A 56,802-nucleotide genomic window follows, 5' to 3' on the forward strand; every position below is an offset into this window, starting at 1 on the left:
AGGACCCGTCGCAATGGGCACATATAATGATTTGGAAAACCAGCCCCCCGACATGGCAGGGAAACCGGCGCTTGATCGCCCTATCGTCCTTGTTGGCATGATGGGCGTCGGGAAAACCAGCGTTGGAAAGCGGCTGGCGGCGCGGCTGGGTTGCGAATTTGTCGATGCCGACGATGAAATCGAACGTGCCGCCGGTATGCCGATACCGGAAATATTTGCAAAATTCGGGGAAGCTTACTTCCGCGACGGCGAACGGCGGGTCGTTGCGCGCCTGATCGAAGGCAGTCTTAAAGTCATCGCAACCGGCGGCGGTGCATTTATCAATGATACCACCCGCGCGCTAATTCTGGAGCGGGCGATTTCCATATGGCTCGACGCCGACATCGCAATTTTGGCCGACCGGGTTTCCCGCCGGAATAACCGGCCGCTGTTGAAAGACCGCGATCCGGTTGAAGTCCTCACCGAACTTGGCAAGGTTCGCAACCCGATCTATGCGATGGCGAACTTGCATATCCGCAGCGACGCCTCGCCACATGCCCGCACTGTGGAAAATATTCTGAAAGCCATTGTTCAATGAGCGTTATCACCGTCGATCTGGCCGACCGGCCCTATGAAATCCATATCGAGGCCGGATTACTCCAGAACATCGCCACATATCTGGCCCCCTTTGCGCGGGCCGGACGATTTTTGGTCGTCAGCGACGAAAATGTTGCAAAACATATCTGGCCGGGTTTTCATCGCCAATTGTCGGACGCCAATCTGGCCGCTGAAATTTTCGTTCTGCCTGCGGGCGAAGCTGGAAAAAGCTGGCTCGAGCTTGAAAAGCTGACCGACTGGTTGCTGGAGCATCATGTCGAACGGAGCGACCATATCATTGCCCTTGGCGGGGGTGTTGTTGGTGATATCACAGGCTTTGCGGCGCATATCGTTAAACGTGGATGTTCATTCATCCAGATTCCGACGACCTTGCTGGCACAAGTGGACAGCAGCGTCGGTGGTAAAACCGCGATTAACAGCCGGGCAGGAAAAAATCTTGTCGGCGCATTTCACCAGCCTTCCGTTGTGCTGATCGACCCTGAAGTTCTTGAAAGCCTGCCCCGGCGTCAACTCGCCGCGGGATTCGCCGAAGTGGTCAAATATGGCCTTATTGACGATCTCGAATTTTTTGACTGGTGCGAAACCAGTCTTGATGCCTTTTTTGCAGGTGACGCGTCCGCCCGCCAGCATGCAATCGAGCATTCGGTCAAGGCCAAGGCGCGCATTGTCGCGGCGGATGAGCGGGAATTGAACGGAACACGGGCGTTGCTCAATCTCGGCCATACATTCGGCCACGCGCTGGAGGCTGATACCGGTTTCTCAGACCGGCTTTTCCACGGCGAAGCCGTTGCGGCGGGAATGGTTTTGGCCTTCCGCTATTCGTCAAAGATCGGGCTATGCAGCGCCGACGACGCAAACCGCGCCGCACAATTGCTGCATAATGCCGGACTGCCGGTGACACTCGCCGACGCCGGGGTCAGCGCACATGGTGCAAAGCTCGTTGACTATATGATGCACGACAAGAAAATGGCGGGCGGGAAATTGCCGTTTTTGTTGGCCCACGGTATCGGGAAGACATTCCTGTCCAAAGACGTCGATCTGGCCGATGTTGCGGCGTTTCTCGATAGCCAGCTTCCCGCCGGACTCACCGCATAGGGTCAGGACCTAATCAATCAGGAAATCGTCGGAGTCGTCACCGCCAAAGCTGTGTCTTTGGCCTGCGTGCATGTCCCCGCTTTCAAATTGTGCCATCAACCGGCTCCGGTCACGCGCACGAAATTCCCGGACGATAGTCTGGATCTGTGGTTTGGCCAGCCCAAGCGCCTTTAGCCCCTCAACCGCCAATTTGATCGACGATTCAAAAACTTCGCGTACGATGTTAATGTCCGGATCATGCATCAATTTTAAGGCTTGCCGCCGGTCATATGCGCGGGCGAATATTTTTGCTTTGGGAAAGGCCTGTCGGACGGGGGTCAATGTTTCGGCATCCAGATCCCGATCATTAATGCAGAAGAAAATCGCGAAGCTTTTGTCGCCGCCTGCCCGTTGCAACAGGTCGATGCGCGTACCATCGCCGTAAAATACTTTCCGCCCAAATTCGCCACTCAGGTCGATTGTTTCAGGATTTATATCGATAAGCGTTACGCTGCGTCCGGCGGCGAACATGATTTGCGACACTTGCTGGCCAAATCGGCCATGCCCGACAACGATCACATTTGCCTGCTCCGCGAGTTCAGGGTCGTCTAGCTGAACCTCGCTTGTCTGCTTACGGGACGCCAGTTTACCGGCGAGTATCATCAAAAAGGGCGTCGATGCCATCGACAGAGTGACGACGGCGCCGAACAGGCTGGCCGCCGCCGGTTCAATCAACAAGGCCCCTTGCGCGGCGGCAAATAACACAAAGCCGAATTCGCCGCCCTGGCTCAACAGCAAAGCCGCGATAATCGACGCGCTGCTGCTGAGGCCGAAACACCGCGCGAGCAGGAAGATCACGCCGGTTTTTACACAGATAAGCGCAACCGCAAGCCCCAGCACCACCAAAGGCTGCGCGGCTATGACATCAAGGTCGAGCAACATGCCCACAGCCAGGAAAAACAGCCCGAGCAAGATTGAGCGGAACGGGTCGATATCGGCCTCCAGTTCGTGCCGATAGGGGGATTCAGCCAGCATGACGCCCGCGACAAAAGCCCCTAACGCCGCCGACACGCCGATCATCTGCATCACTGCGGAACTGGCGCATACCGTAAACAGTCCAGTGACGATGAACAGCTCGCGCTCCGAAATCTTGCCCACCAGCTTGAGCAAAGGCGAAAGCAGGAACCTGCCGGCGAGAACCAGGGCGATGATTGCCAGCAGAGCGTAGACAACCAGCAACCATCCGCCGACCGCACCTTCTTCGGCTGGCGCACGCGATAATGCGGCGACGACTGTCAGTAATGGAACAATCGAAAGATCCTGAAATAACAGGATCGAAAAGCTTTTTTCGCCATAATCGGTTTTAAGGCGACCGCGTGATTGCAGCAGCGGTAACACCTGCGCGGTTGACGAAAGCGCCAGCGGCAGGCCAAGAACAAGCGCCGCCTCCCAACTGAAATTGGGCATCACAATCAGGATCACGCCGAACATCGCCATTCCGCACAAAATGACTTGCAACGGTCCAAACAAAAGGATGTCGCGACGCATCAGCCATAGTCGGCTCGGTGACAGTTCAAGGCCGACAAGGAACAGCAGCAAAATAATGCCGATTTCCGAATAAGCGAGAATTGTCTTTGCCTCACCAATCAACCCCAGACCATCAGGACCGATCGCAATGCCCGCGACCAGATAGCCAAGGACAGCGCCCAAGCCAAGGCGGCGAAAGAGCAAGACTGCAATCAATGCAGCACCCAGCAAGACCACGCCACCCAACATGACATCGGCCACCAGATTGTGGGAGGCTTCCTCCATCAGCTGGCCTGTTCCATTTGAACCGCGGCCGCCAATAATGCATCATATGGCAGCAATATCGCTGCATGCCGCGACGGATATTCGCGCGCTGGTGTCAGGACCGCCAGCTCAGGCCAGCACTCCGGCATTTCGTCGGCTTTTTTCAACGCCCGCTCGATACCCGCCCGGATGTCAGCGATGGTGGACAGATCTGACCCGACGGCATGCGACCGCAAAATTGCCGCTGATGCCTGACCCAGCGCACAGGCATTGGCACGCAATGCAATTGCGGCAACCATGCCGTCATCGGTCAAGATCAGATCAGCCTGAATACGGCTGCCGCAAATGGGTGACCGGCATTCTGCAGTTCCGTGCGGACTTTCGAGCTTGTCGCCAACTACCAAAGCAGAGGCAAGTCGCAAAATGTCACGATTATAAAGTGCCGAATCCATCACTCCGCCACATCGGTTTCAAAGGTATCGCGGTGCTCGCGGACAAATTCGGACATCGCATTGCCGCTCGCGTTCAGCAAGGCATAGGTCCGTGATTTGACCATCCAATCAGGTCGCGGTTCTTTTTCGCCGAACAATGTTTCATATCCCATTACCAGCAACAGAAAGACGAGTGTCGCAAGGATCAGCCCTTTTAACATACCAAAGCCAAAACCCAATACGCGGTCAATCGGGCCAAGCACCGATTTGCGGGACTTTTTCCCGATGGATTTGGCGATCCATTTACCGAACGCAAAAGTGACAATGACAATGGCCAGAAAGGCAAGAACAGCCGCCCCCGCTTCGGTGCCGATAGGCTCACTCAACGCCGCAGTTGCAGGCGCATGGAAAATCCGCACCGCCGCGATAATCAAAATCCACGCGATAAGCGCCAGCGCCTCTTGCACAAAACCGCGCAAAAAACCGAAAACAGCGCCACTGCCGATCAGAAACAGGACAATGATATCAAGTGCAGTCATGGGTAAGTTGCTAAGGGCGCAGGGCCGTAAAGACAAGAGCGAGAATGAAAAGCGAATAGGGCGAACAGGGCAATAATATGCATCGGGCGGGTTTCATGATGGCAGCCGACATACCACCCATTATCCGTTGGGCCATTATCCGTTGCGACCAAGCATATGGTCCACCAAATTGGCCAGCGTTCGAAATTCCTGCGTCGATATTCCCGCCTGCCCTTTCACCGATGGCGGCACCAAAGCCCGGCTAAATCCCAGCTTTGCGGATTCCTTCAACCGTAACGCACCATGGGCAACGGGACGAATTTCGCCCGAAAGTGCCACTTCGCCAAACAACACCGCATCCGATGGCAATGGTCGTTCAGACAGCGCCGAAACCAAAGCCGCCGCCACCGCAAGATCGGCCGCCGGGTCGGAAATCCGGTAGCCGCCTGCGATATTCAGATATACTTCGGCGGTCGAAAAGCTGAGGCCGCAGCGGGCCTCCAGCACTGCCAAAATCATGGCGAGCCGCCCGCTGTCCCAACCAACGACCGCGCGCCGCGGCGTGGCCCCGCTTGATAGCCGCACCACCAGCGCCTGAATTTCCACCAGAACAGGCCGCGTTCCCTCTAATGCCGGAAACACCGTTGCGCCGGTCACCTGTTCGGCCCGGTCGGTCAGGAACAATGCGCTGGGGTTGCCAACCTCGGCAAGGCCTTCTTCCTGCATGGCAAACACCCCGATTTCGTCGGTGCCGCCAAAGCGGTTTTTGGAAGCGCGCAAAATCCGGTACTGGTGGCTTCGCTCACCCTCGAAAGCCAGCACCGTGTCCACCATATGCTCCAGCACGCGAGGTCCCGCAATCGTACCGTCCTTGGTCACATGACCGACCAACATCAATGCCGACCCACGTTCCTTGGCAAAACGGATGAGTTCCTGTGCCGATGCCCGCACCTGACTGACCGTGCCCGGCGCACCTTCGATCAGGTCGCTGTGCATCGTTTGAATGGAATCGATCACCAGCAGAGCAGGCGGCGCGCCCTTGCCCAGCGTCGTCAATATATCGCGCACCGAAGTTGCCGCGGCCAACTGCACCGGCGCGTCGCCAAGCCCGAGCCGCCGCGCGCGCAACCGCACCTGATCAACCGCTTCTTCGCCTGAAATATAAGCAACAGATAATCCGCGCCGTGCGAGATTGGCAGCGGCCTGCAACAGCAAGGTCGATTTGCCGATTCCCGGATCCCCCCCCAGCAAGGTCGCCGACCCCGGTACAAGCCCCCCGCCCAGCGCCCGGTCAAATTCCGCAATTCCGGTCGACGCGCGGTCGGGCAGTTTGATATCACTATCGAGCCCCGACAGTTCAACCGAACGTCCGCCCGATCGTAAATGATGCTTCATTTCGAAAACGGTGGCGCCCGCCTCTTCGGCAAGGGTATTCCATTCGCCGCAATCGTCACATTGTCCCTGCCAACGGGTCGCTTCGGAACCGCATGCCTGACACACATATCTGCGCTTTGCCTTTGCCATTCTGGTTGAATAACAGAACATATCAGGAACTCAAGTGCCAAACTGGTCGCTTCTCTGCTTGCGTGCCATGCCAAGCAGTGTCACATCAGAGCCATGCGGGAGAAAGAACTCAGGCTGGCGCTTATCTGCTATGGCGGCGTCAGCCTTGCCATCTACATGCATGGTGTCACCCGCGAGATCTGGCATTTGATCCGCGCCAGTCGTGCCTATCATGATGGCGACGTTGGCGGCGAAGGAAGCGAAAATGTCTATTCCGACCTGATGGCGAAGATCGAAGCGGTCGCAGGTACGAAATTACGGATATTCACTGATATTGTGGCCGGGTCTAGCGCGGGCGGTATCAACGGTGTTTTTCTGTCGCAGGCGATTGTCACGGGCCAGTCGCTGGCACCGCTGACCGATTTATGGCTGGAAAAGGCTGATGTCGAAATATTGCTCGACCCCGATGCACGCCCCTTGTCGCGGTTTTCGAAATTCTGGGCCATCCCGATCGCATGGATGATTTTACGCCGCAAAGGCGGTGCGATTGACCGGATGGTCGCCGATGAAGCCAAGGAGGAAGTCGCCACAAAATTATCCCGCTTCGTCCGGGCAAGGTGGTTCGCCCCACCTTTTGGCGGGCAGGTTTTTTCCGGCCTGTTGCTCGATGCCTTTGACGCAATGGCCAAGGGTATGACGGGCAAGGCGCTATTGCCGCAGCATCAACCGCTCGACCTGTTTGTTACCGTCACCGATTTTGCCGGGCACGACCAGGTTTTGATGCTGAACAGCCCGTCCATGGTGGTCGAATCAGAACATCGCATCACGATCAGTTTTTCGACCCGCGGGCGCGACGGAATGGATGTGGCCGCCATTCCCGAACTGGTGTTCGCGGCCCGGGCAACAGCCAGCTTCCCCGGAGCGTTCCCTCCATTTTCCGCACATGAACTGGACGCCCAGGTCAAAGCGCGCGGAATAGATTGGGCCGGGCGCGACACTTTTCTCCAACGGATTTTACCCCAGCAATATGCCGCTGGTGTGGCCGCCGATACCATGTTGATTGACGGGTCTGTCCTTGCCAACGCTCCGTTCAATCAAGCCATTGAAGCCTTACGCAATCGACCCGCACGGCGCGAAGTTGACCGGCGCTTTGTCTATATCGACCCGAAGCCCGGCCGCCCCAGTTTCCGCTTTGGAAAGCGGGGTGGGACAAATACCAAAGATGGCATAAGAATGAAGCCGCCGGGTTTCTTTTCTACAATATTTGGTGCCACATCGAATATCCCCCGCGAACAACCCATCCGCGACAGCCTTGAAAAACTGGAGGGCCGCACCGAACGGATTGAACGGATGCGGCAGATAACGGACAGTTTGCGGCTTGAGGTGGAAAGCACAATTGAAAAGCTGCTTGGCAAAACATGGTTTTTGTCACAGCCGACGCCAGAACGGCTCAACAAATGGCGCTCAACCGCAAATGAAAAGGGCGCGCAAGCCGCTGGCTATAGCTACCCTGCCTATGGCCATTTGAAAATGGCAGGCGTGGTCGATGACATCATGGCCATCGCCCGCCGAAGCTATCCTGAAGGCGACCCACTACATTTCCGGATGTTACGGACCGCTATCCGGAATGAAATCCGGACGCGCGGTTTGGATGCGATGGCACATGACAAAGGCGTCGGCGCAACCAAGGAATCGATCCAGTTCTTCAAACAGCATGACATCAGATTCCGCATCCGTCGCCTGCGCTTCCTCGCCCGTCGTTTGGCGCACGAGATTGAAGCGGACTATAGCGGCGAAGATGTTGGCACAAAGGTCATGCACGACAATATCTATGCGTGCCTGTCGCTGTTTCTGGAACGGGAAACCTCCCAATTTCTGGGTACAGATTTCGGCTTGTTCGTCGCTAAAGGCATCGCGGAACCGGGGAAAATGCTCGACTCGCTGGCTGGAAGACTTGACCTTGTCGAGGCGGATGGTCTGGCCGACCAAATCCTATGCGATGCCTTGCTTCAAATGCCCGAAGATAGCCGCCGCATCATGCTGCTCGGTTATATCGGTTATCCGTTATACGATATCGCGACTTTGCCGCTTTTACAGGGGGAAGGGCTGGACGAATTTGATCCGGTCAAGGTCGACCGCATTTCGCCCGAAGATTGCAACAGCATCAGAACAGGGGGCGCCGCTGCAACCTTGAAGGGAATCGAGTTCAACAATTTCGGTGCCTTTTTCAGCCGTTCCTACCGCGAAAATGACTATCTTTGGGGGCGGTTACACGGTGCGGAGCGCTTGATCGACATCGTTTTGTCCTCGCTGCCTGCAGGAACATCTGTCGATGACTCAGCCGTTCACGCTTTTAAGCGAGAGGCGTTTGAAGCGATTTTGGATCAGGAGGAGCCCCGGCTGACCAGAATAAAACCCCTGATCGCGTCGCTCCGGTCCGAAATCGAAAGCCTGGGCGGAACCGCGCCTTAGATGACGATAGACTGCAATGCTCTCAGGATCATGACCTAGGGTCCTGTCCCTAGGCTGTCACCCCTTCAACTGTGCGTAGACTGTTTCTATAAAACGTTCCGCCGTGATGAAACCATCGGTTTTTACGCCGAAACCATCGGCTGGCCGCGAAGCCTTGATCTGATCCAGTGTTTTGCCCTCTTTGATCCCTGCTTCGACTTTGGCAATAACCGTGGCGATCATATTGCGGTGATTTTGCAAGTCCGCCTTGGTTGCAATCGCGCCGTGGCCGGGAATGATCTTCGTCTGGTCATTGGCAATGTCCAGAACCTTGTCCGCCGCAGTAACAAAACCGCGCACATCCCCGCCGCTGCCTACATCGACAAAGGGGAAACTGATTTGCAGCATGAACAGATCGCCCATGTGGATGACATTCGATTTTGTCCAGTGGATGATCGAATCGCCGTCGGTATGCCCGGCGGGCATATGGATGACCCGGACTTCTTCGCCATTGAGGTGCAGTTTCAGCCCATCGGCATATGTAATGACGGGCAGAGCGGCCTTTGCAGCCGGTGGCACGACATTACCGGCAACCGTCGCACCAGCCGCCATTCGCACGCGGACATTGTCATGCGCCATGATCGTGACACCCGCCTTGCCGAGATTTTCATTGCCGCCGCTATGGTCAAAATGCCAATGCGTGTTGACCAGAAACTTGACCGGCTGCGCGCCCAGCGCGGCTACGGCTGCCTGAATTTTCCCGGTCAACGGGGCGAATTGATCGTCGATAAGGACGGTGCCATCTTCGCCATAGGACACGCCAATATTACCGCCCGCGCCAAATAGAACGGCGACGCCGGGGGCAAGAATTACCGGCTTGATTTCCACTTTGCTTAAATCGTCCTGAGCCATGGCCGGGCCGGCAACGGAGACAAAAGCGAGCGCAAAAAGGGACGAAAGCATCTTCATCGGGGAAATCTCCAAAAGTATTTCAGGGGAATTCTAAGCTTCAAATCCACCGATGACCAGCCCGATTAAAGGCAAAGCAAGCAATCTGCTAAGTCAGATCATCCCAAATACCTTTGAGCTTGTCAAAAAATCCGGCGGATTGCGGGCTTTCCGCGCCGGTTTCCGTCTCCCGAAATTCGCGGAGCAACTCCTTTTGGCGTGCGGTCAGTCGCGTTGGCGTTTCGACATCGATCTGGATGACCATATCACCGCGACCGCGACCCTGAAGGACCGGCATCCCCGCGCCGCGTTGACGCAGTTGCTTGCCAGACTGAATGCCTTCGGGGACAAGAATGATATGTTCCGCGCCATCAAGCCCGGGTATCCGGATTTCGCCACCAAGCGATGCGGTCGTGAAACTTACAGGTGCGCGGCAAAACAGGGTGGTGCCGTCGCGTTCAAAAACCTTGTGCCGCGCCAGATGGATGAAAATATATAGATCACCCGCCGCCGCCCCATAGGGCCCGGCCTCGCCTTTGCCGGCGACGCGAATGCGTGTGCCTTCATCAACGCCGGGCGGGATGCTGACCGATATTGTTTTGCGTTCATCCACCCGGCCTTCGCCCCGGCAGACCTTGCAGGGATCTTCGATAACTTCGCCGCGCCCGTGACAGGTCGGACAAGTGCGCTCGACCACGAAAAAGCCTTGCTGTGCCCGCACTTTGCCATGTCCGCCGCATAGATTGCAGCGACGCTTGCCGGAACCCGGCGTTGCGCCCGTACCCTCGCATGTGCCACACGCCGATGCGACGTCGATGGTGATTTCCGCGTCCTTGCCGTGAAAGGCCTCATCCAGCGAGATTTCCAGATCATAGCGCAAGTCCGCGCCGCGTGCGGGGCCGCGTTGTCGACCACCAAAGGCATCGCCAAAAAAGCTTTCGAAAATATCCGAAAAATCGCCAAAGCCACCGCCGCTTTGACCGCCACCCATGCCGCCATTTTCAAACGCAGCCTTGCCAAAGCGATCATAAGCGGCGCGTTTTTGCGGGTCCTTCAGGACATCATAGGCTTCGCTAATGGCTTTGAACTTCGCTTCGGATTTGTCGCACCCCGGATTGCGGTCAGGATGGCATTCCATAGCGAGCCGTCGGTAAGACGACTTCAGCGTCTTTTCATCCGCTGACCGTTCGACTTCCAGCAATTCATAATAATCGATGTCGAGACTCATGATCGACTAACCCCTTGGTCCCGACCGTCGCTGCGTTTCGGAAAGCGACGGCCGGAAACTTCCATCTTTAGTCTTTCTTGTCGTCTTCGACTTCGGAGAACTCGGCATCGACCACATTTTCGTCGGCCGGTGCGTCTTCGGCGGCGTCGTTTGTTGACGCGGCTGAAGCTTGCTGCTCCTCTTTGTAAATGGCTTCGCCAAGCTTCATCGCGATCTGGGCCAAGGCGGTCGCCTTTTCCTTCATCGCTTCGGCGTCTCCGCTTTCGATAGCAGTCTTGGTCTCAGCCACGGCGGCTTCGATCTCGCTCTTCAGGCCGGCATCGATTTTGCTGCCATGCTCTTCAAGCTGCTTCTCGGTCGTATGGACGAGGCTTTCCGCGTTGTTCTTGGCTTCGGCCGCCTCGCGACGCTTCTTGTCTTCTTCGGCAAAAGCTTCGGCATCGCGGACCATCTGGTCGATGTCGGCATCGGACAAACCGCCCGAAGCCTGAATCTTGATCTGCTGTTCCTTGCCGGTGCCCTTGTCCTTAGCGGTTACGCTGACCAGACCGTTGGCATCGATATCGAAGGTTACCTCAACCTGCGGAACGCCGCGTGGCGCTGGGGGAATGCCGACGAGATCGAAATTGCCGAGCAACTTGTTGTCGGCTGCCATTTCACGTTCGCCCTGGAAGACGCGGATCGTCACCGCATTCTGGTTATCTTCGGCGGTCGAATAAACCTGGCTCTTTTTGGTCGGGATCGTCGTGTTACGGTCGATCATGCGGGTAAACACACCGCCCAGCGTTTCGATACCTAGCGAAAGCGGGGTAACGTCGAGCAAGAGCACGTCTTTAACATCGCCCTGCAACACGCCAGCTTGAATAGCAGCGCCCATGGCAACGACTTCATCTGGGTTCACGCCGGTGTGGGGTTCCTTGCCGAAGAAGTTCTTCACCACTTCGCGCACCTTGGGCATGCGGGTCATGCCGCCCACCATGACGACTTCGTCAATCGCGTCGGCCTTGATCCCGGCGTCGGCAATGGCCTTCTTGCAAGGCTCCAGCGTGCGCTTGATCAGGTCATCGACCAGCTTTTCAAGGTCGGCACGGGTGATGGTTTTCACCAAGTGCTTCGGACCATTCTGGTCAGCGGTAATGAACGGCAGGTTGACTTCAGTCGTCTGGGTCGAAGACAATTCGATCTTCGCCTTTTCAGCCGATTCCTTCAAACGCTGCAGCGCGAGCTTGTCCTTGGTAAGGTCGATGCCTTCGGCCTTCTGGAAATCAGCCGCGAGGAATTCCACCAGCTTGCTGTCGAAATCTTCACCGCCCAGGAAGGTGTCGCCATTGGTCGACTTCACTTCGAAAACGCCGTCACCGACTTCGAGGATCGAAATATCGAACGTACCGCCACCAAGGTCATAGACCGCGATGGTCTTGTTTTCGTCCTTGTCGAGGCCGTAAGCAAGCGCAGCGGCGGTCGGTTCATTGATGATACGCAACACTTCAAGGCCGGCAATCTGGCCAGCATCCTTGGTTGCCTGACGCTGGGCGTCGTTGAAATAGGCAGGAACCGTGATAACGGCCTGCGTTACGGTTTCACCCAGATAGGCTTCCGCGGTTTCCTTCATCTTTTGCAGGATGAACGCAGAAATCTGCGAAGGCGAATAATCGTCGCCGCCAGCCTTCACCCACGCGTCGCCATTCTTGCCCTTGACGATGCTGTAAGGAACCAGCTCGGTATCTTTCTTGGTGATGGGATCGTCAAAACGACGACCGATCAAACGCTTCACCGCAAAAACAGTGCTTTCCGGATTGGTAACGGCCTGACGCTTGGCAGGCTGCCCGATCAGACGCTCGCCATCCTTGGCGAAGGCAACAATTGACGGTGTGGTGCGCGCACCTTCTGCATTCTCAATGACCTTGGGCTTGCCACCGTCCATAACCGCAACGCAGCTGTTTGTCGTGCCCAAGTCGATACCGATAACTTTAGCCATAAAAACTTACCCCGAAATTCTAGAATTGAACTTAATCATGCCGCTTTTCGGACCGGCCCTATCAGGCGCCGGTGTTTTTTCCGTAAATCGACATTGTAGCGGCGATATAGGTGCCAATTTGCTTGGCACAAGGCTTGGGGATACCTAGATGGGGAAAAAGTGACGGTGCGCCCCGCTTTTAGACAGTTTTTGCGAACGCAGATTTTCGGAGTAATAAAAATGGACCGGCGAGTTTTTACCCTTGGCACAGCAGCAATGGCGCTCCTTCTCGGATCTTGCGGACCAACACCGCAGTTGAAAGTGAAAGAAGCCGTTCTGACCCTGTCGCCGGTTGATAGCAACCCGTCGAGCTATCATTTCAATGTCTATGGCGGACCGCAGGATGTCTATCTTTTGCGTGTCAGCACACCATCGGCCATCCGCACCGAAATGCACGACGTCAGCGTCGATCCGAAAACAGGGGCTGTTTCGATGTCGCCGATGCAACGGGTGCTGATTCCTTCGGGCAAAAAAGTCGAATTCAAACGCGGCGGGAAACATGTGATGATGTGGGGCGTAAACCTGATCCCCCGCCGCCTGGGCGAGATTGAGACCGAGTTTCTATTTTCCAACAACGAACGCATCTTGGTAAAGGCGCGCGTTCAGGAAATGGATGGCACCGACCCGGACGAGAAAAAAGCGCTTAACTAAACGGATGTTCGGTCCGCATAAATCCGGCCGCCCCCTGACGTCGCGCGAGCGGGCGCTCGCAAAATCCGTATTTGGCGATGCGCTGGACTATGACAAAATCCGCATCCACAACCGCAAATGGTGGTGGTTTCAGCCGTCCCGCGTGACCATGGCACCCGACGGGCATCTTTGGTTCCATCCGAAAAACCAGATGTTTTGCGACGATTTTTGCGACCGCGATCTGGGATTACAGGGGCTGTTCATCCATGAGCTTGTCCATGTCTGGCAACATCAACAAGGTGTTTTCCTGCCGCTGCGCCGCCATCCTTTTTGCCGATATGATTACAGCTTGAAACCGGGATGGACGCTGGAACGATATGGCATTGAACAGCAGGCGGAAATTGTCCGCCATGTTTTCCTGTTGCGGAACGGGGCAAAGGTCGCAGGCGCGCCATCGCTTTCCCAATATGATGGAATTCTACCCTTTTAAGGGCAATAGCCCGAGCCGTTCGCGCATAAGCCAACGGGTCAGGACAAGTCCGGCGACAATGCCCAGTCCAACGGCAAGCCCCATCCAGATACCCGCTCCATCCCAACCGCGATAAAAGGCGAGCCAGCATCCAAAGCCGATCCCGATCACCCAATAACCCAGCGCTGCAAATAACATCGGCCATGTCGTATCCTGAAGCCCGCGAAGCATTCCGGTACCGACGACTTGTGCGCCATCGACAATCTGGAACACCGCCGCCACAAGCAAGAACGACACAGCAAGGTTCAGTACCTCGGCATTACCTTTCAATTCGGGGTCGAGGAAAAACCCGGCCAAGGTGGACGGGAAAAGCCAGATCACCAAGGCCATCGCCGACATAAAGCCAACGCCGAACGCATAAGCCGTCCATCCTGCACGGCGGATAGCGTCACCATCCCTGCGGCCAAATCCAAGCCCGACCCGGACGGTCGCCGCCTGCCCCAGACCCATCGGGACCATGAAGGTCATTGATGCAATCTGGATCGCGACCGCATGTGCCGCGACCGAACTGGTGCCGATATAGCCCATCAAAAAGACCGCTGCGGCAAATACCATGGCCTCAAACCCCATATGCAGCCCGATTGGAAAACCGAGTCGCCAGATGGTGAAAAAGCGGGTCCAGTCGGCACGCCACCAGCGGCCGAACAGATGGTAGCGACGGAATTTCGGATGGCGCGTGACGACGGCAGACAAGAACAGGAACTGGAAAAGCGCGGTCAGCGAGCTACCAATCCCGGCGCCAACGAGTTCCAGCCGTGGCAGGCCGAAATGGCCAAATATCAGACCATAATTGATGACGGCGTTCACAAAAACCGCCGCAATTCCGGCTGCCATCGCCCAATTGGGTCGTTCCAGAGCGGCCATGAAGGAACGCAGCACAACCACGCCGAGTGTGGGCAGGATCATCCATTGCAAGGCCCGCACAAAAAGCCCCGTGTCCTCGGCCAGGCGCACCGGTTGCCCCGCCCAGATCAGGAAGGGACCTGTAAACCAGAGAATGAGCCAGAGCGGTATACACACCGCAACCGAAGCCCAGAACGCCTGCCTAACTGTACGCCGGACATCGCGCACCGAATGGGCCTTGCGCCCGATCTCCGCCGCCATCAGGGGCGAGGCCGCCGTAATAACGCCAATGCCGAACAGCAACACCGCAATCACAATGCCCGACCCCAAGGCCGACGCCGCCAACGCATCCGGACTGAGTCTTGCCAGCAGGAAAACATCGGTCGAATTGATCAGGACCATCGTCACATTGGTCAAAATAAGCGGCCATGCGAGCGCCAGAGTGGCGCGAAATTCGTCACGCCAAGGGGTTGGGGGGTTTAAAGTGATGGCCTGGGCAGTCATGGGATGGGCGGGATAGCCCAATGGGTTGGTTCCCGCTAGGGGGTGTTTGACGGATCAATCCGGCTTTTTAGCAACCCCGACCAGAGCGGGCCGCAACAGGCGGTCCTTTATCATATATCCCGCCTGCATTTCGGCGATGATAACCCCTGCTTCCGTCTCCGCATTGGGAATTTCGACCATTGCCTGATGCAAATTGGGGTCGAGCGGCAAGCCCATCGCAGCGATGCGTGTAATGCCGTTTTTGGCAAAAACGCTTTCCAGTTCCCGGCCCGTCGCTTCCAATCCGGTGACCAGAGGCTTCATCTTTTCATCTTCACGCAATTCTGCCGGAATAGCATCCAGCGCGCGCGTCAGATTGTCGGATACCGAAAGGATATCGCGCGCAAAGTTGGTGGCGGCATAGGCCCGTGCATCGACGGCCTCCTTTTCCATACGGCGGCGGACATTTTGTGTGTCAGCCTGGGCGTAGAGAACGTCCTGCTTTGCCGCGGCGAGTTGTTCTTCGAGCAATGCAATCCGTTCGGCATCGCCATTTTCGGCAGGCTCATCACCCCCGTCACGCAAATGTTCAGGAACGCCTTCCATCTCTTTTTCAGCGGCGCTGTCTACTGCTTCGTTTTTCTTATCCGTCATAACCTGCATTAACCTGTTTGTTTTGCGACATGTTCCGCCGCGTCCTGCGTTGGGCATATAGGTGGTCAGCCGGAATCATCAAGCGGTGCCGTTGGTTCTGCGGTCCAGAATTTTACTTCATCAACCGGCTGAGTGCCTGCGCGGTGAAATCCACCATCGGCACGATCCGCGCATAGTTGAGCCGCGTAGGACCGATTACGCCGACGACGCCGACGACTTTGCCACCCGCCTCCCGATATGGGGCGGCGATCACCGAAGAACCGGAGAGGGAGAACAGATTATTTTCCGATCCGATGAATATCCGCGTCGATTGCGCTTCGCGCGCGCTGTCGACCAGACGCGCAATTTCCTCTTTGCTCTCCAGTTCGTCGAGCAATTGCCGCACCCGGTCGAGGTCCGCCGCCGCCGCATCATCAATCAGGTTCGACTGGCCACGCACAATCAGCACCGGTCGGTCATTGGCATCGAGCGACCAGATGACCAGTCCGTCGCGCACCAGCTTTTCACTGGCCACATCCAGTTCCGCCTTTTCGGCACGAATTTCGCTGTCGAGACGCGCCAGGGCCTGAGCAAGGGTAAGCCCGGATAGTCGTGCGGAGATATAATTGGATGCCTCTACCAAGGCCCCGTCGCTGACCGAAGGGTCAATCGATACCACGCGATTTTCAACGCTATTGTCTGTCCCAACCATGATCGCAAGGACTTGTGCCGCCGACAATCGGGCAAAGCTGAACGCTTTCAGGACCGCGTCGCGTTTTGGCACCAGCACCACGCCTGCACAGGCGGACAGGCCGGACAGCACCGATGTTGCAGCGGCCAGCGCTTCTTCGATTGGGCCATCGCCGGATATTTGCGATTCGATTGCGCGACGCTCTTCCGCCGATGGTTCTGCTGCCTGCATCATACCGTCGACAAACAGGCGCAACCCGCTCTCGGTCGGCATTCGTCCCGCGCTGGTATGCGGTGCAGCCAGTAAACCCGCTTCTTCCAAATCCTGCATCACATTGCGGATCGAAGCAGGGGACAGATTGAGCCCGGCAAATTTCGAAATCGTCCGCGACCCCACAGGAACACCATGATCAAGATAGCTTTCGACGACCATTTTGAAAATGGTACGCGTGCGGTCGCTCAGTTCGTTGATCGGTGTCTGGTTCACAAAGTTAGATGTAGCGCAGCACGCTTGCAAAGCAAGCGCAGGAGGCTATGGCGGCGCGACACCCGTTATCAGGAGAATATCATGCGTCCATCCGGCCGTGCGCCCGACGAAATGCGCCCCATTTCAATCGAAACCCATTTTACCAAGCATGCCGAAGGCAGCTGCCTCATCGGATTCGGCGATACCCGCGTTCTGGTGACCGCCAGTGTCGAAGACCGCCTGCCGCCATGGTTGCGCGGTAAGGGTGAAGGTTGGGTGACGGCGGAATATTCCATGCTGCCCCGCGCCACCCACACCCGTGGCCAGCGCGAAGCGGCAAAGGGTAAACAATCCGGCCGGACACAGGAAATCCAGCGTCTTATCGGTCGTTCCTTGCGTGCCGTCGTCGACCTCAAGAAGCTCGGCGAGCATCAGATTACGCTCGACTGCGATGTGTTGCAGGCCGATGGCGGTACGCGCACAGCGGCGATCTCGGGCGCTTGGGTGGCCTTGCGTCTGGCAGTTGATGGCTTGCTGGCGTCCGGAGCGATCAAGGAAGACCCGATCAGCGGCCGCGTCGCGGCGATCAGCTGTGGCATCTACAACGGCACCCCCGTCCTCGACCTCGACTATATCGAAGATTCGAGCGCGGATGCCGATGCCAATTTCGTGCTGATCGAAGGCGGACAGATTGCCGAAGTACAAGCAACTGCCGAGGGCGCGACTTATGACGAAGAAAGCCTTCTGCGCCTGCTTCGCCTTGCGCGTATGGGCACAGACCGGATATTCGCGGTGCAGGCAGACGCGGTGAAGTAAACGTATGGCACACCGCAAACTCCTGCCCGGAAAGCTGGTTATCGCCAGCCACAATGCAGGCAAGGTGCGGGAGATCCGCGCCCTGCTTGCTCCTTTCGGCATCGAACCGGTTTCAGCGGGCGAACTTGGTTTGCCCGAACCGGAGGAGACAGGCACGACTTTTGCAGAGAACGCATTGCTAAAAGCACATGCCTCGGGCCAAGGATCGGGCTTGCCTGCCTTGGCCGATGACAGTGGTCTTTGCGTTACGGCGCTGTCCGGTGCGCCGGGTGTGTACACCGCGGATTGGGCGGAGAAGCAGGGCTTTGAAGGTGGTCCCGGGCGCGACTGGTATATGGCGATGGGCAAGGTCGAGGGTAAGCTGGCCGAACAGGGACCGGAAACCGACCGGAGCGCCTATTTCATCTGCACCCTCGCGCTTGTCTGGCCGGATGGCCATGAAGAGGTTTTTGAAGGACGCGTGCAGGGCAGCCTGACATGGCCGCCGCGCGGGACATTGGGCTTTGGTTATGATCCGGTGTTTGTGCCGTCCGGCCGGACCGAAACCTTTGCCGAGCTTGATCCGGCGGAAAAGCATGCGATGAGCCATCGGGCCGATGCCTTTCGCAAACTGGTTGAGGCGGTCTTTTGAGCGAACCCCTCGCCCTCTATATCCACTGGCCGTTTTGCATTTCCAAATGCCCCTATTGCGATTTTAACAGCCATGTCCGCGAAAGCGTCGACCAAGACGCATGGCGAACTGCCCTGTTGAAGGACATGGCGTATGAAGCCGGGCTGACCAAGGGTCGTTCTCTCACCTCCATATTCTTCGGCGGTGGTACGCCATCATTGATGCCGCCTGCTACCGTTTCAGCATTGATTGACGCTGCAGAGGCGCATTGGGGCTTTGCTGACGACATCGAGATCACGCTGGAAGCCAATCCCTCCTCGGTCGAGGCTGCGCGCTTTGCAGACGTTGCAAAGGCTGGGGTGAACAGGGTATCGCTCGGACTTCAGTCCCTTGATGACGGTGCGCTCGCTTTTTTGGGCCGTGCCCACAGCGTTGCCGAAAGCCTCGATGCCCTCTCGATCGCACAGCAGCATTTCGCACGTGTCAATATCGACCTGATCTACGCCCGTCCCGACCAGACAGCGGACCAATGGGAGGCAGAATTGCGTCAGGCCCTGTCCTTTGGCACTGACCATATGTCGCTTTATCAATTGACTATTGAACCGGGGACAAGGTTTGAAACCATGGTCCGCACAGGCCAATTCCTGCCAGCGGACAATGATGAGGCGGCCACGCTTTATGATAGGACGCAATCCCTGACGGCGGCAGCCGGATTGCCAGCTTATGAGATCAGCAACCATTCCCGGCAAGGTTCGGAAAGCCGTCATAATTTGAGCTATTGGCGGTATGACGACTATATCGGCATTGGCCCGGGCGCACATGGACGACGTCTGAATAATGCCACCCAACGCCATAAAAAACCTGAAAATTTTATTTCGGCAATTAAGCGCAATGGACATGCTCTTGCCAGCGAGGAAGTGCTCGACCCCGCATCACGCGCTACCGAAGCGTTGCTAATGGGCCTGCGTCTTGCAGAAGGGATATGCCTCGACCGCCTGTCGCAAAAAACGGGCATTGCCCCTGAATCGCTGCTCGATACAGAGGCGGTCGACCGCATCGCGAAGCTGGGGCTGATCCACCGCTCGGAAAGTCGCGTTATCGTAACGACGCAGGGTATGCCCTTACTCGACGCGATCCTGCCGGAGATAGTAGCGGTTGAGGCAAGCGCGCCCGCCTGATAGGGTTTCCCGCGATGGCATCCCTGCTCGCCGAATATCAAGCTTTTCTGACCGACAACCGCCGTATGTCGCCACATAGCGTGCGCGCGTATCAAGCGACGGCAGAACGTTTAAGCGGGTTTTTGGAGCTTCATTGGGGTGGGACTGTTGACCGCACCGGGCTCATTAAAATCAGCGCAGGCGATTTGCGCGCCTTTCTTGCAGACCGCCGCATCGATGGATTGACCAACCGGTCGACCGCGCGTGAACTGTCGGCGGTCCGGCATTTTCTGCGCTTTGCTTTGGGTAAAGATGCCCATCTACCCGCATTGAAAGGCCCGCGTGTGCAACGCAGCCTGCCGCGTCCGGTCAACCCGGACGATGTCGTCGCCCTTGCCGAAGATGCTGCGGGTTCGGCGCGCGAAGGATGGGTCGGCGCGCGCGATTGGGCCATTTTACTGTTGCTCTACGGAAGTGGATTGCGGGTTAGTGAGGCGACAGGACTAAAGGGCGACATACTGCCCTTGGGATCCACTTTGCGGGTTACTGGTAAACGTAACAAAACACGGATTGTCCCTTTGTTGGAGGTAGTTAAAGCCGCAATTGAAGACTATATCTTACTATGCCCCTACCCCATGATGCGCGATGAGCCATTGTTCCGCGGATCACGCGGTGGTCCACTATCGCCCGCCTTGATCCGCCGAGCAGTCCAGGGCGCGCGCGGGCGGTTGGGCTTGTCCGAACGCACCACACCGCACGCGTTGCGCCACAGCTTTGCCACCCACTTGCTGGCAGGGGGCGCGGATCTGCGGAGCCTTCAGGAATTGTTGGGGCACGCCAGCCTGTCGTCGACGCAGGTCTATACGGCCGTCGATACGGCCATGTTGCTCGACGAATATTTCAACGCGCATCCCCGCGCGTCGGGGTAGCATCGGGACGGTCCCAAACCGACCTTCGCCTATTCGGGTTTCCAGCGAATAAGCCGCCAGAAATAGCCGAGCACGATAAGCACGATAACCGCTGTCGACAGCGGCCCCAATATTTTTTCGACATCTTCAAATTGGGAACCGAGCGCATAGCCGGCCCCGGCAAGTGCGGCGCTCCATCCGGCGGTGCCAATCGTTGAGAACACCAAAAACCGGCGGAGTGACATGCCGAATATCCCGGCTGGGATCGAAATCAGTGACCGCAAGGTCGGAAGCATTCGGGCAACGAGCACGATGATCGAGCCATGTTTTTGAAACAGTTCATGCCCCCGCTCAATCTCTTTCCAGTTTAGCGTGAGCCAACGGCCATAGCGGTCGGCAAAGCGGCGCAGTCTGTCCGAACCGAATTTGACCGCCAGCCAGAACCAGAGATAGTTGCCCAGCATAGCACCTGCCGTTCCGGCACCCACGACCCCTGCAAACGTCATGTTACCGCGCGATGCAGATACGCCTGCGACGGTCATGATCACCTCAGACGGTACAGGCGGAAATACGGTTTCCAGAAACATGAGGAGGGCAACGCCCCAATAGCCGCCTTGATCGACGAGCCGGATTATCCAGTCATCCATGTCTTTATCAGGCTAACCGGATTTCAATCGCGTTCCAGATCATTCCTGCGGTATCGGTACCGTTGAAACGGTCGATTGCGACAATTCCGGTCGGGGATGTGACGTTTATTTCGGTCAGCCACTCACCGCCGATGACATCAATGCCAACGAAAATGAGGCCCAGTTCCTTCAACCGCGGCCCCATAGCGGTGCAGATTTCCTGTTCGCGCTGGGTCAGCTCCGTCGCCTCGGCGCTGCCGCCGACTGCCAGATTGGACCGAAACTCACCTTCCCCCGGCCTCCGGTTGATCGCGCCAGCCACAACGCCGTCGATTAACACGATCCGTTTGTCGCCCTTGGCCACATCGGGCAGGAAAGGCTGAACCATGTGGGGTTCGGGCCAGGTGCCGTTGAACACTTCAAGCAAGGCGCCCAGATTGTCGCCTTCAGGAGGAACCCGGAAAATTGCTTTTCCGCCATTGCCGTGCAGCGGCTTGATAACAACTGCGCCATGTTCTTTCTGGAAGGCACGGATTTCGTCGGTCGAACGTGTAATCAACGTCGGCGGCATGTACCGGCGATAGTCCAGCACCATCACCTTTTCCGGTGCGTTACGAACGCTTGCCGGATTATTGACCACCAAAGTCTCACCCTCGATCCGTTCAAGAAGGTGCGTTGCCGTGATATAGCCGACGTGAAAAGGCGGGTCCTGCCGCATCAGAACGACATCAATATCCGACCCCAGGTCAATGCGCCGGGCTTCGCCAAAACGGTAATGCGCGCCCTCCACCCGCTGGACGTCATATACCGGATGCGCCCACGCGGTAAGCCGGTCATCAGCGTCCAATGTCAGCGTTGCGACATCATAATGCCAGATGTCATAACCCCGTGCCTGGGCGGAGAGCATCAGCGCAAAGCTGGAATCGCCGTGGATGTTGATACCGTCCATCGGGTCCATCTGGACTGCGACTTTGATTGTCATTCTGTGGGTCCCTATCCGTGCCAGACGTTTTGCAGATGGTGTGGCCACCGCCAAGGTGCAACCAATATTACATCAATCTGCATATTTTCAGTATCCTTGCCATATTTAGGCAAGAGGATTTCAGCCGCCGCCGCAACGCGGCGCAACCGATAGGCGTCGATCGCGGTGGCAAGGTCTATCGCCTTGCTTCGCATCTTGACCTCGACAAAGGCAACCGTCTTGCCCCGGCGGGCAATCAGGTCGACCTCACCGCGCGGCGTTTTCACGCGCGCTCCTACGATCCGCCACCCCCGGAAACGCAGAAACCAGGCCGCCATCGCTTCACCCCTGCGTCCCCGCTTTTCGGCAATGGCACGATTCATTTGCCCTTGATCTCCGTTGCCCGTGCATAAAGGGCAGATCGTTCCAGCCCGAATTTCCTGGCAATGGCACCAGCCGCCTTTGCAGCGGACATGCTTTGCAGCGCCTCGCGCAAGGCAGCATCGACATCACTTGCGTCAACGGCAACCGTCTCCTCTGTCGGTGGGCCGATGATCAGGACAATTTCACCCTTCGGCTCCTGCGCGGTGTAACGGGCCGCAAGCTCGGCCGCGGTGCCGGTCACGACTTCTTCAAATTTCTTGGTCAGTTCGCGGGCAACCGCCACGTCCCGGTCGCCGTAGATTTCCGATATTGTTTCGAGCGACGCGGCAAGACGTGGGCCGCTTTCATAGAAGACAAGCGTCGCCTTGATCGGCGCCAGTTCCAGCAGCGCATCGGCGCGTGCCTTTGCCCTGTTAGGCAAAAAGCCGGAAAAAAGGAAACGATCGGTGGGAAGACCGGAAATGGATAAAGCCGCAATCACGGCGCTCGCACCCGGAATGGTGTAAACCGGCACGCCTGCCTCGCGCGCTGCGCGGACAAGTTTATAGCCCGGATCGGATATCAACGGGGTTCCGGCATCCGATACCAAAGCGACCACGCCGTCGCGGGCTGCGGCAATCAGGCTGTCCCGATCATTTGGGCTGCTATGGTCATTATAGCGGCGCATTTTCTTTTTGAAACCAAGATGATGCAACAATTTACCAGTGACGCGGCTGTCCTCTACCGCAACGATTTCTGCCGCATCCAGAACAGCAATTGCCCGTTGTGACATATCTGCAAGGTTGCCGATGGGGGTCGCAACGACATATAAGCCCGACTCGAACGACATCAAAACAACAAGCAATTCGTTGAGGGCTCAGACATGATTGCATCCATTGCAGCAACCGGCGCGCAGCCGCAAGCCATAGCGCGTGGAATCAACAGGATCGTTGCGCTTGCGATGATCGTCCTTTTGGCCGCGTGCGCTGCCGTGCCGCGTGGCGGTGAAGGTCCGCCGCCGGTCGTGACGCCCGACCCGCTGGATAGTTTGCACCGTGTTGCGCTGCTTCTGCCCGTAACTGGTCCAGACGGCGATGTTGGCCTGTCCATAGCCAACGCAACTGCTCTGGCCCTTTCGGATACCAAGGCGACCAATATCCGGCTGATTACATATGACACAGCGCAAGGCGTTGCCGCCGCAACGAAGCGCGCCATTGCCGACGGCAACAAGTTGATACTTGGTCCCTTGCGCGGTGAAAATGTGGCCGAAGCCGCCGCTATCGCCCGCCCGGCAGGCATTCCAATCATCAGTTTTTCCAACGATGTCGGCGTTGCCGGCCAAAATGTCTTCCTGCTCGGACATCTGCCGAATCAGTCGATTGATCGTGTTGTGCGCTTCGCAAAGGCTAAGGGGCTAAACCGCTTTGGCGGTGTGGTTTCCAACAATGTCTATGGCCAACGGGCGCAGGCAAATCTGGTGAATTCGGTTCGCAATGCAGGCGGCATTCTGGTCGGTGTACAAGAATCGGATGGAGGTGCCGCATCTGCCGACGCCGCCGCCCGTCGCCTTGCCCAAATGGGGCAGATTGATGCGGTTTTAATCGCCGATAGCGGCCGCGCCGCCGTTGTTGCAGTTCCAGCGCTGCGCCGCAACGGATTGCGGAATGCCAAGATATTGGGCACGGATTTATGGAATATCGACGGTTCGCTGGCCAGCAGCTCGCCCATTTATGGCGCTTGGTTCGCGAGTGTTTCTGACACATTATACAATCAATATGCGACCAAATATCGTGCCCGATACAATAAAGCTCCGCTGCGTTTGTCCAGCCTTGGCTATGATTCGGTTTTGCTGGTCGTGCGCGTCGCGCGCGACTGGCGTCCGGGCAGCAAGTTTCCGGTAACGCAGCTCATCGACCCTCAAGGCTTTATCGGCGTTGATGGAGCCTTCCGCTTCATGAACAACGGCCTGACGGAACGGATGCTGGAGGTGCAGGAAATTCAGGCAGGTAAGTTCGTGACCGTCGATGCTGCCCCGACGTCATTTGTGAAATGAGGGGGCGGGAGTTTCTGCACTTTTACAGCGCCCCCTCCGCTGCGACCGGCGAATGAATTCGTCGGTCGCGTACCCATCTATCTTCATTGAAAACCCAAAATCGTCTTCCTGTTGAAAACCCAAAATCGTCATCCTGAACTTGTTTCAGGATCTTAGTTTTCAACGTCGCAAATAAGACCCTGAAACAAGTTCAGGGTGACGAAGTGTGAAATTTCACAAACGGAGTTGGTGAGGGTATTCCGCGATTAAGTGAGCACGAACCTTTTAGATGCTTATAAAAAGAACAAAGCTCCACCCAAGCTTAATGGTTGCAATGTTCCCCATGCACATGGCCGCCGCCCAGTTTCCGGGCCTTTTCGATTTTCTTCAACACCATTTGCCGCTTCAGCCGCGACAGATGGTCGATGAATAATATACCCTCAAGATGGTCCATTTCGTGCTGAAGGCATGTGGCCATGAGATCGTCCATGGTTTCTTCATGCACCTTGCCATCCAGGTCTTGCCAGCGGGTGCGAATTTTGGCGGGGCGTTCGACTTCGGCATATTGGTCGGGTACCGACAGGCAACCTTCGTTATAAACCGAATGCTCTTCCGATGGATCAAGTATCTCGGGATTCACAAAGACGCGGGGGTTGCGGATACTTTCGCCGTCAGGGCCTTCATCCTGTAAATCGATGACCAGCAGCCGCTTGGGCACCCCGACCTGAATAGCGGCCAAGCCAATACCGGGGGCGGCGTACATGGTTTCAAACATGTCATCGACTAGTTTCTTCAGCTCCGCGTCAAAGCTTTCCACGCGTGTGGAGATGGTTTTCAGCCGCGGATCGGGCACTTCAAGAATAGGTAAGATGGCCATGGGTCGCAGATAGGCATGGCCGCGACATAAATCAACCGACCGGACGCCTCGCCCTTAACGCCTGCGCCAATGTCCCGTCATCGAGATAATCCAGTTCGCCGCCCACGGGCACGCCATGGGCCAATTGCGTCAGGCGGATGGCAAAGGATTCCAGCCGTTCGGCCAGATAATGGGCGGTCGTTTGCCCTTCCAGCGTAGCGTTCATGGCCAATACAACTTCATCCACACCGCCAGCCGCCACGCGGGCAATCAAGCTGTCAATATTCAGATCTTCTGGACGGACGCCATCCAGCGCAGAAAGTTTGCCCCCAAGGATATGATATTTTCCCGGAAACAGCCGTGACCGGTCAAGCGCCCACAAATCAGGCACATCTTCCACCACACAGATTGATCGTGTGTCGCGGCGCGGATCGACGCATATCCCGCACGGGTTTGTGGTATCGATATTTCCGCAAATATCGCACATCACCAATCGTTGCTCGACCTGTTCCAAGGCGCGCAATAGCGGCTGCAAAACGGTCTCGCGCTTTTTCATCAGGTGCAGGACAACGCGCCGGGCCGAGCGCGGACCAAGACCCGGTAGTTTCGACAGGGCTTGTGCCAATGCGTCTATTTCTTGCGATGCCATGCACCACGTCTTAGGGGGCTTTCAAACAAAGGAAAAGTCACGATGCGCCTTGCCTTTATGGGAACACCGGAATTTGCGGTTCCAAGCCTTGATGCCCTGGTCGCTGCGGGGCATGAGGTTGTAGCCGTCTATACCCAGCCGCCGCGCCCCGCCAACCGGGGCAAGAAGCTGACGCCATCGGCGGTACAGCAACGGGCTGTGGAACTTGGCTTGCCCGTGCGAAGCCCCCTGACGCTTCGCAACGCCGAAGCACAGGCGGAGTTTGCAGCGCTCAAGCTCGATGTCGCGGTCGTCGCGGCCTATGGCCTGATTTTGCCGCAAGCCGTTTTGGACGCACCGAAATTTGGCTGCCTCAACGTCCATGGCTCCCTGCTCCCGCGCTGGCGCGGGGCTGCGCCGGTGCAGCGTGCCATTTTAGCGGGCGACCGGACCACAGGCGTCATGGTCATGCAAATGGAGGCCGGCTTGGATACAGGTCCGGTTCGCGCAACAACCGAAATTGAAATTGGCAGCAAAACAACAGGCGAGTTGACCGCCGAACTCGCCGAACTCGGGGCAGAATTGATGGTCATCGTCTTGCAAGACATGGCAGCGCATCCGGCCATCGCGCAATCCGGCGAGGGTATTACCTATGCCGCCAAAATCGACAAGGCCGAAACCCGCCTCGATTTTTTGCAACCCGCCGAAGTGGTCGAACGCCAAATCCGTGCGTTCAACCCGGCCCCAGGCGCCTGGTTCGAATATGAAGGTGAGCGCTATCGCATATTGGAAGCAAAGGTCATTCCCGCACCGCCTGCACATCCCGGCGAAGTGTTGGATGATTGCCTCACCATAGCATGCGGCACGGATTCGATCAGCCCAAGCTTGATCCAACGCGCCGGAAAGCCTGCCATGCCGACTGCCGATCTGCTGCGCGGGAAGCCTATTGTACAGGGCACTATCCTCGCATGACCCGATTTGCGCTCACGATCGAATTTGACGGTGGCCCCTATATGGGCTGGCAATGGCAGGACCATGGACCTTCGGTGCAAGGGGCGATTGAGGAGGCCATCTTCAAAACAACCGGCGAAAGAACGCTCGTCTATAGCGCAGGCCGCACCGATGCCGGTGTGCATGCCTTGGGAATGCGAGCGCATGTTGATGTGGAAAAGCCCCTGCCCGCTTTCCGCCTGATGGAGGCGATTAACGCGCATTTGCGGCCACATCCCATCGCGATTCTGGCGTGTATAGAAGTCGATCCGGAATGGCATGCCCGTTACACCTGCATCGGTCGCGCTTATGAATATCGAATCTGTAACCGGCGTGCTTCGCTGACTTTGGAAAAGGGCCGGGTTTGGCGGATCGGGCCGGAACTGAATGCAGATGCCATGCACGATGCCGCGCAACTGCTGATCGGTTTGCATGATTTCACCACTTTCCGGTCCACGGCCTGCCAATCCGCCAGCCCGCTCAAAACCCTCGACCGTCTCAATGTGCGGCGCGAAGGCGATCATATCATTGTCGAAGCCGCAGCATTATCGTTCCTGCACCATCAGGTCCGCTCCATGGTCGGATGCCTAGCCGCAGTAGGACTAGGTCGCTGGACAGCGGACGATTTGAAAGCAGCGCTTGCCGCTCGAGATCGAAGCGCACTCGCCGAAAATGCGCCGCCGGAGGGTCTTTACTTTGTAGCCGCGCGTTACCCGTAATCGGCCATTAACCGGCCTGCATGTTTCTTCAACCGAAAAGCCCCGCCAACGATTTTTCCAGCATCACCAATTGCCACAAAAGCCGCCCGTTATTGACCCGCCCCGCAATGTGATCTTCGGCCGCTTTAGCAACGACATTACTGTCGAACAGATCCATTTGCGAAAAAATGCGGCTGGTTGAAAGCGCACGGGCGTCGTCCGCCAACGCCCCACGAAACCATTGATCAATCGGGGTCACAAACCCCATTTTCGGCCGATAGAGAATATCGTGTGGAAGGTGGCCTTCCATCGTCTTCTTCATCAACCATTTGCCCTGCCCGCCACGGATACGCATGCGATCGGGAAGGCTTGCGGCAAATTCCAACAGCCGGTGGTCCAATAACGGCTCGCGCGCTTCGAGGCCAACGGCCATGCTGGTGCGATCGACCTTCGTCAGGATATCGCCCGGAAGCCACATTTTCATATCGGCATATTGAGCCTGATCAAGGCCGCTTTGTGCGGGCGCCCTCGTCATCAGATTTTCCATATATGTTTCGCCGCGATATCCATCCAGCGCCCCACGCATATGCTGCGAATAAAGTCGGTGGCGCCGGTTCGCGCTGGTCAGACTGACGGCATCTGTATATCCTTCCGGACCGGTGCGGGCCAACGACAGCAGCGTTGTTTTTGCGCGCAACGGACGGGGTGCCCAATCTGCCTTCGGATAGAATTTACCTAGCGTACCGAACAGCGGACCGCGCACATTTTGCGGCAAAAGGCCACGCAATTGCTCTTCCTTGTGGTGGAACACATGCCGCCGATAGCCGGCAAGCGCCTCGTCTGCGCCATCGCCCGACAATGCAACGGTTACCTGCTCGCGTGCCAGTTCGCACACCCGATAAGTGGGCAATGCGGATGCATCTGCAAAGGGTTCGTCAAAATGATGGGCCAGCTTGTCAATCAGGCCGAAATCATCGGCGGCGACTTTGCGGCTGCGGTGGTCGGTTGCAAAACGGCGGGCGATGGTTTCGGCATATTCGCTTTCATCAAGCGCGCCGACATCGAAGCCGATGGAACAGGTCTTGATCGGCTGGCGCGAAGCTTCGGCCATCAGCGCGACGACGCTGCTGCTGTCGACACCGCCGGACAAAAATGCCCCCAACGGCACGTCCGCGACCATACGCGAAGTCACGCCCTGCCGCATGAGGCGCAGTAGTTCTTCGGATAGCTCGCCCTGACTGCCGCGAACCCGCTTGCTGAAATCCAAGTCCCAATATTGTGTCGGCGACGGAATGGCGTTGCCGAGTTGGAGCAGCAGATAGTGCCCGGCGGCGAGCTTTTTGACGCCACGCACGATGCAGCTATGGTCGGGCACATAACCGAAGGCGAGATAGTCATCGACTGCGGAAAGATCGATTTCGCGGCGCAATGCGGGGTGGGCCGTTAGCGCCTTGAGTTCCGACCCGAACAAGATGCTGCCGTCGGGAATTGCCGCGTAAAAGAGCGGTTTTACACCGAGACGATCCCGGGCGAGGAAGAGCTGTTTGGTGCGGGCATCGAAGATTGCAAAGACAAACATGCCGAGAAAATGCGAAACACAGGCCGGCCCCCAGTGGCGCCAGCCATGCAGGATGACTTCGCTGTCGCTTTGGGTGGCAAAGCTATAACCGGCTGCTTCCAATTCTTTCCGCAATTCCCGGAAATTATAGATTTCTCCGTTAAAGGTCAGGGACAGTGCGCCATCGTCCGAATGCATGGGCTGCGCCCCGCCCTCTAGATCAATGATCGACAAGCGCCGATGGCCCAGCCCGACCCCCGGTGCAGTCCATACACCCGAACCATCGGGTCCGCGGTGCGCGATAGCATCCGTCATCCGCTTTACCCGATCAGGGTCAACCGGCTTGGCCGTCTCGATATGAAAAATACCAGCAATGCCACACATGGGGGCGGTCCCTATCGCAATCCGGCGAAGCGGTCAGCCATTTTATCGATATCGCCCAAGGATTTGACAAAGGCGTCGATAGCAGGCCGGGGCGGCTGATTTCCAATCTGTTCCGCTGACACGATTATTGCCACCGCTTGCTGGTCCCCAGCCAAGAGGCGCGCCTGCAATGTCGCCAGTTTGATGCGGGGGCCCGAACCACTGGTGACGCCGTTCACACGATAAAAGCTCACCACTTCACGCGCTGCACCTTGCGTCTTGATACGTTCGGCTTTTCCATTGGGCGGTGCAGATGTGTTTGCGGTCCACGACCAGAAACCATCCGGATCAATGGCACCCTGGCCAAAGCCGACCAATTCGCGCCCTTCGCTTTGCCGATCATAAACCACGACAAAGAAATCTGCTTCTTGCCCTGCCTTGTTCCGATACCGCCCCGACAAATAATGGCTGCCACCGACGAAACGCGGGGTCCAGTGGACTGTGGGCGTGTAAGGAACTATGTCCCAGCCCTCCACCTGCGGTAATGCAATGCGCTCGGGCGTGGGGGAGGATTTGGTTGCGCTATAAGTCGACCATCCAAAAGGCAGCACGGCGATCACCATGATTGCAACAGCGGCGCGCAGATATGTGGTGGATCGCCCCACCGGTGTCTGAATCGCAGCTGGGTCAAAGGCGGGTGCATCCGCCTTCCGGTCAAAAAAGGGCCAACCTGCAGCCATTACCAGCGCGATGACGATGCCGAAAAATATCCACCCGTAAAAGACATGGTCAAAACTGGATGCGAACTCGTTGCTGCTGTGATGGGCAATAAAAATGGTGCCAAAGGCGCGAAGGCCGTTGGCCAGGATGGGTACGACAACACATGCCGCAAGAAAGGCGATCCGCCGAGGCCATTGGTTGAAACACAGATTGGCAACCAAAACGCCATAGGCAATCATTGCGATCAGGAATTTGACGCCAGAGCATGCCTCGGCGACACGAAAATAGCCCGTGGGGGTTGTGATAAATATCCCGTCTATGTGCGCCGGAATGCCGGTCCATCCCAGCAAGATCATACACATTTTCGCGGTCAGCGTTTGCAGTGCAGGTACTGCCTCTTCGCCAATGGGCACCAGAAAGAACATATAGAAAAGCGGGAATAGCAGGCCCCGTGCGACATTCGCACCCAATACAGCCGCCACGCTTCCCTGAAGCATCATGATCAGGCCTAACTGTCGTGCGACCGCCAATCCTGCGGCATCACCGAGTAACCAGCTGCCCGCGCCTACGGCACCATATAGCAAAGCCGGTGTCCACGGCTCGGGCTTCAGTTGGACGAGCAATTCTTTGCGCTGCAGCACCAGCCAACCGAGGATCGGCACGATCAAAAGGCAATGGTTGAAAGTGGAACTGTTCCACCAAATAGCCACCATATCCGCCGTGTCGCGCCAGAAAAGCAGAAGCAAAGCAGCCCAAAGTGCCGCGAGGTACTGAAGGGGGCGATGCCATTGATCAGCAAAATCGGTCAGAGCGGGGGTGTGTTCTTCTTCCGCCTCGGCTGGGACGGTTTCAGGAAGAATTTCCTCGTCCGGATTGTCCGGCGGCACAGCGTCGCTCATTGCGGGTCATCCGTGCCAAGGCCCATCAGGCGATCAAGGGGTGCGAGCTGGCTGCGCCATCCATAATGGGCCATAACATGCGCGCGCGCGGCCTTTCCTATCGAGAGACCTGAACTGGGTTCGGCCAGCAAGGTGCAAACACGCGCGGCCTCCGCGCCGACATTCTCTTCCACGAAAAAATGCTGCCCATGTTCGGCGTCAATGCCTTCGGCTGCAGCCGGTGAAGCGACAACCGGCTTCGCCATGGCCATCGCTTCGAGCACCTTATTCTGAATACCCCTTGCAATACGCAGTGGGGCAACAACCACATCCGCCGCGGCAAGCCATGACCGCACGTCCTCTACCGCGCCTGTGACCTGTACACCCGGCAACATCGACAGATCGGAAACCGCCTGGTTCGGGTTACGCCCTACAATCGCAAAGGTGGCTTCGGGATGCTGCGCGCTAATTACAGGCATGGCGTTCTGTGCAAAATCCGAAACGGCTTCGATGTTGGGCCGGTAATCCATCTGGCCGGTGAAGACGATCAACGGATCGGGAAAGGGTGGGTGCAGTTTTTTGAAATGCCCATCGGGATCATAGAAAGCGGTGTCGATCCCGTTGCCCAACGCCATTACTATGCTGGTCGCAGTGCGCCGTTGGAACAATGCCGCCTCCGCCTCGCTCACCAACAGGCTGGCATTGGCGCGTGCCGCGATTTCGGTCTCGAACCTGCCCAGCACTCGCCCTTCGCGCCTGTTCACCCAGCGCATGAAGGCATGCCCCTCTTCGGCGTAGCTTTCAAATTTGGCGCTATCGACGTCGACAAAGTCCATGATGAAGCGGCCAGCAAAATCGTTAGGCACATATTGCGCCATCTGTCCTGAAAAGCAGAAAATATGGCTGATCCGGCCAGACGCGATCCGCGCATCGACCCAGTTTTGCATCGTCCGGCTGGCAAAGCTTTGCACCGATATGGGCCGTCCGGTGAACAGCCCTTCCAATCCCGCCTGCCAATGGGGCTTGTCGCGTAGTTCGACATGGCGGGAGGCCACAAGTCCATCCATCGCCTCTGCAAAGCCCATGTCGCGTTCATCATCGGCAAAGGTTCCGACATGAACCGGTGCCATTTCGCACAGCCGTTTCAATATGTGGTGCGACCGGATTTTATCGCCCCGGTCGGCTGGCCAAGGAATGCGGTGGGCGAGAAAAAGGATCTCGCGCATCAACCTAATCCTTTGGCAATCCATGGCCCCAGATAGTTGGCAACGGGCAAGGGCAGTTTTTGCCAGAGCGCAATCTGCGCCCGATATTTTGGGCTATTGGGGTTGATATCGCGCGGTTCCTGACCATCAGCGGTATGTATGGCATAGGCCATTGGCTCGGGATCAAAGCCCCAGTTTTTCTTGAAATGATAGGCCCCTGAATCCGTCTTTGACCGGCCAAAATCGAAATGGGTGCAGCCACGGCAGCGCGCGTGATCCATCAAGGCGTAATACATGACGTCATTCGCCCGCAACCGTCGCGCATCCCATACGCCGCCGCCCCAATAGGGCATGACAACGCCCTTATGATACAGGCTAAAAACGCTGGCGACGGGCTGTCCTTCGTGCAGCACGGTTAGTATGTCCGCATCCTCGCCGAAGCGTTGCAGGACCGCAGCCATCAATCCCTTGGGATATACCGGCGTGCCCAAATTACGAACACTCTCCGCATAAACCCCATAATGCCAGTCCAGATCCCGCGCGGTGCGACCGGTGACCACGGTCAAGCCATTATCCAGACCTTTCCGCACTTCGGCACGTTGCTTGCGCGGTATCGCCAAAAGCTCGGCTTCACTGTCCGCCTGTAATGGTTTCAGGAAATTCGCGTGCGAATCCCGCTTTTCGATCCAGCCGCACCCCGGCATCGATCCGCCGCGCAGTTCGACCGTGGGGCAACTCCACCGTTCAGCGAGACCACAAATTTCGGCCGCCAACCGCCGTGTTGCTGCCGCACTATTCGATAAGATGCCGCCTCCTACTGCAAATGCGGACGATACCAGCGCGCGTCCGAAAAGCGGTGAGTGGACGAGATGGAATGGCAGGATTGCCGCAATGTCCCCTGCCCGCTCGGCGATCAGGCAATGCGCCCTCTGGCCCGTTGCTTCCTCGATAGCCAAAAGCCAGTTGGGTCGGTGAAACGGTAACCCTTCGGCCTGTGCCAGCACCCATGCATCAAGGCGTGAAATTTCATCCGCGTCATTGAGATCAGCGATCCGCACAGCAAGCCTGGATCGCAACAGCGGGGCGTTCATGCCGCGAGCCTTGCTTTTTCGCGGGCGACAACGCTGTCCAGCCGCTCCCATTGGAAATCCTGCGGCAAGCGGCGCAATTTGGCAGCCATCACGTCCAGCTTGGAATAGTGCCGGATTTTCGACTTGAGCGGTGCGTTCGCGACCCGTGGCTGTTCGGGATCAATTTCCCACGGATGGAAATAGATAACCGCCGGACGTCCATCCCGCTCGTTGACCTGATGGATCGCCCATCGCGAAAAGGCGTAAGGTAACAGGCGAAAGAAACCTCCACCGCCAGCCGCAAGGCGCTTTGGTCCAAGCTCCGCCGTCGTGACCGGTATTTCCAGAAAATCACTGCCCGTAACGGGGCGAAAGGCAAAGCGCGGGGCCTCGGCCCAGCCATAATGGTCGTGCTTGATCGGGGCGACGCTGGAGGAATAAGCATAGCCCTGCTCGGCCAAAACTTCATGCGCCCATGGCGTGCGCTGGTCGATGGAAAAGCTGGGGGCACGATAGCCTGTAACGGCGACTCCAGCTGCATCCTCGATCAATGTACGCGACCGGATGAGGTCGGCGGCAAATTGTTCCGGAGTAAAGGTGAACACTCGGTCGTGACCGTAACCATGGCTGGCAATTTCATGTCCATTTGCAACAATGCGACGGATCAAGGCGGGATAGCGCTCGGCCACCCAGCCCAGCGTAAAGAAGGTTGCCTTTACGCCCGCATCGTCGAACAATTCCAACACCAGATCGGTATTGCGCTCGACCCTGCACTCACGCGAATCCCAACTGCTCCGGTCGATGACGGTTTCAAACGCCCCGACCTGAAACCAGTCTTCAACATCCACAGAGAGCGCGTTAAGCAACGGGTTTCTATTCCTTCATTATCGCGCATCGTTCTTGCGATTAAGCGGCACGGCTGTTTTGTATGAATCGCGATTCAAGGCTGCTTTCGCGGTCCATCCAGTCAATCATCATCGACAATACCCTGCGAAGCGCAGCCTCTTGTTCGGCCACACGTTGTTCGAGCGAAGCGACTCGCAAAACCAACACGTCGACATCGGCATTGGACAGCGGCGATGCGACTGGTTCTGCGGCCGGCTGGACGATTGGCTCGGCCACAGGTTCGGCCATCGGCTCAACGGAAGACTCCTTCACAGTCGCGACCGCGACAGGTTTCAGAAATTCCTTTTCCACCGGCGCGTGGGAAGACATGGGGGCTCCATATTCAAAAGGCTTGCCTGCCATATCGGCGATAACAGCTGCGACCATCTCGCTATCAAGCACATCAACCTGTTCCACCGCACCCATCAACATGACGCGATTCATCAATGTATTCAGCTTGCGTGGTACGCCTGCCGTTTCGGCAAAAAGCGCTGCATAGGCATCTGGCGTAATTTGCGGGCGGCCATTCCAGCCGGCCCGGCCAAGGCGGTGGACGATATAGGGTTCAACCTCATTGGCGTCCATCGGGTCAAGATGATGGGTGGCGATGACACGCTGGCGCAGCTGTTCCAGTTCGGGCGCTTCGCGAACGAGATCGCGAAATTCGGGTTGGCCCAAAAGAAATATCTGCAACAGCGCCGAAGAACCAAGCTGGAAATTCGACAGCATCCGCAATTCTTCAAGTGCATCGACCGACAAATTCTGGGCCTCATCTACGATCAGCAGGCAACGGCGGCCGCTGCGCGCCTCGGCATGAAGAAAGTTTTCGATGCTTTTCAATGTCGAAGCTTTGTCCAGCCCGCGCGTATCAATTCCGAAGGATTCAGCCGTCATGTGGACCATATCAAGGCCATCAAGCTGACTGGTGACAATCGTCGCCGCCGTCAGCCTGAATTTATCGACGCTTTGCATCAAATGGCTGACCAGCGTGGATTTGCCAGCGCCAACCTCGCCCGTGATGACAATAAATCCTTCGCCCTGCGCCAAACCATAGCCCAGATAGGACAGGGCTTTACGATGGGTTGCGCTTTCGAAATAATAATCCGGATCAGGCGTGAGCTGGAATGGTCTTCCGGTCAGTTGATAAAATTGATCGTACATCCTGTTGCCCCTTAAAAACTATACCGCAAGCCGAGCAGTGCCGACGCCGTTAGCTCGCTGTCGAAATCCTCTTGCCTAAAACTATCCAGGCCCACTGCCGCGCTGGCGGACAGGCCGCGTACAATCTGCCGATATAACGCGGCATTTGCCCCAGTTTGCAAAACATCGGCGGCACTTGCAAACCCTGAATCGAAATAGTTCGCATATATATTTGATTCAAAACGGGTACGTCGATCAATGGCCCGTCCCAAATAGGCGACGGCAAAATAATTTTCGTCGGTTATGCCGTTAATCTGTGCCTGCGCGCCCAGCAGGGATGCGATGAATTTGCGGCGATTATATCCCACCGCAACGCCGCTGTCCCAACCGCTGATCGTCCCGCTCATCGAGGCCGTAATTCCACGTTGGCGAAATGCCGCCGACGATGCGTTTTGCAAGGCGTCGTTCAGGCAGAATCCACCTGACTGGCCAAAGGCACAGCCAGAAATGTCGCCCGAAATCGGGTTTCGTGTACTGCGAAATTGCGTCGGCAACGCGGCCAGATTATCATTGAGCAGCCCCCCGAAGCCAGAAATTGTGTCATAGACAGACACGTTCACCGCCCAATCACGGCCCGGTTGATAGCTCAAACTGCCCAGATAAATGTCCGAACCATAGCGGCGGCCATAGCGCGCCTCGACCGAGGTGCGCGGGCTTGGCCGCCATAAGACGCCGACGTCCCAGATTAACCCGTCTTGCCGATACGCAATCAACCGGGGGGATGCGCTGTCTTTCACAAGGCGCCCGTCGCTGCCGACAATTGGAACCCCGCCTGCATCACGCAGGGCATCGCGTTCGGAAATTTCGATATCTTCATAACCGACGCCGCCTACCACCGCCAGCGTTGGAGATACCGGCACGGTCAAATCGGCCCGGACATATTTGCCGTCGAACCTGTTGTCGAGCTGGCCGGCATCCTCGCGTTGCCAGCTGCCGCTTATTGCCCAGCCAAAGGGCAAATCGCCGGGCTGCATCCCGACAGAAGCGGTTGCCAATTGGCTGAAACTGTCATCAAACTGGTCGAACCGTTGCTGACCGGCCGGAAGGACGACGACGTCCGCGCTTTCGACCTTTGTGTAGCCTGCGCGATAGGCGGCATTGATGCTGAGACTGCCAGCCTGCGTTGCAAATGTGGGGCCGCCAAAAACCGAATAGACTTGCGTAACATTGTCAGGATTGCCGACAAGATTGGTCGGTGCCGCGCCGCGTCCGTCGACACGGGTGCGGGCCGCGATTCCACCTGCCTCGAGGCTGAAATCACGCGACAATGCCAGCGAACCGCGGGCCAGACCTGTAATGATATCCTGATCGTCAATGCCATTATCGTAACCGATCAACCGTTCGTAACGGACGCTGATCTGGCCCTCTGCCTGCCGGGTTGCGACCGAGGCGTCGACGCCGGCGGCCACAGTTGAATAGGTTAACACTTCACCGCCACTTTTGAGGTCGGCAACAAGCACTTGCTGCGCCACGATATAAGGGGTGATTTCCACTCGTGGTCCCGCGCGTTTCTGGCCGCGACCCTGCTTTTTGGCGGGTGCGGCATCCTGGGATACCGGTTCCGAACTGGCGTCGGCATCGTCGATCGGCGACCAGTCCGATTCAATCTGCTGCGCCATAACCGGTGCGGGCACCAACGCCACCACCGCCAGCATTGCCAAAGATATAACAGACTTCTTCATTAGGAGGCTCCATACCCATAATAATTGCCGAACTTGCGCCCGGTCGGAGAAAATTTGGTGCGGTTCAGTAAAAGCTGGATGTGTTCGCACCCGCTCAATAGGCCAAGCGCATCGCGCAGGGCGCTGTCGGTGGTCACGTCGGCATGGACGATCATCAAAATCTGCCCGACATGCAGGGCCAGCACCGATGCTGGCGACGCCGCCAATGCCGGCGGGGAATCGAAAATGATGATGCGTGACGGATCATTGCGGGTCAGTTGATCGATGATTTCAGCCGTGCGTGCAGCAGCAAGATATTCGGTATCCTGATTGGTCTGGCTGCCTGCGGGCAGGATGGAAAGCCCATCGATGTCAGTTTGCAGGACCAATGATTCCGCATCGCAGGCAGGGTCCGCAAGCGCGTCCATAAAGCCCCGATGTCTTTCGATACCAAGAGTGGATAGAATACTGGGCTTGGCAAAGTCCGCATCGACCAGCAGGACGCGATTGTCTTTTTCGCTGGCCATCGACAGCGCAAGATTCAGCGCGCAATAGGTTTTGCCTTCATCCGGGTTTGCCGAACAGACAAGTATGCGCTCACCATGCGGCAATGCATCGACCCCCTTTCCCCCGCGCGCCGCCAGAAGAAGCTGACGCTTTACAATACGGAATTCTTCGGAAAGTCCCGTGACCGGGCCGTCAGGTACAATGAAGTTATGCGACACCAACCGTTCACGGCTGATCGCGACTTGCGTCCTGCTGACCGGTGCAGGGGCCATCGCCGGGCGAGGGGACGCAGCGACTGGAACTTGTCCTTCGACCGGTGCCGGAATGGGGATCGGGCCGTGGCCACCCCGCAATGCCGCGCCAAAATCAAATAATTCCGACGCCCGTTCCAGCAGCGACCCCGACGATTTGATAGAGCTATGCTTGTTCATGCTGTCCGATCCTTCAAGCCGTCAGTCCGCGCTGCACAAATTCCGCAACCAAAAGCAGCGCAAAAACACCGACAAGTCCGCCGGATGCGCCGTAAAACAGCTTCATTTTCTGTTTGCGCTGCTCGCGCTCTTCAACGCCCAACATTTGCGAGATCGATCCGATAACCGGCAAGCCGCTTGCCCTTTCCAATTTCGCCGCAGTCGGGAAACTGGTTTGCAAATGGCCGAGCGCAAAGGCGGCACCGATGCCCGCACCTATGCCTGCGATCAGGACCGCAGCCAACAAAAGCGGCCGGTTCGGTACCGCAGGAACATTTGACAGTGACGGTTCTTTTACGACCCGGAACTGCACCGCATCGGTTTGCGTTTCCACCTGTCCGCGTAAACGGATCTGGTCGCGCTCGGTGATCAGCTTGTCATATTGCGCTTTCAGCACTTCATAATCGCGATTGATCCGCTGATATTCTGCGGCAACGCCGGGCTCAGCGGTTTGTTTCGCGGCAAGCTCTGCCATGTCGGACTGAAGCGCGCTTTTGCGCGCCTGCAGGGCAGAAACAGACGCCTCACGTTCGGCGCGCATGGATTGTAAGGAGCTGTAGGCGGGATTGGGCGTGCGATATCCACCACCGGCTGCACCGCCGCCTTGTGAACGTAAATTCGCAATCTGGTTGCGAATTGCCACAACGTCGGGATGGTTGTCCGTAAAACCCCGGGCCCGCATCGACGCCAGCTCACCTTGCGCCTGACCCAGCGCAGTGGGTGAGCCGCCACCTGCGATAGTCGTGTTCAACGTCGCAGGTGTTCCGGCCAATTGTCCGTTCAACGCAGCCAGCGCGCTGCGGGCCTGAATGAGTTGCGAGTCAATCTGACTCAGTTCCGCCCGTGATGCTTCCATGCGTTGCGACACAGAGCCCACACCGGGCAAAAGACCCAGATTTTGTGTTTCATATGCAACCCGCTTCGCCTCGGCATTGGCAAGTTCCTTTTGCCGTCCTTCAATCTGGGCATCAAGGAAGCGCAAGGTCTGGCTCGTCGTTTTGCGGTCACCGGCAATATTATCTTCTTCGGCAACATCGATCAGTTTTTGCACCACATCGCGGGCCAGTTTACCACTTGGCAATTTGGCGCTTATTGCAAAAAAATCGTCCTGTTCAGCCTTCACCTCGATATTGGCGCGCAGGCCTTCGATCTTGCCGGCCAATTCCTGATCGGTCGCCACAGATGCGCCCAGATCGGTTCCGCGAACAACTTTTGCCAGATTTTCCGATGAAATCAGCGTCTGGGTCAATTGCTGGATGTTACGGCGCTGGTCTTGAGGCGGCAAGCCAACCTGATCGGATAATATGGATTGGGTGCGGACCTGAATCTGCGCTTTGGATTCATATTTATTGGGGATCATCGCAATGACGAGCCAGCCCAAGATACAGGCACCCCACGCCACCGCCAATGCCAGCCAGCGGCGGTTCCACACGCTGTGAACGGCAATCCGGAATTCGTCGTAGAGCGAGTTCATAGCTCAGAACATGCTTTCTGGAATGATGATGACATCACCTGGTTCGAGCAGCACATTGGCTTTGCTATCCCCCCGTTTGAGCAAATCGCCCAGCCGAAGCGAATATTCCTTTTGCGCCCCTGTGCCTTTGTTATGGCGGATCAGACGGGCCTTATTTCCTGCGGCATATTCCGAAAGGCCGCCCACGGCGATCATCGCATCCAGGACGGTCATATTGGCTCTATAGGGAATAGAGGCTGGCTTTTCCGTTGCGCCAACAATGCGGACCTGTTGCGACGTCGTGCCGGCAAATTCGTTGACGATGACCGATACAATCGGGTCATTGATATATTGCGAAAGCTGTAACTTGATATCCTGCGCCAGCATTGTGGGTGTTTTGCCGACCGCGGGCATATCGGTAATCAGCGGCGTTGTTATACGCCCGTCCGGGCGGACCTGGACTTTTGCGCCAAGCTCAGGATTGCGCCATACAAAAACGGTTAACTGGTCGAGCGGACCGATCAAATAATCCTCACCCGGACCTTCGCGAACCGAGACAGTCGGCGCCTGCGGTAATTCAGGACCACCAGAAACAGAAGTACAACCAGTTACTACAGTCGCCAGCGCACCCAGTGCCAGCATCATGTTGATTTTCAATGACTTCTTCATGCCCAGCCCTTCTGAAGCTGCGACGAATCAAATGGTCACGCCCCCATTGGCGGACTTGCAACTGTCACAGCTTGGACTTTGCTATGGACAAAAAGGGTGAACAGACCGTTAGGATTTGGGTCAGGACCTAGTAAAATCAGGCGCAAGTCGTAAAAGCTGCCTCGCTTCTTAACCTCAATCCAACGCAGCCATCGCCAATTTGGCGGCAGTCGAAAGATCTTGCATGGCCCTTGCCCAGGGTCCATGTCCATGACTGATCCGCGCCACGCCCAACCCGGCCAGCGTCTTGATATCCGGAATACCATCCCCCACCAAAATGTTCACCGGCAATGGCGATTTTGAGCACAAATAGCCGATTAAAGATTCATCGGCGATGAAAGGAACAAAAAGACTATTCGCCCCTGAATCTGCGAAGGATTCCGCCCGTACCAGCACTTTTTCAACCAATGCCAAATCGTGATGCTCTTTGGGCGTGACAATGAACAAGTCCGCCCGGGCATTTATCCATATGCCAGAGGCCGCAGCGGCCTTTATCCTAGCGCAGGCTATATCGATATCAAAAAGCTCCCTTGTCACAGGATCCTTATCTTCAATGTTGATACCGACGGCACCAGCCTTTGCGACTTTCTCCACCATTTGCCCGACCTGGGCAGCATCCACACCATATCCGGCTTCAAAATCGAGCGTAACGGGCAAATCCGTTACGGTTAGAATCTGCGCGAGATTAGCGAAAACCAAATCGACAGGAAAAGTTTCACCATCCTTATATCCATGGGCGCAGGCGACACCCCAGCTGCCTGTCGCGATTGCACTGGCACCGGCGTCGGCAACGGCCTTGGCACTGCCTGCATCCCAGATATTGTACAATATCAAGGGATCGCCTTCGACATGAAGATCGCCAAAAGCTCTTACTTTATCCCTCATACTGCATTCCTTTCTGCCCGAAGCAATTTTTCTTTCCTATCCAAGCCATAAGCATAGCCACCCAGGCTACCGTCGGTGCGGATCACGCGATGGCAAGGAATGAGCACGGCGACATTATTAGCGCCATTTGCACTTCCGGCTGCACGCACGGCCTTGGGCTTGCCGACGGCTGCGGCGATCTCGGCATATGTCCGGGTTTCGCCTGTTGGAATACGCTGCAATTCCTTCCACACGGCCTGCTGGAAAACCGTTCCAGCGATATCAAGCGGCAGTTCGGGCATATTTGCAGGATTTTCAACGGCAGCAACTGCCCCGTTTACAAGCTCGGCCAGCGCGTCGCCGCCCTGCTCGATTGTCGCGGCAGGAAAGCGCCTTTGAAGTTCCGTTTCGTCTTCATCAAAAGAGAGTCGGCAAATGCCCTTATCCGTTGCTGCGACCAGCATGCTGCCGAGTGACGTCTCTACGACAGCCCATCGGATAACCGCCCCCGCCCCGCCATTTTTCCACGCGCTTGGTGTCATTCCTAATCGTCCCTTAGTTGCGGCATAAAAGCGGCTAGGCCCGGAATAGCCCGCATCATAAATCGCATCAGTCACCCGGCCATTTGCGGCAAGTGCCTCTTCTGCGCGCCCTGCCCGCAACCCGCGTGCATATTCGGCAGGCGTGACGCCCGTTGCGCGCTTGAAGAGGCGGTGGAAATGATGCGGCGCATAGCCGACAGCGGCGGCAAGCTGTTCCAAGCCCATCGGTTCTTCTGCCGCCAACAATTTGAGTGCACTGACAACGGCGACGTCGTCACGCGCAATGTCATCGGGACGGCAGCGCAAACATGCACGATAGCCAGCTGCCTTTGCCTCAGCCGCCGTTGCATAAAAGCAGACATTCTCGCGCTTGGGGTGTCGCACTGGACAACTCGGCTTGCAGTAAATTCCAGTCGTTTTGACGGCACCGACAAATTGCCCGTCATGGGTGCGATCGCGCGCAAGAAATGCTCTCCATGCGAAGTCGGCATCAATGGCTTTTGCCTTAGCCATTTTCCGCTTTCCTTCTTTTCTGGTTCAGAAATTCTTCCATCCTCAAACCCTCTCGATCCGCGCCGAAAAGCAGCCATGCGCGGCATTATGCGCGTGAATGTAAGCGATTTCATCTTGGGCGAAAAGCTCCCTGATTTTTTCATCTGCCTGCCCGGGCAATGCAAGAGCGGCATTGCGAAGCATTCCATCGCTATCAAACGCCCGGAAAGCCATCGGACGACCTTCGAATACCGGAGGCGTTTCATCGCTAAATTCAGCAGCCTTTTCGGCTGCCTTGCGAACATATATGGCATAGGCCGACTTATAAGGTGTCGCCACATCATGGCTAAGATGGTTGAGCAATATCAACTCCTCGCCTGCCTTGGCATCCTCCAGACTGACCCGGCACGGCCAGCCCTTATCGGCAGCGGCGGTCACGCGTAACGCGCCTCTTTCGGCTAGCGCCGCATCATTCATGTCGAACAATTCCGCGAAGGGCTCACGGTCCAAACCTGTAATTCGATAGCTCATATTCCGGCTCCTTGTTTGTTGGATCCCAGAATAGATGCCGCATTCGACGACGGCTTCCCGAAACTTGCGTTCAAAGCAGATTAGCCGCCACAGGCCCTAAACAGGGCCAATGTCCGTTCGCGGGCCAGATCAGCGCTCGGTTCGTGATAATCCTTTCGCCGGTCGGAATTGAAACCGTGATTTGCGTCATAGACAAAAATCTGCGCGGTCGGATGGTCTTTGGCGATCAGCGCTTCGACCCCCTCCATAGGAATGCCCTGATCGAAACGGCCGAAATGTGCAATGGTGGCGCATTTCGGTGCCTTGTCGGCGTAAAGCGTTGGGATCAGGCTGCCATAATAGCAGGATGCGGCGGCCAGATCTTCGCTAATCCCTGCCATCGCCCAGGCGACGGAACCGCCATAACAATAGCCAGTGATGAATACCGGCCCTGTGTCCTTCAGCGCGTCAATGCAGACCTTCGCATCGTCCAGGCTTTTCACAAAGGGATGCAGTTCACGTGCGAGTTGAACAGCTCGTTCAAAGTCGGGGCCGGTATATTCCGCTTCAAATCCGGGATGTTCGCGGTCGAATATTGATGGCGAAAGCACTTCATATCCATCCGCCGCATATTCATCGCACAACTCGCGGATGTGGTCGGTGACGCCGAAAATCTCCTGCACCAGAACCAAACCGCCGCGGCGCTCGCCTTCCGGTTCGGCATGATAGACAGCGATTTCAGCGCCGTCGTCCATCGTCATGCGAATCATTTTGCCCATATGGTGCTCCTCTTCTCCCCCTACATTGCGCGTTGGGCATACCCTTGAAAAGAGGGTGACCTATGGAAAGGCGCTGACAACAGGGAGTTTCTGGAAATCCCCATCTTGCATCGCAACAAAACCCCTGCTAGGCGCGCGTCGACTTCAGTGAAAGGGTGACCTTTCTGCCCGGTCAGCACATATTCTCAGTCTCACATTCGAGGACTTTTACGCGTGGATAATTCCGGCGGCACAATCGCTAATATTCAAGCCAGTTTAGCTGGCCGTTACGCGACGGCACTGTTTGAGCTGGCGCGCGATTCAAAGGCCATTGATGCTGTCGAAAAAAGCATGTCGGCAGTGGCAAATGCCGTCGGCGAATCGGGAGATTTAAAGGCGCTGACCACCAACCCTGTTCTGACCCGCGCCGATGCCAAAAAGGCGATCGCGGCCGTCGCCAAGGCGATGAAGCTGGATCCGCTGTCGGCAAAGACGTTAGGCGTTCTCGCCGATAACCGTCGGCTCGGCGAAACCGTTGCCGTTGCGCGCGCCTTTTCGGCACTGGCTGCATCGCATCGCGGTGAAGTGACCGCAGAGGTTACCTCGGCCCATGCTCTAAGCGCGGCGCAAGCAAAGTCGCTATCGGCAAAGCTCAAGGCCCGCGTCGGAAGCGACGTTGCCATTCAAACCAAGGTCGATCCCTCCCTTTTGGGTGGCCTGACTGTCCGTATCGGCAGCCAGATGATCGACAATTCAATCAAAACCCGTCTCAACACCCTCGCAGCTGCGATGAAAGGCTAAGTACAGATCATGGATATCCGTGCCGCAGAAATCTCAAAGGTCATCAAGGACCAGATCGCCAATTTCGGCACCGAAGCCCAGGTTTCGGAAGTCGGCAGCGTGCTGTCGGTCGGTGACGGTATCGCCCGTATCCACGGGCTCGACAATGTGCAGGCTGGTGAGATGGTCGAGTTTGCCAACGGCATTCAGGGCATGGCCCTGAACCTCGAAGCGGACAATGTCGGTGTTGTTATTTTCGGCACAGATAGCGAAATCCGCGAAGGCGACGTTGTAAAGCGGACCGGCACCATTGTGGACGTTCCTGTCGGCAAGGAACTGCTCGGTCGCGTTGTAGATGGCCTCGGCAACCCAATCGACGGCAAGGGCCCACTCAAAACGACCCAGCGCAGCCGCGTTGAAGTCAAGGCCCCCGGCATCATCCCGCGCCAGTCGGTTTCGGAACCTGTCCAGACCGGCCTCAAGGCGCTCGACGCTCTCGTCCCTGTTGGCCGTGGCCAGCGCGAGCTGATCATCGGTGACCGGCAAACGGGTAAAACGGCGGTCGCCATCGACACCTTCATCAACCAGAAGGAAGTCAACAAGGGCACCGACGAATCGAAGAAGCTGTATTGCATCTACGTCGCCGTCGGCCAGAAGCGTTCAACCGTGGCGCAGATCGTCCGCGCGTTGGAAGAACAAGGCGCGATGGAATATTCGATCGTTGTCGCTGCAACCGCATCCGAGCCTGCCCCGCTGCAATATCTCGCGCCTTACACCGGCGTCGCGATGGGCGAATATTTCCGTGACAATGGCATGCACGCCGTCATCGTCTATGACGATTTGTCGAAGCAGGCCGTTGCCTATCGCCAGATGTCGTTGCTGCTGCGTCGTCCTCCCGGCCGTGAAGCCTATCCCGGCGACGTTTTCTATCTGCACAGCCGCTTGCTTGAGCGCGCCGCAAAGATGTCCGACGCCAATGGCGGCGGTTCGCTGACCGCATTGCCGATCATCGAAACGCAGGCCGGCGACGTGTCGGCTTACATTCCGACCAACGTGATTTCGATCACCGACGGCCAGATCTTCCTCGAAACCGACCTGTTCTTCCAGGGCATCCGTCCTGCAATTAACGTCGGCCTCTCGGTCAGCCGCGTTGGTTCGGCCGCACAGACCAAGGCGATGAAGAAGGTGTCGGGTTCGATCAAGCTGGAACTCGCGCAGTATCGCGAAATGGCTGCCTTCGCGCAGTTCGGTTCGGACCTTGACGCCTCGACCCAGAAGCTTCTGAACCGTGGTGCGCGTTTGACCGAACTGCTGAAGCAGAAGCAGTTCAGCCCGCTTCCCTTCGAAGAGCAGACCGCGTCGATCTTTGCTGGCACCAACGGCTATCTCGACAGCATCGCGGTGACCGACGTCACCCGCTATGAAGAAGCCATGCTCGCCGACCTGCGCGCCAACCACGCAGATGTCCTGAAAGGCATCCGCGACAGCCGCGACTTCAGCGACGACAGCAAGAAGGCGCTTGTTGCTGCACTCGACAAGTTCACGAAAAACTTCGCGTAATCGACCGGAAACGGAGCAGACACACCCGTCAGAACCAAACACACACACCCGTCATGCTGAACTTGTTTCAGCATCTTAATTAAGGCCCTGAAACAAGTTCAGGGTGACGGCAGAGGAAAAAATAGATGGCGTCTCTTAAGGCCCTCAAAATGCGGATCAACTCGGTCAAGTCGACCCAGAAGATCACCAAGGCGATGAAGATGGTCGCCGCTGCCAAGCTGCGCCGTGCGACGGAAGCGGCGCAGGCATCGCGGCCCTATGCGGAACGACTCGAAGCCGTGGTTTCCAGCATCGCATCGAAGGTCACCGTCGGTCCGCAATCGCCAAGATTACTGGCAGGCACCGGTAAGGACGATGTCCATTTGCTCGTAGTCGCGACCTCGGACAAAGGTCTGGCCGGTGCGTTCAACACCAACATCGTCCGTCTGGCCCGCAAAAAGGCCGAAGAGCTTCGTGCCGCTGGCAAGACCGTCAAATTCTACACCATCGGCAAGAAGGGCAAGGACCAGCTCGCTCGGACCTTCCGCAACGACATCATCCACAGCATTGAACCCGGAGATCTCGGCAAACTCAGCTTTACCGATGTGCAAGGCTGGGGCGAAGACCTGACCGCGCGTTTCGAGGCGGGCGAGTTTGACGTCGCGCATTTGCTGTTTTCGAAATTCGTCACTGTGTTGACGCAGGAGCCGACCGCCATCCAGTTGATGCCGGTTGCGGTCGCGACCGATGGCAGCGTGCCAAGCGTCGGCGCATCGGTCGAATATGAACCCGACGAGGAAGAAATCCTCGCCGACCTGCTGCCACGCAACGTGTCGGTTCAGTTGCTGCGCGCCAACCGCGAAAATGCGGCATCGGAACAGGGTTCCAAGATGACCGCAATGGACAACGCCACGCGCAACGCTGGCGACATGATCAACAAGCTGACGATCCAGTATAACCGGACCCGTCAGGCAGCGATTACCACCGAACTTATTGAAATCATCGCGGGCGCAGAAGCGCTCTAACGACATCCCAAGGCAAGGAAGAAGCAAATGGCAACCGCCCCGAAGAAAACCGCCGCTCCCAAGGCCGCCGCTGCACCAAAGGCAGCCGCCACTAAGGCACCCGTAAAGAAAGCTGCTGCACCGAAGGCTGCAAGCAAGGCCCCAGCCCCCAAGGCTGGCTCAGGCCAGACCAAGACCAACGTCGTGGGCGCAACCGGCCGCATTTCGCAGGTCATCGGCGCTGTTGTTGACGTGTCCTTCACCGGTACTTTGCCCGCCATTCTTTCGGCGCTTGAAACCGATAACAATGGCAACCGCCTCGTTCTCGAAGTCGCGCAGCATCTTGGCGAAAACACCGTTCGCACCATTGCTATGGACGCAACCGAAGGTTTGACCCGTGGTCAGCCCGTTCGCGACACCGGTGCACAGATTTCGGTGCCCGTTGGCCCCATGACCCTAGGCCGCATCATGAACGTGATCGGTGAGCCGATCGACGAGCGTGGCCCCGTAGGCGCTGCAAAGTCGAACCCCATTCACGCAGAAGCACCTCTGTTCACCGACCAGTCGACCGAGGCAGAAATTCTCGTCACCGGCATTAAGGTTATCGACTTGCTCGCACCATATGCAAAGGGCGGCAAGATCGGTCTGTTCGGCGGCGCTGGCGTTGGCAAGACCGTTCTTATTCAGGAACTGATCAACAACATCGCGAAAGGCCATGGCGGCGTTTCGGTGTTCGCGGGCGTCGGTGAACGCACCCGCGAAGGGAACGACCTTTACCACGAATTCCTCGACGCTGGCGTTATCGCCAAGGACGCCGACGGTAACCCGACCCCAGAAGGCTCGAAGGTTGCTCTGGTGTTCGGCCAGATGAACGAACCTCCCGGTGCGCGTGCACGTGTGGCGCTTTCGGGTCTGACGATGGCGGAATATTTCCGCGATGAAGAAGGCCAGGACGTTCTGTTCTTCGTCGACAACATCTTCCGCTTCACGCAGGCAGGGTCCGAAGTGTCCGCACTTCTCGGTCGTATTCCTTCGGCTGTGGGTTACCAGCCGACACTGGCGACCGACATGGGCCAGTTGCAGGAACGCATTACCTCGACCACCAAGGGTTCGATTACCTCGGTTCAGGCCATTTACGTTCCCGCAGATGACTTGACCGACCCTGCACCAGCAACGTCCTTTGCCCACTTGGACGCAACGACCACGCTGAACCGTGCGATTTCGGAACTCGGCATCTACCCCGCTGTTGACCCGCTTGACTCGGTCAGCCGCGTTCTGACCCCTGCCGTTGTCGGTCAGGAGCATTATGACACCGCCCGCCGCGTTCAGGAAACGCTGCAGAAGTACAAGTCGCTGCAGGATATTATCGCGATTTTGGGCATGGACGAGCTGTCGGAAGATGACAAATTGACCGTGACCCGCGCCCGCAAGATCCAGCGCTTCCTGTCGCAGCCTTTCCACGTCGCCGAAGTCTTCACCGGCATTTCGGGCAAGTTCGTGCAGGTCGAAGACACCGTGAAGTCGTTCAAGGCAGTCGTCGACGGCGAGTACGACCATCTTCCAGAAGCAGCCTTCTACATGGTCGGCGGCATTGAGGAAGCAGTTGCCAAGGCCGCCAAATTGGCGGCAGAGGCGGCTTAATTGATCGCCGTGTGACTGGTGAGGGAAGCTCGAATGCGCGCTTGGCTAAATCTCGGGTTAGCAATTTTCTTACTTGGCTTGCCAAGCGTCGTAGCCTCGCAAGAAATATATGTGTCGGAGGAACAGCAGAAGCAACTGCACGAAAGTGTTAAAAGTTCCAGCGATCCAGAAGTTCAATCCGTTATAAATTTATATTCAAATGTTCTGAGCTATTCCTACCCAAAGGAATTCGTACCTGTTTATCAGGCGAAGTCTCAAGAAATGTTCATGCTCGAGTTCATTCCGTATGGAGAGGATGTTAAAGAAAATTGGACTGAAATGCTTACAATTCAAGCATTCCGCGGAGAAAGGTTAAATTCAACCACGGCTAGTGATTTCGCAATCCGCTTAGCAAAAAAAGTAGGTGAAAATTGCCCAGAAACCAAAATTTTTGAAGATCTGGGTTCTATAGAAGTAGACGGAGCAACTTCTCACCGCGTTGTTTTCGGGTGCACGGATCGATCTGTTATCAGCGCAAATCAAGCTGGTGAAATTGCAATTGCACAAACTATTAAGCGCAACGACAGTCTAATATTGGTTCAGTTTGCGAGCAGGGGAAAATCTTCTACAGATAGTCCTCGTTTCTCTAGAAAATACTATGAAACGCTTCTCGATCGGTTGTTGGTTACCAATAATCCGTTATTAAAGTAACTTAAACAGGATTGAAAGAAGAACATGCCACTACATTTCGAACTCGTAACCCCTGAAAAGCTCTGCCGTTCTGACGATGTCTATATGGTCGTTGTGCCCGGCAGCGAAGGTGACTTCGGCGTGCTGGAGGGGCATAGCCCGATAATGAGCACCTTGCGAAATGATGCGACACTCGACATCTATGCAACGCAGGGTGCCACCCCTGAAAAGCTAACCATCGCAGGCGGTTTTGCCGAAGTGAATGAAAAGGGCCTGACGATCTTGGCCGAACAGGTGGTCGAGGCGGTTTAAGCATCTTTTTGCCTATGGGCGCAGTTTCTGACATATTGGGCGTGGGAGGACTTCCATGCTCACAGGCCTAATTGCGCTCACCTTCGCTGCCGCCTTTTTTGGCGCAGCGCTTTACATCAATGTTGCCGAACACCCGGCAAGGATGCTGCTTGATGACAGAAATGCATTGGCGCAATGGTCCCCAAGCTACGCCCGCGCCTTTAACCTGCAAGGCGGGCTGGCGGTTTTGAGCGGCTTGGCCGGATTTGCTTCGGCCTGGTTTACGGGAAACTGGCACTGGGCCATCGGCGCCGTGCTTATGATCGCAAACTGGCCTTATACCCTGTTCGGAATCCTGCCCCTCAATAACCGGCTGAACGCCATCTCTTTGGATCAAGCAGGACCGGAAACACGCGCTATGTTGGAACGGTGGAACCGGTTGCACAGGGTCAGGACAATATTGTCCGGCATAGCGGTTGCCGGGTATTTGTGGGTCGCGGCAGCGTAAACTGCGCCATGTTCGTTTACCGTGCGGCAGGCTTTTGATGCCATAAGAACAACCCTGCGCCGATGATGATAGCCGACCCCAATAGCGACGTCAGGTCGGGCCAGTCACCGAACAGCAAAATGCCCAGCGCCATGGCGATCAGCAATTGCACATAAGTCATCGGCGCAATTTCGGCTGCCGATGCGCGCGTGGTGCCCATAAAAATAAGCCAATGTGCAAAGCTGGCAGATACCGCAACGATGCATGCCCGCGCTATAATCGTCCAGTCAGGTACGCCGACATGAAGCGGTGCAAAGCCCGAAAAATGGCCGATTACGGCGGCGCTGACGACAAAAGGAACGGCAATCGACGCGACGAGGAATTGCATCAACAAGGGCGATCCTTTTCCCGCAACCGCGCGGTTTCCCATCATCATCAGCGACATGCACATGGCCGCGGCGAGCGGCATGAGCGCGACCCAGCCCAATGCTGCCACATTGGGCCGCAAGATGATGAGCACACCGGAAAAGGCGACAAGCGACGCGATCCATGTGGCTTTGCCCGTGCGCTCTTTCAGGAAAAACGCGCTCAGCAGTGCGGTAATCATCGGCGTGGTAAATCCGATGGCCGTCGCTTCAGCCAAGGGCATGAGGAAGATCGACGAGAAGAACAGGATAGTTGCGGCAGCGACAGCAGCGCCGCGCATCAGTTGAATAGGCGGATTTGGTAAGGCAAAGCCGCGCTTTCCTTCCTTTAGCAACAGGAACACTCCAAGCCCCGTCGCACCGACCGAATAACGCAGCGCGGCGACCGCCGTTCCGGGCCAAGCCCCGGCGATGGATTTGATCACGGCGTCACCGCATGACAACAGCGCAAAACCGCATAAGGCGAATAAGAGGCCTGATCGGGCCGATTGATTATGCACTGAAAATTCCCTGAATCTGCCAAAGCCTTACGGCTCGATGCGCCTGATAGAAAGAGCTATGAATAGCTCTCTACACAGATGCTAAAATGATAGCATTACCGTTTTATTCACCATTTGCAGGTAGCAACCATTTACGTTGCAACTGGAATAATCGGAGCGGAAAAGCTGTGAGTGCATTTGGCAAGAAACCAGGCCTAACACCGGGACGCCCATCCTTTGGCGTCGCGCGGCCCATGACCGGCGGTGGTTCTTCACAGCCGAATCACACGCCGCAACCATCGCCCTTCCCACAACCCGACCCGCAATTGCCCGAAGGCGGTGACCAGTTTCCGCCTCTCCATTCGGTGGATTTGCCCGGCAATGTGCCAACTCCACAAACGCCGATGCAGGACGCCATGTCGCGCCTGTCCGAACGGGCAAGCTCGGTCGCGGCGGTTGATGAAGGCCCACAAGGCTTTGAAGCGTCGGTCCACAAGATCAAGGAGCAGGTGCTCCCGCGCCTTTTGGAACGCGTCGACCCCGAAGCGGCTGCGTCGCTGAACAAGGAAGAACTGACCGAAGAATTCCGACCGATCATCCTGGAAGTTCTGGCGGAGTTGAAGTTGACGCTGAACCGGCGTGAACAATTTGCGCTTGAAAAAGTGCTGGTGGACGAACTGCTCGGCTTTGGTCCGCTCGAAGAATTGCTCGGCGACCCAGATATTTCCGATATCATGGTCAACGGCCCGCTGCAGACCTACATCGAAAAAAAGGGCAAGCTGCAGATTGCGCCAATCCAGTTTCGCGATGAGGAGCATCTGTTCCAGATCGCCCAGCGCATCGTCAACCAGGTCGGCCGCCGTGTCGACCAGACGACGCCACTTGCCGACGCCCGTTTGAAAGATGGCAGCCGCGTAAACGTCATCGTGCCGCCGCTCTCATTGCGCGGCACGGCCATCTCGATTCGTAAGTTTTCCGAAAAGCCGATCACCATTGATATGCTCAAAGGCTTCGGTTCCATGTCGGAACCGATGGCGACCGCGCTGAAAATCGCCGGCGCCTCGCGGATGAACATCGTTATCTCCGGCGGTACAGGTTCGGGTAAGACAACCATGCTCAACGCCCTGTCGAAAATGATCGACCCCGGCGAGCGCGTGCTGACGATCGAAGACGCCGCCGAATTGCGCTTGCAGCAACCGCACTGGCTCCCGCTTGAAACCCGCCCGCCAAATCTGGAAGGCGAAGGCGCAATTACCATCGGTGACCTTGTGAAGAACGCCCTGCGTATGCGTCCTGACCGCATCATCCTCGGCGAAATTCGTGGCGCGGAGTGTTTCGACCTTCTCGCCGCCATGAATACCGGCCACGATGGATCCATGTGTACGCTGCACGCCAACAATCCGCGCGAGTGCCTTGGTCGTATGGAAAACATGATTCTGATGGGCGACATCAAGATTCCGAAAGAAGCCATTTCGCGTCAGATTGCCGAATCGGTTGATATGATCGTTCAGGTTAAGCGTCTGCGCGACGGCTCACGCCGTACAACGCAGATCACCGAAGTCATCGGGATGGAAGGCGACGTCATCGTGACGCAGGACCTGTTCAAGTTCGAATATCGCGACGAAGACGCCGATGGTAAAATCCACGGTGAATGGGTCGCAGGTGGCGTGCGGCCATATACCCTTGAAAAGGCGCGCCAGTTCGGATTCGACCAGCCCTTTTTGGAAGCCTGCCTCGGCTAAGCGCCCTTTATTGCGAGTGCCGCCGCAATCACGGTAGACAGCACGGCGAACACCGTGATTGCTGTCCATGGCATGAACCCTACAGCCTCGATATTCTTTCGCCTGCTGCGCCGACGGTCGGCAAGGCTGCTGATGACGACGATTATACCGGACATCATCGACAGGCCGGTCCACAGATGATTGCCCCATAAAGTAGATCCGAACACTATCATGCGCGCCATGTGGTGCGCGATGGGGCGGTGGTCAAGATGAAGCTATCAGCAAATCTGGACAGGCATGGTGATTTCCCGCCGATTGGACTGAACAGGGATTTGCCGCCGGGCTTCCGCAATATGGCTGAGGTCGAGCGTTGCATATCCAATCCCTTCCCCGTCTTCCATATCAAGCAACACCTCGCCCCAAGGATCGATGACCAGCGAATGGCCGTAGGTTTGCCGGCCATCTTCATGCAATCCCGATTGCGCGGCGGCGATGACAAACGCCTGACATTCGATCGCCCGCGCCCGTAGCAGCACATGCCAATGCGCCGCGCCGGTCGGAACGGTGAACGCCGCGGGAAGCGCAAGGACATCCACAGCTGATCGGGCATAAGCAGCGAACAGATCCGGAAATCTGATATCGTAACAGATGGTCAGGCCCAAAAGGCCCAAGGGGCAATTTACCGCAACCGGTCCTGATCCAGCATTATAGGCGTTTGATTCACGCCAGGTTTCGCCCGTCGAAAGGTCGACATCGAACAGGTGCATTTTGTCATAGCGGGCACGAATTTTTCCTTCGGAATCAATGATGATGGAACGGTTCGCATATTTCCCGCCTTGCCCATCTTGAACCGGCATTGATCCAATATGCACCCAAATGCCACATTTGCGGGCGGCTTCAGTGAGCTGGATCAATGCAAGGCTGTCCGATTCGAAATCGATGTTGGCCGCCGCGCGGGTCCGGTTTCTATCAAGTAAAACCGACATTTCCGGCGCAAAATACATGTTCGCACCCTGTGCGGCGGCTTGGTAAATGGCATCGGCCATTTTTTCGACATTTCCGGTCGGGCAGATACCGCTACACATTTGATGAACGGCAATTTTCATGGGTTTCCCTCTATTTGCGACTAAAGTATATTACGGAATGGATAACAGTCATCGTAAATTTTATGCGCTGTTTCACTGTATGAAATATGCAACAGTCCGATAAATTGAGACATTTCTGCGATATTTGCCAATTCAACGCTTGAATTAGGGGGAGCTTTGTGCAAGTGACGCTCCCGAGTGCAATGCACTTCGCAAAAAAAAGGAGCACAAAAATGCGTTTCGGTAAGATTTCTCTCGCTGCTGTTGCGGCCGCTGCACTTGTTAGCGCGCCTGTAATGGCTGAATCACTTTCGCCTTCAGTAAAGGCGGTTGCTGCCTCCAAGGTTAAGCGCGCTGGCGCCGCAACCAAGGAAGAAAGCAAGCTCGGCGGTGGCAGTGGCGTTATCGTCGCTGTTCTGGCTGCTGTTGCTGTCATCGGCGGTATCGTTATCGCTGCTGGCAATGACGACGACGCGCCAACCAGCCCCTGAGTTCTTTAGGTTTTGGTTTTAGAAAAGGCGGCCTTTGGGTCGCCTTTTTTTTACCTGTCGTTTAAGATGTTTAGCTAGTGGCCATCCGACCGCAGCCTTTCCCCAAATGGAGTAACAACAGATGAGCAACAAGCTGAATGTGCTGGTCACAGGCGGAGCCGGGTATATTGGCAGCCACGCCGTTCTGGCATTGCTTGATGCAGGGCATCAGCCTGTTGTTATTGATAATCTGGTCACCGGGTTTCGCTGGGCCGTGGCCGAAGGTACACCCTTTTATGAAGGTGACATATCCGACGAGGCATTGGTTGCGCGAATCTTCGACGAACAGGGCATTGATGCCGTCATGCATTTCGCCGGATCGATCGTCGTTCCTGAATCGGTCGAAAATCCACTCAAATATTATCACAACAACACGGCAAAGACCCGGTCGTTGATTGATTCGATTATCAAGGCCGGCATCCGCCACATGATATTTTCGTCAACGGCCGCCACCTATGGCATTCCCAAGGAAAGCCCGGTGCGTGAGGATATGCCGACCCTGCCCATCAACCCCTATGGCACATCCAAACTGATGACCGAATTCATGCTGCGCGATGTCGCTGCCGTGCATGATTTCAACTATTGTGCGTTGCGCTACTTCAACGTGGCCGGGGCCGATCCCGAAGGACGCAGCGGCCAATCAACAGTTGGCGCAACCCATCTCATCAAAATTGCGGTCGAGGCGGTACTTGGCAAACGGGACAGCGTGGGCGTCTATGGCACTGACTATGCCACCGAAGATGGCACCGGAGTGCGCGACTATATCCATGTTGCCGACCTTGCGGCAGCGCATGTGATCGCATTGGAAGCGCTCATCGCTGATCCAGCGACAAGCCACACGCTGAACTGCGGCTATGGTCATGGTTATTCAGTGCTGCAGGTTCTTGATGCCGTTGACCGGGTAACAAACAACAAGCTTGTCCGTAAGTTGGAGGGCCGCCGTGCCGGTGACCCAGACTCGCTGATTTCAGACAATCGCAATATCATCAGCCGCTTTGGCTGGCAGCCTAAATATGATGATCTGGACATGATCGTCAAACACGCGCTGGCTTGGGAACGCGAGCTGGACAACCGCCGGTCCTGAATATTTTGTGCGACAATGTGATTGATCCAATCCTTCCTGGAACGTCTTAAGGGAGGATAAAGACCGCTTGTGTCTTGCACTCCCCCAAGAGCAACACCATATCCGGCGCATGGACAATCACGCACATAACAATCCCACGACATGGTACGGAACGACGATTTTGTCGGTTCGCAAAAATGGCAAAGTCGTCATCGCGGGTGACGGTCAGGTTTCGATGGGACAAACCGTCATGAAACCCAATGCGCGTAAGGTGCGCCAACTGCATGATGGATCGGTCATTGGCGGATTTGCCGGCGCGACGGCAGATGCCTTCACCTTGTTCGAACGACTTGAGCGCAAGCTGGAACAGCATCGCGGCCAGTTGATGCGCGCGGCTGTCGATCTTGCCAAGGACTGGCGCACCGATAAATATCTCCGCAATCTGGAAGCGATGATGATCGTCGCGGATAAGGACGTCACGCTGATCCTGACGGGCAATGGCGATGTCCTTGAACCCAATGACGGTATTGCCGCGATCGGTTCGGGCGGTAATTTTGCGCTTTCTGCGGCCCGCGCGCTGGTCGATTATGAGGCGGATGCCGAAACTCTGGCCCGCCATGCGATGAAAATCGCCGCCGAAATTTGCGTCTACACCAATGACCAGCTGACCGTCGAAGTCATGGACTCGATCGCTTAAACACCTTTTTGGAACCATCAGAAAATGAACCAGAATCTAACCCCAAAAGCCATTGTGGCTGCCCTTGACGAGCATATTATCGGTCAAGCCGATGCCAAGAAAGCGGTCGCGGTCGCCTTGCGTAACCGTTGGCGGCGCCAGCGTTTGAACGCGGATCTGCGCGACGAAGTGACGCCAAAAAACATCCTGATGATCGGCCCCACAGGTTGCGGTAAAACCGAAATCAGCAGGCGGCTTGCAAAATTGGCTGATGCCCCCTTTATCAAAGTCGAAGCGACAAAATTTACCGAGGTCGGCTATGTCGGCCGCGATGTTGAACAGATAGCCCGCGACCTGGCCGAAGAAGCTGTGCGGCTGGAAAAGGAACGGCGGCGCGGCTCGGTACGTGAAGCCGCCGAAGCGGCCGCCATGGATCGTATCTTGAAACCCCTTGCCGGCGACACGGCAAGCGAAGCAACGCGCGAGGCGTTTCGTCAGCGCATCCGTGACCAGCATATGGATGATGTAGAAATCGAAATTGAAGTATCGGATAGCCCGGCTGTGCCGATGGAAATACCCGGCATGGGCGGAAATGTCGGAATGATAAATCTGGGCGAAATGATGGGCAAAGCTTTTGGCCAGAATAATCTGAAACGCCGAAAGATGAAGGTACCGGACGCCTGGACCAAGCTTGTCGAAGAAGAATCTGAAAAGCGGCTTGATCAAGACGATGTGAACCGGGTTGCGCTGGCCGATGCCGAGGCCAATGGCATCGTGTTCCTCGATGAAATCGACAAGATTGCAGTGTCTGACGTGCGCGGCGGATCGGTCAGTCGCGAAGGTGTGCAGCGCGATTTGTTGCCGTTAATCGAAGGCACCACGGTCGCAACCAAATATGGGCCGATGAAGACCGATCATGTGCTCTTCATCGCCTCAGGTGCTTTTCATGTTTCAAAACCGAGCGATATGCTTCCTGAATTGCAAGGGCGTCTGCCCATCCGGGTCGAGCTGCGCGCATTGGAACATGCCGACTTTGTCCGGATCCTGTCCGAAACACGGGCAAATCTGCCGCAGCAATATAAGGCCCTGAT

Annotated in this window: 57 protein-coding genes (1 of these 57 cut by a window edge); 24 read left to right on the forward strand and 33 right to left on the reverse strand. The window is 56.6% G+C overall.

What is annotated here, in order from left to right; genetic code table 11:
* The first annotated feature begins 52 nt into the window (after positions 1–52).
* Together EUU23_RS07245 and aroB are read left to right on the forward strand one after the other, a co-directional pair.
* Positions 53–577: a shikimate kinase gene (locus EUU23_RS07245; protein WP_160353593.1), complete on the forward strand. Its 525-nt coding sequence runs from the start codon at positions 53–55 to the stop codon at positions 575–577.
* Positions 574–1,692 (forward strand): 3-dehydroquinate synthase, encoded by a 1,119-nt coding sequence (aroB, locus tag EUU23_RS07250; RefSeq protein ID WP_160353359.1) that lies wholly within the window; start codon positions 574–576, stop codon positions 1,690–1,692. The genes EUU23_RS07245 and aroB overlap by 4 nt, the downstream gene beginning before the upstream one ends.
* A gap of 9 nt (positions 1,693–1,701) precedes the next feature.
* Here aroB and EUU23_RS07255 read toward each other — a convergent pair whose 3' ends face one another.
* The 4 genes from EUU23_RS07255 to radA all read right to left on the reverse strand — a co-directional run bounded on the left by EUU23_RS07255 (position 1,702) and on the right by radA (position 5,935).
* Entirely contained in the window at positions 1,702–3,483 is a 1,782-nt protein-coding gene (locus EUU23_RS07255) for a monovalent cation:proton antiporter-2 (CPA2) family protein (protein WP_160353360.1), read from the reverse strand.
* Positions 3,483–3,917 carry an iron-sulfur cluster assembly scaffold protein gene (locus EUU23_RS07260; protein ID WP_160353361.1) on the reverse strand — a complete coding sequence of 145 codons (435 nt, stop codon included), beginning with the start codon at positions 3,915–3,917 and terminating at the stop codon, positions 3,483–3,485. Before EUU23_RS07260 ends, EUU23_RS07255 begins: the two co-directional genes overlap by 1 nt.
* Complete coding sequence (locus EUU23_RS07265; protein WP_160353362.1) at positions 3,914–4,432, reverse strand: CvpA family protein; 519 nt, start codon at positions 4,430–4,432, stop codon at positions 3,914–3,916. The genes EUU23_RS07260 and EUU23_RS07265 overlap by 4 nt, the downstream gene beginning before the upstream one ends.
* Positions 4,433–4,567: 135 nt before the next feature.
* Complete coding sequence (radA, locus tag EUU23_RS07270) at positions 4,568–5,935, reverse strand: DNA repair protein RadA (RefSeq protein WP_160353363.1); 1,368 nt, start codon at positions 5,933–5,935, stop codon at positions 4,568–4,570.
* A gap of 93 nt (positions 5,936–6,028) precedes the next feature.
* Between radA and EUU23_RS07275 the strand changes: the two genes are divergently transcribed.
* Positions 6,029–8,386, forward strand: coding sequence for a patatin-like protein (locus EUU23_RS07275; RefSeq protein ID WP_160353364.1), 2,358 nt, complete (start codon positions 6,029–6,031; stop codon positions 8,384–8,386).
* 57 nt (positions 8,387–8,443) lie between these two features.
* On the opposite strand, the gene EUU23_RS07280 is transcribed toward EUU23_RS07275, so the two are convergent.
* From EUU23_RS07280 to dnaK, 3 genes are all read right to left on the reverse strand, one after another.
* Entirely contained in the window at positions 8,444–9,334 is an 891-nt protein-coding gene (locus EUU23_RS07280; RefSeq protein ID WP_218939518.1) for an MBL fold metallo-hydrolase, read from the reverse strand.
* Between the two features lie 88 nt (positions 9,335–9,422).
* The gene (gene dnaJ, locus EUU23_RS07285; RefSeq protein ID WP_160353366.1) at positions 9,423–10,541 is read right to left on the reverse strand and encodes a molecular chaperone DnaJ; all 1,119 of its coding nucleotides are present in this window, start codon (positions 10,539–10,541) and stop codon (positions 9,423–9,425) included.
* A gap of 67 nt (positions 10,542–10,608) precedes the next feature.
* Positions 10,609–12,519, reverse strand: a complete 1,911-nt coding sequence (gene dnaK / locus EUU23_RS07290) for a molecular chaperone DnaK (protein ID WP_160353367.1) — start codon at positions 12,517–12,519, stop codon at positions 10,609–10,611.
* Between the two features lie 219 nt (positions 12,520–12,738).
* Between dnaK and EUU23_RS07295 the strand changes: the two genes are divergently transcribed.
* Both EUU23_RS07295 and EUU23_RS07300 read left to right on the forward strand, forming a co-directional pair.
* A complete protein-coding gene (locus EUU23_RS07295) occupies positions 12,739–13,209 on the forward strand; it encodes a copper chaperone PCu(A)C (RefSeq protein ID WP_160353368.1) in 471 nt (156 codons plus the stop codon).
* Complete coding sequence (locus EUU23_RS07300; RefSeq protein WP_246156162.1) at positions 13,172–13,678, forward strand: vgr related protein; 507 nt, start codon at positions 13,172–13,174, stop codon at positions 13,676–13,678. Before EUU23_RS07295 ends, EUU23_RS07300 begins: the two co-directional genes overlap by 38 nt.
* Here EUU23_RS07300 and EUU23_RS07305 read toward each other — a convergent pair.
* From EUU23_RS07305 to hrcA, 3 genes are all read right to left on the reverse strand, one after another.
* A complete protein-coding gene (locus EUU23_RS07305) occupies positions 13,667–15,064 on the reverse strand; it encodes an MATE family efflux transporter (protein WP_160353370.1) in 1,398 nt (465 codons plus the stop codon). The two genes, EUU23_RS07300 and EUU23_RS07305, sit on opposite strands and share 12 nt — an antisense overlap.
* A 54-nt stretch (positions 15,065–15,118) precedes the next feature.
* Complete coding sequence (gene grpE, locus EUU23_RS07310) at positions 15,119–15,697, reverse strand: nucleotide exchange factor GrpE (protein ID WP_160353371.1); 579 nt, start codon at positions 15,695–15,697, stop codon at positions 15,119–15,121.
* Positions 15,698–15,809: 112 nt separating this feature from the next.
* A complete protein-coding gene (hrcA, locus tag EUU23_RS07315) occupies positions 15,810–16,853 on the reverse strand; it encodes a heat-inducible transcriptional repressor HrcA (protein WP_160353372.1) in 1,044 nt (347 codons plus the stop codon).
* Between the two features lie 81 nt (positions 16,854–16,934).
* Here hrcA and rph point away from each other — a divergent pair, with 81 nt between their 5' ends.
* Genes rph through EUU23_RS07335 form a run of 4 tightly spaced genes read left to right on the forward strand, consistent with a single transcriptional unit; the run spans position 16,935 to position 20,344 of the window.
* Complete coding sequence (gene rph / locus EUU23_RS07320; protein WP_143774959.1) at positions 16,935–17,648, forward strand: ribonuclease PH; 714 nt, start codon at positions 16,935–16,937, stop codon at positions 17,646–17,648.
* A 4-nt stretch (positions 17,649–17,652) separates the two neighbouring features.
* Entirely contained in the window at positions 17,653–18,279 is a 627-nt protein-coding gene (gene rdgB / locus EUU23_RS07325; RefSeq protein ID WP_160353373.1) for an RdgB/HAM1 family non-canonical purine NTP pyrophosphatase, read from the forward strand.
* Positions 18,276–19,436, forward strand: coding sequence for a radical SAM family heme chaperone HemW (gene hemW, locus EUU23_RS07330; RefSeq protein WP_160353374.1), 1,161 nt, complete (start codon positions 18,276–18,278; stop codon positions 19,434–19,436). Before rdgB ends, hemW begins: the two co-directional genes overlap by 4 nt.
* Positions 19,437–19,450: 14 nt before the next feature.
* Positions 19,451–20,344 carry a tyrosine recombinase XerC gene (locus tag EUU23_RS07335; protein WP_160353375.1) on the forward strand — a complete coding sequence of 298 codons (894 nt, stop codon included), beginning with the start codon at positions 19,451–19,453 and terminating at the stop codon, positions 20,342–20,344.
* Between the two features lie 29 nt (positions 20,345–20,373).
* On the opposite strand, the gene EUU23_RS07340 is transcribed toward EUU23_RS07335, so the two are convergent.
* The 4 genes from EUU23_RS07340 to rsmI are packed head-to-tail and all read right to left on the reverse strand — an operon-like array spanning position 20,374 to position 23,123.
* Positions 20,374–20,970, reverse strand: a complete 597-nt coding sequence (locus EUU23_RS07340; RefSeq protein ID WP_160353376.1) for a DedA family protein — start codon at positions 20,968–20,970, stop codon at positions 20,374–20,376.
* A gap of 7 nt (positions 20,971–20,977) precedes the next feature.
* Positions 20,978–21,931 (reverse strand): glutathione synthase, encoded by a 954-nt coding sequence (gene gshB, locus EUU23_RS07345; protein WP_160353377.1) that lies wholly within the window; start codon positions 21,929–21,931, stop codon positions 20,978–20,980.
* Positions 21,932–21,942: 11 nt separating this feature from the next.
* Positions 21,943–22,293: a YraN family protein gene (locus EUU23_RS07350; protein WP_160353378.1), complete on the reverse strand. Its 351-nt coding sequence runs from the start codon at positions 22,291–22,293 to the stop codon at positions 21,943–21,945.
* Positions 22,290–23,123: a 16S rRNA (cytidine(1402)-2'-O)-methyltransferase gene (gene rsmI, locus EUU23_RS07355; protein ID WP_179956516.1), complete on the reverse strand. Its 834-nt coding sequence runs from the start codon at positions 23,121–23,123 to the stop codon at positions 22,290–22,292. Before rsmI ends, EUU23_RS07350 begins: the two co-directional genes overlap by 4 nt.
* 33 nt (positions 23,124–23,156) lie before the next feature.
* On the opposite strand from rsmI, the gene EUU23_RS07360 reads away from it, so the two are divergent.
* On the forward strand, positions 23,157–24,326 hold the full coding sequence (locus EUU23_RS07360) for a penicillin-binding protein activator (RefSeq protein WP_179956517.1): 1,170 nt from the start codon (positions 23,157–23,159) through the stop codon (positions 24,324–24,326).
* Positions 24,327–24,627: 301 nt separating this feature from the next.
* On the opposite strand, the gene def is transcribed toward EUU23_RS07360, so the two are convergent.
* Both def and recR read right to left on the reverse strand, forming a co-directional pair.
* Complete coding sequence (gene def, locus EUU23_RS07365; protein ID WP_160353380.1) at positions 24,628–25,182, reverse strand: peptide deformylase; 555 nt, start codon at positions 25,180–25,182, stop codon at positions 24,628–24,630.
* 31 nt (positions 25,183–25,213) lie between these two features.
* Entirely contained in the window at positions 25,214–25,810 is a 597-nt protein-coding gene (gene recR, locus EUU23_RS07370) for a recombination mediator RecR (RefSeq protein ID WP_160353381.1), read from the reverse strand.
* A gap of 42 nt (positions 25,811–25,852) precedes the next feature.
* On the opposite strand from recR, the gene fmt reads away from it, so the two are divergent.
* Positions 25,853–26,761, forward strand: a complete 909-nt coding sequence (gene fmt / locus EUU23_RS07375) for a methionyl-tRNA formyltransferase (RefSeq protein ID WP_160353382.1) — start codon at positions 25,853–25,855, stop codon at positions 26,759–26,761.
* A complete protein-coding gene (gene truA, locus EUU23_RS07380; RefSeq protein ID WP_160353383.1) occupies positions 26,758–27,498 on the forward strand; it encodes a tRNA pseudouridine(38-40) synthase TruA in 741 nt (246 codons plus the stop codon). Before fmt ends, truA begins: the two co-directional genes overlap by 4 nt.
* Positions 27,499–27,526: 28 nt before the next feature.
* Here truA and EUU23_RS07385 read toward each other — a convergent pair whose 3' ends face one another.
* From EUU23_RS07385 to EUU23_RS07450, 14 genes are all read right to left on the reverse strand, one after another.
* Positions 27,527–29,419, reverse strand: a complete 1,893-nt coding sequence (locus EUU23_RS07385) for an XrtA/PEP-CTERM system amidotransferase (protein WP_160353384.1) — start codon at positions 29,417–29,419, stop codon at positions 27,527–27,529.
* An 11-nt stretch (positions 29,420–29,430) separates the two neighbouring features.
* Positions 29,431–31,017, reverse strand: coding sequence for an exosortase A (gene xrtA, locus EUU23_RS07390; RefSeq protein WP_160353385.1), 1,587 nt, complete (start codon positions 31,015–31,017; stop codon positions 29,431–29,433).
* Positions 31,014–32,225: a TIGR03087 family PEP-CTERM/XrtA system glycosyltransferase gene (locus EUU23_RS07395; RefSeq protein ID WP_160353386.1), complete on the reverse strand. Its 1,212-nt coding sequence runs from the start codon at positions 32,223–32,225 to the stop codon at positions 31,014–31,016. The genes xrtA and EUU23_RS07395 overlap by 4 nt, the downstream gene beginning before the upstream one ends.
* The gene (locus EUU23_RS07400) at positions 32,222–33,292 is read right to left on the reverse strand and encodes a FemAB family XrtA/PEP-CTERM system-associated protein (RefSeq protein WP_160353387.1); all 1,071 of its coding nucleotides are present in this window, start codon (positions 33,290–33,292) and stop codon (positions 32,222–32,224) included. The genes EUU23_RS07395 and EUU23_RS07400 overlap by 4 nt, the downstream gene beginning before the upstream one ends.
* Positions 33,289–34,137 carry an XrtA system polysaccharide deacetylase gene (locus EUU23_RS07405; protein ID WP_160353388.1) on the reverse strand — a complete coding sequence of 283 codons (849 nt, stop codon included), beginning with the start codon at positions 34,135–34,137 and terminating at the stop codon, positions 33,289–33,291. Before EUU23_RS07405 ends, EUU23_RS07400 begins: the two co-directional genes overlap by 4 nt.
* A 40-nt stretch (positions 34,138–34,177) precedes the next feature.
* Entirely contained in the window at positions 34,178–35,317 is a 1,140-nt protein-coding gene (locus EUU23_RS07410) for an XrtA/PEP-CTERM system-associated ATPase (RefSeq protein ID WP_160353389.1), read from the reverse strand.
* Positions 35,318–35,328: 11 nt separating this feature from the next.
* A complete protein-coding gene (locus tag EUU23_RS07415; protein ID WP_160353390.1) occupies positions 35,329–37,038 on the reverse strand; it encodes a TonB-dependent receptor in 1,710 nt (569 codons plus the stop codon).
* A complete protein-coding gene (locus EUU23_RS07420; protein ID WP_160353391.1) occupies positions 37,038–37,955 on the reverse strand; it encodes an AAA family ATPase in 918 nt (305 codons plus the stop codon). Before EUU23_RS07420 ends, EUU23_RS07415 begins: the two co-directional genes overlap by 1 nt.
* A gap of 13 nt (positions 37,956–37,968) precedes the next feature.
* Positions 37,969–39,468: an XrtA system polysaccharide chain length determinant gene (locus EUU23_RS07425; protein WP_160353392.1), complete on the reverse strand. Its 1,500-nt coding sequence runs from the start codon at positions 39,466–39,468 to the stop codon at positions 37,969–37,971.
* A gap of 3 nt (positions 39,469–39,471) precedes the next feature.
* Positions 39,472–40,092, reverse strand: coding sequence for an XrtA/PEP-CTERM system exopolysaccharide export protein (locus EUU23_RS07430; RefSeq protein WP_425505104.1), 621 nt, complete (start codon positions 40,090–40,092; stop codon positions 39,472–39,474).
* A 198-nt stretch (positions 40,093–40,290) separates the two neighbouring features.
* The gene (locus EUU23_RS07435) at positions 40,291–41,040 is read right to left on the reverse strand and encodes an isocitrate lyase/PEP mutase family protein (protein WP_160353394.1); all 750 of its coding nucleotides are present in this window, start codon (positions 41,038–41,040) and stop codon (positions 40,291–40,293) included.
* Positions 41,037–42,074 carry a bifunctional DNA-binding transcriptional regulator/O6-methylguanine-DNA methyltransferase Ada gene (ada, locus tag EUU23_RS07440; RefSeq protein WP_160353395.1) on the reverse strand — a complete coding sequence of 346 codons (1,038 nt, stop codon included), beginning with the start codon at positions 42,072–42,074 and terminating at the stop codon, positions 41,037–41,039. The genes EUU23_RS07435 and ada overlap by 4 nt, the downstream gene beginning before the upstream one ends.
* A gap of 42 nt (positions 42,075–42,116) precedes the next feature.
* Entirely contained in the window at positions 42,117–42,584 is a 468-nt protein-coding gene (locus EUU23_RS07445) for a DUF1203 domain-containing protein (RefSeq protein ID WP_160353396.1), read from the reverse strand.
* Between the two features lie 80 nt (positions 42,585–42,664).
* Positions 42,665–43,342, reverse strand: coding sequence for a dienelactone hydrolase family protein (locus EUU23_RS07450; protein ID WP_160353397.1), 678 nt, complete (start codon positions 43,340–43,342; stop codon positions 42,665–42,667).
* Positions 43,343–43,555: 213 nt separating this feature from the next.
* Here EUU23_RS07450 and EUU23_RS07455 point away from each other — a divergent pair, with 213 nt between their 5' ends.
* The 7 genes from EUU23_RS07455 to EUU23_RS07485 all read left to right on the forward strand — a co-directional run bounded on the left by EUU23_RS07455 (position 43,556) and on the right by EUU23_RS07485 (position 49,753).
* Positions 43,556–44,122: a F0F1 ATP synthase subunit delta gene (locus tag EUU23_RS07455; RefSeq protein WP_160353398.1), complete on the forward strand. Its 567-nt coding sequence runs from the start codon at positions 43,556–43,558 to the stop codon at positions 44,120–44,122.
* A 9-nt stretch (positions 44,123–44,131) separates the two neighbouring features.
* Positions 44,132–45,661 carry a F0F1 ATP synthase subunit alpha gene (gene atpA / locus EUU23_RS07460; RefSeq protein ID WP_160353399.1) on the forward strand — a complete coding sequence of 510 codons (1,530 nt, stop codon included), beginning with the start codon at positions 44,132–44,134 and terminating at the stop codon, positions 45,659–45,661.
* A 149-nt stretch (positions 45,662–45,810) separates the two neighbouring features.
* Entirely contained in the window at positions 45,811–46,665 is an 855-nt protein-coding gene (locus EUU23_RS07465) for a F0F1 ATP synthase subunit gamma (protein ID WP_425505105.1), read from the forward strand.
* 27 nt (positions 46,666–46,692) lie between these two features.
* On the forward strand, positions 46,693–48,285 hold the full coding sequence (atpD, locus tag EUU23_RS07470) for a F0F1 ATP synthase subunit beta (protein ID WP_246156164.1): 1,593 nt from the start codon (positions 46,693–46,695) through the stop codon (positions 48,283–48,285).
* A 33-nt stretch (positions 48,286–48,318) separates the two neighbouring features.
* Positions 48,319–48,975, forward strand: a complete 657-nt coding sequence (locus EUU23_RS07475; RefSeq protein WP_160353401.1) for a hypothetical protein — start codon at positions 48,319–48,321, stop codon at positions 48,973–48,975.
* 24 nt (positions 48,976–48,999) lie between these two features.
* A complete protein-coding gene (locus tag EUU23_RS07480) occupies positions 49,000–49,266 on the forward strand; it encodes an ATP synthase F1 subunit epsilon (protein WP_160353402.1) in 267 nt (88 codons plus the stop codon).
* A gap of 55 nt (positions 49,267–49,321) precedes the next feature.
* Positions 49,322–49,753 (forward strand): anthrone oxygenase family protein, encoded by a 432-nt coding sequence (locus tag EUU23_RS07485; protein ID WP_160353403.1) that lies wholly within the window; start codon positions 49,322–49,324, stop codon positions 49,751–49,753.
* Positions 49,754–49,769: 16 nt separating this feature from the next.
* On the opposite strand, the gene EUU23_RS14345 is transcribed toward EUU23_RS07485, so the two are convergent.
* Positions 49,770–50,657 carry an EamA family transporter gene (locus EUU23_RS14345; protein ID WP_160353404.1) on the reverse strand — a complete coding sequence of 296 codons (888 nt, stop codon included), beginning with the start codon at positions 50,655–50,657 and terminating at the stop codon, positions 49,770–49,772.
* A 167-nt stretch (positions 50,658–50,824) separates the two neighbouring features.
* Between EUU23_RS14345 and EUU23_RS07495 the strand changes: the two genes are divergently transcribed.
* Positions 50,825–52,378, forward strand: coding sequence for an ATPase, T2SS/T4P/T4SS family (locus tag EUU23_RS07495; protein WP_160353405.1), 1,554 nt, complete (start codon positions 50,825–50,827; stop codon positions 52,376–52,378).
* On the opposite strand, the gene EUU23_RS13965 is transcribed toward EUU23_RS07495, so the two are convergent.
* Both EUU23_RS13965 and EUU23_RS07500 read right to left on the reverse strand, forming a co-directional pair.
* A complete protein-coding gene (locus EUU23_RS13965; RefSeq protein WP_179956493.1) occupies positions 52,375–52,599 on the reverse strand; it encodes a hypothetical protein in 225 nt (74 codons plus the stop codon). The two genes, EUU23_RS07495 and EUU23_RS13965, sit on opposite strands and share 4 nt — an antisense overlap.
* A gap of 36 nt (positions 52,600–52,635) precedes the next feature.
* On the reverse strand, positions 52,636–53,463 hold the full coding sequence (locus tag EUU23_RS07500) for a carbon-nitrogen hydrolase family protein (RefSeq protein ID WP_160353406.1): 828 nt from the start codon (positions 53,461–53,463) through the stop codon (positions 52,636–52,638).
* A gap of 212 nt (positions 53,464–53,675) precedes the next feature.
* On the opposite strand from EUU23_RS07500, the gene EUU23_RS07505 reads away from it, so the two are divergent.
* The 4 genes from EUU23_RS07505 to hslU form a co-directional block, all read left to right on the forward strand.
* Entirely contained in the window at positions 53,676–53,933 is a 258-nt protein-coding gene (locus EUU23_RS07505; RefSeq protein ID WP_160353407.1) for a hypothetical protein, read from the forward strand.
* A gap of 121 nt (positions 53,934–54,054) precedes the next feature.
* Positions 54,055–55,056 carry a UDP-glucose 4-epimerase GalE gene (gene galE / locus EUU23_RS07510; protein ID WP_160353408.1) on the forward strand — a complete coding sequence of 334 codons (1,002 nt, stop codon included), beginning with the start codon at positions 54,055–54,057 and terminating at the stop codon, positions 55,054–55,056.
* 109 nt (positions 55,057–55,165) lie between these two features.
* Entirely contained in the window at positions 55,166–55,732 is a 567-nt protein-coding gene (gene hslV, locus EUU23_RS07515) for an ATP-dependent protease subunit HslV (RefSeq protein ID WP_160353409.1), read from the forward strand.
* A gap of 24 nt (positions 55,733–55,756) precedes the next feature.
* Positions 55,757–56,802 carry the 5' portion of an ATP-dependent protease ATPase subunit HslU gene (hslU, locus tag EUU23_RS07520; protein WP_160353410.1) on the forward strand. Its footprint extends 256 nt past the window's final position, so only the first 1,046 of its 1,302 coding nucleotides appear in the window; its start codon is at positions 55,757–55,759; its stop codon lies beyond the right edge, outside the window.

It is taken from the genome of Sphingorhabdus profundilacus, from assembly GCF_009769755.1.
Taxonomy (GTDB): Bacteria; Pseudomonadota; Alphaproteobacteria; order Sphingomonadales; family Sphingomonadaceae; genus Sphingorhabdus_B; species Sphingorhabdus_B profundilacus.

Excerpts from the sequence above, each read along its gene's own strand:
- atpD (WP_246156164.1), top strand. The coding sequence starts at position 46,693 with ATGGCAACCGCCCCGAAGAAAACCGCCGCTCCCAAGGCCGCCGCTGCA.
- EUU23_RS07265 (WP_160353362.1), bottom strand. The coding sequence starts at position 4,432 with ATGACTGCACTTGATATCATTGTCCTGTTTCTGATCGGCAGTGGCGCT.
- EUU23_RS07475 (WP_160353401.1), top strand. The coding sequence starts at position 48,319 with ATGCGCGCTTGGCTAAATCTCGGGTTAGCAATTTTCTTACTTGGCTTG.
- galE (WP_160353408.1), top strand. The coding sequence starts at position 54,055 with ATGAGCAACAAGCTGAATGTGCTGGTCACAGGCGGAGCCGGGTATATT.
- EUU23_RS07295 (WP_160353368.1), top strand. The coding sequence starts at position 12,739 with ATGGACCGGCGAGTTTTTACCCTTGGCACAGCAGCAATGGCGCTCCTT.
- EUU23_RS07280 (WP_218939518.1), bottom strand. The coding sequence starts at position 9,334 with ATGAAGATGCTTTCGTCCCTTTTTGCGCTCGCTTTTGTCTCCGTTGCC.
- EUU23_RS07420 (WP_160353391.1), bottom strand. The coding sequence starts at position 37,955 with ATGAACAAGCATAGCTCTATCAAATCGTCGGGGTCGCTGCTGGAACGG.
- EUU23_RS07305 (WP_160353370.1), bottom strand. The coding sequence starts at position 15,064 with ATGACTGCCCAGGCCATCACTTTAAACCCCCCAACCCCTTGGCGTGAC.
- EUU23_RS07485 (WP_160353403.1), top strand. The coding sequence starts at position 49,322 with ATGCTCACAGGCCTAATTGCGCTCACCTTCGCTGCCGCCTTTTTTGGC.
- EUU23_RS13965 (WP_179956493.1), bottom strand. The coding sequence starts at position 52,599 with ATGGCGCGCATGATAGTGTTCGGATCTACTTTATGGGGCAATCATCTG.
- EUU23_RS07435 (WP_160353394.1), bottom strand. The coding sequence starts at position 41,040 with ATGAGGGATAAAGTAAGAGCTTTTGGCGATCTTCATGTCGAAGGCGAT.
- EUU23_RS07450 (WP_160353397.1), bottom strand. The coding sequence starts at position 43,342 with ATGGGCAAAATGATTCGCATGACGATGGACGACGGCGCTGAAATCGCT.
- dnaJ (WP_160353366.1), bottom strand. The coding sequence starts at position 10,541 with ATGAGTCTCGACATCGATTATTATGAATTGCTGGAAGTCGAACGGTCA.
- EUU23_RS07340 (WP_160353376.1), bottom strand. The coding sequence starts at position 20,970 with ATGGATGACTGGATAATCCGGCTCGTCGATCAAGGCGGCTATTGGGGC.
- rdgB (WP_160353373.1), top strand. The coding sequence starts at position 17,653 with ATGGCACACCGCAAACTCCTGCCCGGAAAGCTGGTTATCGCCAGCCAC.
- EUU23_RS07400 (WP_160353387.1), bottom strand. The coding sequence starts at position 33,292 with ATGAACGCCCCGCTGTTGCGATCCAGGCTTGCTGTGCGGATCGCTGAT.
- rph (WP_143774959.1), top strand. The coding sequence starts at position 16,935 with ATGCGTCCATCCGGCCGTGCGCCCGACGAAATGCGCCCCATTTCAATC.
- dnaK (WP_160353367.1), bottom strand. The coding sequence starts at position 12,519 with ATGGCTAAAGTTATCGGTATCGACTTGGGCACGACAAACAGCTGCGTT.
- EUU23_RS07275 (WP_160353364.1), top strand. The coding sequence starts at position 6,029 with ATGCGGGAGAAAGAACTCAGGCTGGCGCTTATCTGCTATGGCGGCGTC.
- fmt (WP_160353382.1), top strand. The coding sequence starts at position 25,853 with ATGCGCCTTGCCTTTATGGGAACACCGGAATTTGCGGTTCCAAGCCTT.
- EUU23_RS07300 (WP_246156162.1), top strand. The coding sequence starts at position 13,172 with ATGGCACCGACCCGGACGAGAAAAAAGCGCTTAACTAAACGGATGTTC.
- EUU23_RS07385 (WP_160353384.1), bottom strand. The coding sequence starts at position 29,419 with ATGTGTGGCATTGCTGGTATTTTTCATATCGAGACGGCCAAGCCGGTT.
- xrtA (WP_160353385.1), bottom strand. The coding sequence starts at position 31,017 with ATGAGCGACGCTGTGCCGCCGGACAATCCGGACGAGGAAATTCTTCCT.
- EUU23_RS07465 (WP_425505105.1), top strand. The coding sequence starts at position 45,811 with ATGCGGATCAACTCGGTCAAGTCGACCCAGAAGATCACCAAGGCGATG.
- gshB (WP_160353377.1), bottom strand. The coding sequence starts at position 21,931 with ATGACAATCAAAGTCGCAGTCCAGATGGACCCGATGGACGGTATCAAC.
- rsmI (WP_179956516.1), bottom strand. The coding sequence starts at position 23,123 with ATGTCGTTCGAGTCGGGCTTATATGTCGTTGCGACCCCCATCGGCAAC.
- EUU23_RS07430 (WP_425505104.1), bottom strand. The coding sequence starts at position 40,092 with ATGATGCTGGCACTGGGTGCGCTGGCGACTGTAGTAACTGGTTGTACT.
- atpA (WP_160353399.1), top strand. The coding sequence starts at position 44,132 with ATGGATATCCGTGCCGCAGAAATCTCAAAGGTCATCAAGGACCAGATC.
- ada (WP_160353395.1), bottom strand. The coding sequence starts at position 42,074 with ATGGCTAAGGCAAAAGCCATTGATGCCGACTTCGCATGGAGAGCATTT.
- EUU23_RS07245 (WP_160353593.1), top strand. The coding sequence starts at position 53 with ATGGCAGGGAAACCGGCGCTTGATCGCCCTATCGTCCTTGTTGGCATG.
- EUU23_RS07505 (WP_160353407.1), top strand. The coding sequence starts at position 53,676 with ATGCGTTTCGGTAAGATTTCTCTCGCTGCTGTTGCGGCCGCTGCACTT.
- recR (WP_160353381.1), bottom strand. The coding sequence starts at position 25,810 with ATGGCATCGCAAGAAATAGACGCATTGGCACAAGCCCTGTCGAAACTA.
- grpE (WP_160353371.1), bottom strand. The coding sequence starts at position 15,697 with ATGACGGATAAGAAAAACGAAGCAGTAGACAGCGCCGCTGAAAAAGAG.
- EUU23_RS07350 (WP_160353378.1), bottom strand. The coding sequence starts at position 22,293 with ATGAATCGTGCCATTGCCGAAAAGCGGGGACGCAGGGGTGAAGCGATG.
- EUU23_RS07500 (WP_160353406.1), bottom strand. The coding sequence starts at position 53,463 with ATGAAAATTGCCGTTCATCAAATGTGTAGCGGTATCTGCCCGACCGGA.
- EUU23_RS07425 (WP_160353392.1), bottom strand. The coding sequence starts at position 39,468 with ATGAACTCGCTCTACGACGAATTCCGGATTGCCGTTCACAGCGTGTGG.
- EUU23_RS07255 (WP_160353360.1), bottom strand. The coding sequence starts at position 3,483 with ATGGAGGAAGCCTCCCACAATCTGGTGGCCGATGTCATGTTGGGTGGC.
- radA (WP_160353363.1), bottom strand. The coding sequence starts at position 5,935 with ATGGCAAAGGCAAAGCGCAGATATGTGTGTCAGGCATGCGGTTCCGAA.
- hslV (WP_160353409.1), top strand. The coding sequence starts at position 55,166 with ATGGACAATCACGCACATAACAATCCCACGACATGGTACGGAACGACG.
- EUU23_RS07415 (WP_160353390.1), bottom strand. The coding sequence starts at position 37,038 with ATGAAGAAGTCTGTTATATCTTTGGCAATGCTGGCGGTGGTGGCGTTG.
- aroB (WP_160353359.1), top strand. The coding sequence starts at position 574 with ATGAGCGTTATCACCGTCGATCTGGCCGACCGGCCCTATGAAATCCAT.
- EUU23_RS07480 (WP_160353402.1), top strand. The coding sequence starts at position 49,000 with ATGCCACTACATTTCGAACTCGTAACCCCTGAAAAGCTCTGCCGTTCT.
- EUU23_RS07335 (WP_160353375.1), top strand. The coding sequence starts at position 19,451 with ATGGCATCCCTGCTCGCCGAATATCAAGCTTTTCTGACCGACAACCGC.
- EUU23_RS07360 (WP_179956517.1), top strand. The coding sequence starts at position 23,157 with ATGATTGCATCCATTGCAGCAACCGGCGCGCAGCCGCAAGCCATAGCG.
- EUU23_RS07410 (WP_160353389.1), bottom strand. The coding sequence starts at position 35,317 with ATGTACGATCAATTTTATCAACTGACCGGAAGACCATTCCAGCTCACG.
- EUU23_RS07445 (WP_160353396.1), bottom strand. The coding sequence starts at position 42,584 with ATGAGCTATCGAATTACAGGTTTGGACCGTGAGCCCTTCGCGGAATTG.
- def (WP_160353380.1), bottom strand. The coding sequence starts at position 25,182 with ATGGCCATCTTACCTATTCTTGAAGTGCCCGATCCGCGGCTGAAAACC.
- truA (WP_160353383.1), top strand. The coding sequence starts at position 26,758 with ATGACCCGATTTGCGCTCACGATCGAATTTGACGGTGGCCCCTATATG.